The sequence below is a fragment of the Acinetobacter sp. TY2 genome (assembly GCF_046269225.1).
Classification (GTDB): domain Bacteria; phylum Pseudomonadota; class Gammaproteobacteria; order Pseudomonadales; family Moraxellaceae; genus Acinetobacter.
This window is the reverse complement of record NZ_JBJZOR010000021.1, coordinates 1-56,642: the sequence shown is the minus strand read 5'-3', so window position 1 is coordinate 56,642 and position 56,642 is coordinate 1. Positions and strand designations below refer to the sequence as shown.

General features: G+C 37.9%; 55 protein-coding genes. 43 read left to right on the top strand and 12 right to left on the bottom strand.

The features are described 5' to 3' along the window. Nucleotides 1-180: 180 nt before the first annotated feature. The 4 genes from ACK1JC_RS12910 to ACK1JC_RS12895 all read right to left on the bottom strand — a co-directional run bounded on the left by ACK1JC_RS12910 (nucleotide 181) and on the right by ACK1JC_RS12895 (nucleotide 3,490). A complete protein-coding gene (locus ACK1JC_RS12910; RefSeq protein WP_409512280.1) occupies nucleotides 181-924 on the bottom strand; it encodes an amino acid ABC transporter ATP-binding protein in 744 nt (247 codons plus the stop codon). A 13-nt stretch (nucleotides 925-937) separates the two neighbouring features. Beyond that, nucleotides 938-1,615 carry an amino acid ABC transporter permease gene (locus tag ACK1JC_RS12905; RefSeq protein ID WP_409512279.1) on the bottom strand — a complete coding sequence of 226 codons (678 nt, stop codon included), beginning with the start codon at nucleotides 1,613-1,615 and terminating at the stop codon, nucleotides 938-940. A gap of 2 nt (nucleotides 1,616-1,617) precedes the next feature. Next, nucleotides 1,618-2,460, bottom strand: a complete 843-nt coding sequence (locus ACK1JC_RS12900) for an amino acid ABC transporter permease (protein ID WP_409512278.1) — start codon at nucleotides 2,458-2,460, stop codon at nucleotides 1,618-1,620. Nucleotides 2,461-2,590: 130 nt separating this feature from the next. Next, entirely contained in the window at nucleotides 2,591-3,490 is a 900-nt protein-coding gene (locus ACK1JC_RS12895; protein WP_409512277.1) for an amino acid ABC transporter substrate-binding protein, read from the bottom strand. A gap of 443 nt (nucleotides 3,491-3,933) precedes the next feature. Here ACK1JC_RS12895 and ACK1JC_RS12890 point away from each other — a divergent pair, with 443 nt between their 5' ends. The 8 genes from ACK1JC_RS12890 to hisC all read left to right on the top strand — a co-directional run bounded on the left by ACK1JC_RS12890 (nucleotide 3,934) and on the right by hisC (nucleotide 11,782). Then, nucleotides 3,934-5,382, top strand: a complete 1,449-nt coding sequence (locus ACK1JC_RS12890; protein ID WP_409512276.1) for an RNA polymerase factor sigma-54 — start codon at nucleotides 3,934-3,936, stop codon at nucleotides 5,380-5,382. Between the two features lie 192 nt (nucleotides 5,383-5,574). After that, entirely contained in the window at nucleotides 5,575-5,937 is a 363-nt protein-coding gene (gene hpf, locus ACK1JC_RS12885; RefSeq protein ID WP_409512275.1) for a ribosome hibernation-promoting factor, HPF/YfiA family, read from the top strand. A gap of 105 nt (nucleotides 5,938-6,042) precedes the next feature. Next, nucleotides 6,043-6,630, top strand: a complete 588-nt coding sequence (locus ACK1JC_RS12880; protein WP_409512274.1) for a cold shock domain-containing protein — start codon at nucleotides 6,043-6,045, stop codon at nucleotides 6,628-6,630. 136 nt (nucleotides 6,631-6,766) lie between these two features. Beyond that, entirely contained in the window at nucleotides 6,767-7,018 is a 252-nt protein-coding gene (gene ibaG / locus ACK1JC_RS12875) for a BolA family iron metabolism protein IbaG (protein WP_004830087.1), read from the top strand. 6 nt (nucleotides 7,019-7,024) lie between these two features. Next, the gene (gene murA, locus ACK1JC_RS12870; protein WP_409512273.1) at nucleotides 7,025-8,290 is read left to right on the top strand and encodes a UDP-N-acetylglucosamine 1-carboxyvinyltransferase; all 1,266 of its coding nucleotides are present in this window, start codon (nucleotides 7,025-7,027) and stop codon (nucleotides 8,288-8,290) included. After that, complete coding sequence (gene hisG / locus ACK1JC_RS12865; RefSeq protein WP_409512272.1) at nucleotides 8,290-8,994, top strand: ATP phosphoribosyltransferase; 705 nt, start codon at nucleotides 8,290-8,292, stop codon at nucleotides 8,992-8,994. Before murA ends, hisG begins: the two co-directional genes overlap by 1 nt. Nucleotides 8,995-9,256: 262 nt before the next feature. Further along, a complete protein-coding gene (hisD, locus tag ACK1JC_RS12860; RefSeq protein WP_409512271.1) occupies nucleotides 9,257-10,558 on the top strand; it encodes a histidinol dehydrogenase in 1,302 nt (433 codons plus the stop codon). Between the two features lie 132 nt (nucleotides 10,559-10,690). Further along, nucleotides 10,691-11,782: a histidinol-phosphate transaminase gene (gene hisC / locus ACK1JC_RS12855; protein ID WP_409512270.1), complete on the top strand. Its 1,092-nt coding sequence runs from the start codon at nucleotides 10,691-10,693 to the stop codon at nucleotides 11,780-11,782. 66 nt (nucleotides 11,783-11,848) lie between these two features. Here the strand turns inward: hisC and ACK1JC_RS12850 are convergent, their stop codons facing one another. Beyond that, entirely contained in the window at nucleotides 11,849-13,225 is a 1,377-nt protein-coding gene (locus tag ACK1JC_RS12850) for an anthranilate synthase component I family protein (RefSeq protein WP_409512269.1), read from the bottom strand. 246 nt (nucleotides 13,226-13,471) lie between these two features. Here ACK1JC_RS12850 and ACK1JC_RS12845 point away from each other — a divergent pair, with 246 nt between their 5' ends. The 6 genes from ACK1JC_RS12845 to ACK1JC_RS12820 all read left to right on the top strand — a co-directional run bounded on the left by ACK1JC_RS12845 (nucleotide 13,472) and on the right by ACK1JC_RS12820 (nucleotide 21,706). Next, on the top strand, nucleotides 13,472-14,422 hold the full coding sequence (locus tag ACK1JC_RS12845; RefSeq protein ID WP_409512268.1) for a DUF6160 family protein: 951 nt from the start codon (nucleotides 13,472-13,474) through the stop codon (nucleotides 14,420-14,422). Between the two features lie 213 nt (nucleotides 14,423-14,635). Further along, entirely contained in the window at nucleotides 14,636-15,469 is an 834-nt protein-coding gene (locus ACK1JC_RS12840) for a C39 family peptidase (protein WP_409512267.1), read from the top strand. A gap of 47 nt (nucleotides 15,470-15,516) precedes the next feature. Next, nucleotides 15,517-16,719, top strand: a complete 1,203-nt coding sequence (locus tag ACK1JC_RS12835) for a hypothetical protein (RefSeq protein ID WP_409512266.1) — start codon at nucleotides 15,517-15,519, stop codon at nucleotides 16,717-16,719. A gap of 12 nt (nucleotides 16,720-16,731) precedes the next feature. Then, nucleotides 16,732-18,396, top strand: coding sequence for an OmpP1/FadL family transporter (locus ACK1JC_RS12830; RefSeq protein ID WP_409512265.1), 1,665 nt, complete (start codon nucleotides 16,732-16,734; stop codon nucleotides 18,394-18,396). Beyond that, nucleotides 18,396-19,760, top strand: a complete 1,365-nt coding sequence (gene filE / locus ACK1JC_RS12825) for a putative pilus assembly protein FilE (protein WP_409512264.1) — start codon at nucleotides 18,396-18,398, stop codon at nucleotides 19,758-19,760. The genes ACK1JC_RS12830 and filE overlap by 1 nt, the downstream gene beginning before the upstream one ends. Nucleotides 19,761-19,774: 14 nt before the next feature. Further along, nucleotides 19,775-21,706, top strand: coding sequence for a hypothetical protein (locus ACK1JC_RS12820; RefSeq protein ID WP_409512263.1), 1,932 nt, complete (start codon nucleotides 19,775-19,777; stop codon nucleotides 21,704-21,706). Between the two features lie 112 nt (nucleotides 21,707-21,818). Here the strand turns inward: ACK1JC_RS12820 and ACK1JC_RS12815 are convergent, their stop codons facing one another. Next, nucleotides 21,819-22,367 carry an NUDIX hydrolase gene (locus tag ACK1JC_RS12815; protein WP_409512262.1) on the bottom strand — a complete coding sequence of 183 codons (549 nt, stop codon included), beginning with the start codon at nucleotides 22,365-22,367 and terminating at the stop codon, nucleotides 21,819-21,821. Nucleotides 22,368-22,495: 128 nt separating this feature from the next. Between ACK1JC_RS12815 and ACK1JC_RS12810 the strand changes: the two genes are divergently transcribed. The 17 genes from ACK1JC_RS12810 (at nucleotide 22,496) to ACK1JC_RS12730 (ending at nucleotide 37,398) form a co-directional block, all read left to right on the top strand. Then, nucleotides 22,496-23,110, top strand: a complete 615-nt coding sequence (locus ACK1JC_RS12810; protein ID WP_409512282.1) for a CoA pyrophosphatase — start codon at nucleotides 22,496-22,498, stop codon at nucleotides 23,108-23,110. Nucleotides 23,111-23,231: 121 nt separating this feature from the next. After that, entirely contained in the window at nucleotides 23,232-23,762 is a 531-nt protein-coding gene (locus ACK1JC_RS12805) for a gamma carbonic anhydrase family protein (protein ID WP_409512261.1), read from the top strand. A gap of 190 nt (nucleotides 23,763-23,952) precedes the next feature. Continuing rightward, entirely contained in the window at nucleotides 23,953-24,618 is a 666-nt protein-coding gene (tsaB, locus tag ACK1JC_RS12800; protein WP_409512260.1) for a tRNA (adenosine(37)-N6)-threonylcarbamoyltransferase complex dimerization subunit type 1 TsaB, read from the top strand. A gap of 25 nt (nucleotides 24,619-24,643) precedes the next feature. Continuing rightward, entirely contained in the window at nucleotides 24,644-25,468 is an 825-nt protein-coding gene (locus ACK1JC_RS12795) for an undecaprenyl-diphosphate phosphatase (protein WP_409512259.1), read from the top strand. Beyond that, on the top strand, nucleotides 25,462-26,280 hold the full coding sequence (locus ACK1JC_RS12790; protein WP_409512258.1) for a class I SAM-dependent methyltransferase: 819 nt from the start codon (nucleotides 25,462-25,464) through the stop codon (nucleotides 26,278-26,280). The genes ACK1JC_RS12795 and ACK1JC_RS12790 overlap by 7 nt, the downstream gene beginning before the upstream one ends. A gap of 134 nt (nucleotides 26,281-26,414) precedes the next feature. Then, nucleotides 26,415-27,854, top strand: a complete 1,440-nt coding sequence (locus ACK1JC_RS12785; protein ID WP_409512257.1) for a C13 family peptidase — start codon at nucleotides 26,415-26,417, stop codon at nucleotides 27,852-27,854. A gap of 39 nt (nucleotides 27,855-27,893) precedes the next feature. Continuing rightward, entirely contained in the window at nucleotides 27,894-28,730 is an 837-nt protein-coding gene (gene fghA / locus ACK1JC_RS12780) for an S-formylglutathione hydrolase (protein ID WP_409512256.1), read from the top strand. A gap of 189 nt (nucleotides 28,731-28,919) precedes the next feature. Then, the gene (locus tag ACK1JC_RS12775; protein WP_409512255.1) at nucleotides 28,920-30,020 is read left to right on the top strand and encodes a YjgN family protein; all 1,101 of its coding nucleotides are present in this window, start codon (nucleotides 28,920-28,922) and stop codon (nucleotides 30,018-30,020) included. A gap of 17 nt (nucleotides 30,021-30,037) precedes the next feature. After that, nucleotides 30,038-31,180, top strand: a complete 1,143-nt coding sequence (locus ACK1JC_RS12770; protein ID WP_409512254.1) for a M48 family metallopeptidase — start codon at nucleotides 30,038-30,040, stop codon at nucleotides 31,178-31,180. A gap of 126 nt (nucleotides 31,181-31,306) precedes the next feature. Continuing rightward, nucleotides 31,307-31,993 carry a ribulose-phosphate 3-epimerase gene (gene rpe, locus ACK1JC_RS12765; RefSeq protein WP_409512253.1) on the top strand — a complete coding sequence of 229 codons (687 nt, stop codon included), beginning with the start codon at nucleotides 31,307-31,309 and terminating at the stop codon, nucleotides 31,991-31,993. 381 nt (nucleotides 31,994-32,374) lie between these two features. After that, a complete protein-coding gene (locus tag ACK1JC_RS12760; protein WP_409512252.1) occupies nucleotides 32,375-32,803 on the top strand; it encodes a hypothetical protein in 429 nt (142 codons plus the stop codon). Between the two features lie 57 nt (nucleotides 32,804-32,860). Further along, complete coding sequence (locus tag ACK1JC_RS12755) at nucleotides 32,861-34,672, top strand: copper resistance system multicopper oxidase (protein WP_409512251.1); 1,812 nt, start codon at nucleotides 32,861-32,863, stop codon at nucleotides 34,670-34,672. Further along, a complete protein-coding gene (locus tag ACK1JC_RS12750) occupies nucleotides 34,659-34,961 on the top strand; it encodes a hypothetical protein (RefSeq protein WP_409512250.1) in 303 nt (100 codons plus the stop codon). Before ACK1JC_RS12755 ends, ACK1JC_RS12750 begins: the two co-directional genes overlap by 14 nt. Then, on the top strand, nucleotides 34,948-35,913 hold the full coding sequence (locus tag ACK1JC_RS12745; RefSeq protein ID WP_409512249.1) for a copper resistance protein B: 966 nt from the start codon (nucleotides 34,948-34,950) through the stop codon (nucleotides 35,911-35,913). The genes ACK1JC_RS12750 and ACK1JC_RS12745 overlap by 14 nt, the downstream gene beginning before the upstream one ends. Before the next feature lie 248 nt (nucleotides 35,914-36,161). Further along, entirely contained in the window at nucleotides 36,162-36,479 is a 318-nt protein-coding gene (locus ACK1JC_RS12740; protein WP_409512248.1) for a DMT family transporter, read from the top strand. An 84-nt stretch (nucleotides 36,480-36,563) separates the two neighbouring features. Beyond that, entirely contained in the window at nucleotides 36,564-36,881 is a 318-nt protein-coding gene (locus tag ACK1JC_RS12735; protein WP_409512247.1) for a DMT family transporter, read from the top strand. 37 nt (nucleotides 36,882-36,918) lie between these two features. After that, nucleotides 36,919-37,398 carry a methylated-DNA--[protein]-cysteine S-methyltransferase gene (locus ACK1JC_RS12730; protein WP_409512246.1) on the top strand — a complete coding sequence of 160 codons (480 nt, stop codon included), beginning with the start codon at nucleotides 36,919-36,921 and terminating at the stop codon, nucleotides 37,396-37,398. Here ACK1JC_RS12730 and ACK1JC_RS12725 read toward each other — a convergent pair. Continuing rightward, nucleotides 37,384-38,670, bottom strand: coding sequence for an ImmA/IrrE family metallo-endopeptidase (locus tag ACK1JC_RS12725; RefSeq protein WP_409512245.1), 1,287 nt, complete (start codon nucleotides 38,668-38,670; stop codon nucleotides 37,384-37,386). The genes ACK1JC_RS12730 and ACK1JC_RS12725 overlap by 15 nt on opposite strands. Before the next feature lie 130 nt (nucleotides 38,671-38,800). Continuing rightward, nucleotides 38,801-39,568: a hydroxymethylpyrimidine/phosphomethylpyrimidine kinase gene (locus ACK1JC_RS12720; protein WP_409512244.1), complete on the bottom strand. Its 768-nt coding sequence runs from the start codon at nucleotides 39,566-39,568 to the stop codon at nucleotides 38,801-38,803. A 79-nt stretch (nucleotides 39,569-39,647) separates the two neighbouring features. On the opposite strand from ACK1JC_RS12720, the gene ACK1JC_RS12715 reads away from it, so the two are divergent. Beyond that, complete coding sequence (locus ACK1JC_RS12715; protein WP_409512243.1) at nucleotides 39,648-40,292, top strand: HAD-IA family hydrolase; 645 nt, start codon at nucleotides 39,648-39,650, stop codon at nucleotides 40,290-40,292. A 377-nt stretch (nucleotides 40,293-40,669) separates the two neighbouring features. On the opposite strand, the gene ACK1JC_RS12710 is transcribed toward ACK1JC_RS12715, so the two are convergent. After that, nucleotides 40,670-41,413 carry a sporulation protein gene (locus tag ACK1JC_RS12710; RefSeq protein ID WP_409512242.1) on the bottom strand — a complete coding sequence of 248 codons (744 nt, stop codon included), beginning with the start codon at nucleotides 41,411-41,413 and terminating at the stop codon, nucleotides 40,670-40,672. A 202-nt stretch (nucleotides 41,414-41,615) separates the two neighbouring features. Further along, nucleotides 41,616-42,080 (bottom strand): Lrp/AsnC ligand binding domain-containing protein, encoded by a 465-nt coding sequence (locus ACK1JC_RS12705; protein WP_409512241.1) that lies wholly within the window; start codon nucleotides 42,078-42,080, stop codon nucleotides 41,616-41,618. A gap of 138 nt (nucleotides 42,081-42,218) precedes the next feature. On the opposite strand from ACK1JC_RS12705, the gene ACK1JC_RS12700 reads away from it, so the two are divergent. From ACK1JC_RS12700 to ACK1JC_RS12675, 6 genes are all read left to right on the top strand, one after another. Next, nucleotides 42,219-43,478 carry a D-amino acid dehydrogenase gene (locus tag ACK1JC_RS12700; protein WP_409512240.1) on the top strand — a complete coding sequence of 420 codons (1,260 nt, stop codon included), beginning with the start codon at nucleotides 42,219-42,221 and terminating at the stop codon, nucleotides 43,476-43,478. A gap of 171 nt (nucleotides 43,479-43,649) precedes the next feature. Beyond that, nucleotides 43,650-44,756 (top strand): alanine racemase, encoded by a 1,107-nt coding sequence (alr, locus tag ACK1JC_RS12695; RefSeq protein ID WP_409512239.1) that lies wholly within the window; start codon nucleotides 43,650-43,652, stop codon nucleotides 44,754-44,756. An 88-nt stretch (nucleotides 44,757-44,844) separates the two neighbouring features. Beyond that, nucleotides 44,845-45,213, top strand: a complete 369-nt coding sequence (locus tag ACK1JC_RS12690) for a RidA family protein (protein WP_409512238.1) — start codon at nucleotides 44,845-44,847, stop codon at nucleotides 45,211-45,213. A gap of 140 nt (nucleotides 45,214-45,353) precedes the next feature. Beyond that, nucleotides 45,354-46,778 carry an amino acid permease gene (locus tag ACK1JC_RS12685; RefSeq protein WP_409512237.1) on the top strand — a complete coding sequence of 475 codons (1,425 nt, stop codon included), beginning with the start codon at nucleotides 45,354-45,356 and terminating at the stop codon, nucleotides 46,776-46,778. A gap of 146 nt (nucleotides 46,779-46,924) precedes the next feature. Further along, nucleotides 46,925-48,031, top strand: a complete 1,107-nt coding sequence (locus tag ACK1JC_RS12680; protein WP_409512236.1) for an acyltransferase family protein — start codon at nucleotides 46,925-46,927, stop codon at nucleotides 48,029-48,031. A 66-nt stretch (nucleotides 48,032-48,097) separates the two neighbouring features. Next, nucleotides 48,098-48,556 carry an HAD domain-containing protein gene (locus tag ACK1JC_RS12675; protein WP_409512235.1) on the top strand — a complete coding sequence of 153 codons (459 nt, stop codon included), beginning with the start codon at nucleotides 48,098-48,100 and terminating at the stop codon, nucleotides 48,554-48,556. A 67-nt stretch (nucleotides 48,557-48,623) separates the two neighbouring features. Here the strand turns inward: ACK1JC_RS12675 and hemJ are convergent, their stop codons facing one another. After that, nucleotides 48,624-49,076, bottom strand: coding sequence for a protoporphyrinogen oxidase HemJ (hemJ, locus tag ACK1JC_RS12670; RefSeq protein WP_409512234.1), 453 nt, complete (start codon nucleotides 49,074-49,076; stop codon nucleotides 48,624-48,626). 79 nt (nucleotides 49,077-49,155) lie between these two features. Next, nucleotides 49,156-50,385, bottom strand: coding sequence for a beta-ketoacyl synthase N-terminal-like domain-containing protein (locus ACK1JC_RS12665; RefSeq protein ID WP_409512233.1), 1,230 nt, complete (start codon nucleotides 50,383-50,385; stop codon nucleotides 49,156-49,158). 286 nt (nucleotides 50,386-50,671) lie between these two features. Between ACK1JC_RS12665 and ACK1JC_RS12660 the strand changes: the two genes are divergently transcribed. The 5 genes from ACK1JC_RS12660 to tuf form a co-directional block, all read left to right on the top strand. Continuing rightward, nucleotides 50,672-52,159: an EcsC family protein gene (locus ACK1JC_RS12660; RefSeq protein ID WP_409512232.1), complete on the top strand. Its 1,488-nt coding sequence runs from the start codon at nucleotides 50,672-50,674 to the stop codon at nucleotides 52,157-52,159. Nucleotides 52,160-52,306: 147 nt separating this feature from the next. Next, the gene (gene rpsL, locus ACK1JC_RS12655) at nucleotides 52,307-52,681 is read left to right on the top strand and encodes a 30S ribosomal protein S12 (protein WP_002050319.1); all 375 of its coding nucleotides are present in this window, start codon (nucleotides 52,307-52,309) and stop codon (nucleotides 52,679-52,681) included. A 179-nt stretch (nucleotides 52,682-52,860) separates the two neighbouring features. After that, nucleotides 52,861-53,331: a 30S ribosomal protein S7 gene (gene rpsG, locus ACK1JC_RS12650; RefSeq protein ID WP_409512231.1), complete on the top strand. Its 471-nt coding sequence runs from the start codon at nucleotides 52,861-52,863 to the stop codon at nucleotides 53,329-53,331. Between the two features lie 186 nt (nucleotides 53,332-53,517). Then, a complete protein-coding gene (gene fusA, locus ACK1JC_RS12645; RefSeq protein WP_409512281.1) occupies nucleotides 53,518-55,653 on the top strand; it encodes an elongation factor G in 2,136 nt (711 codons plus the stop codon). 93 nt (nucleotides 55,654-55,746) lie between these two features. Then, the coding region (tuf, locus tag ACK1JC_RS12640) for an elongation factor Tu (RefSeq protein WP_409512230.1) at nucleotides 55,747-56,642 on the top strand (896 nt) is incomplete at its 3' end.

Sequence of the window (56,642 nt, the reverse complement as noted above, 5' to 3'; positions counted from 1 at the left end):
CCTGTTAATCAGACCAATTATTGTTGTTTTTTGTCTGGGAAACTTCCTGTTCCCTATACAAGTAGAATACGATTGATCATAAAATCGGAACAGATGTTAATTACGGTAGTCTTTGTAAGTTTTTACGTACAAAAAAGCAGATCGTCTGATCTGCTTTTTATTTATTCTTTAAATATGAGATTAATGCACCATTGAAATTTTTTCTAAGAAAAACTTCGTGCGTTCGTGGCGTTCTTCAGGTTTATTAAAAAAGTCATCTGTTGCACAATCTTCTAAAATTTTTCCTTGATCCATGAATATTACGCGACTTGAAACTTTTCGTGCAAAGCCCATTTCATGAGTTACGCACATCATGGTCATTCCTTCTTTTGCCAGTTGAGTCATGACCTCTAAGACTTCACCGACCATTTCCGGGTCAAGTGCAGAGGTTGGCTCATCAAATAGCATACAGACAGGATCCATACACAGTCCGCGTGCAATAGCGACACGTTGTTGTTGACCACCTGAAAGTTGACCTGGAAATTTATCTTTGTGAGCAATTAGCCCGACACGATCAAGATATTCAAGTGCTTTTTTCTGTGCTTCTTCTTTAGGGCGATTGAGGACTTTTACTTGTGCAATCATAAGATTATCAAGTACGGTCATATGTGGAAAGAGTTCAAAGTGTTGAAAAACCATGCCTACACGTGAGCGAAATTGGGCTAAATTGGTATTAGGATCTTTCAGTGTTGTACCATCGACAACAATATTGCCTTGTTGGAATGGTTCTAGTGCATTGACTGTTTTAATCAGAGTTGATTTACCTGAACCTGAAGGTCCACAAACAACGACAACTTCGCCTTTTTCAATGGATGTAGTGCAGTCGGTTAAAACCTGAAAATCTCCATACCATTTTGAGATTTGTTGTATTTCTATCATTGGCATATTGATTCTCCTATTAGCGAATAATTGCGATTTTTTGATGTAAATGCTTCACGAGGCGTGATAGCGCAAAGGATATACAGAAATAGACAATCGCAACAATGAGATAAAATGTCGCTTTAGTTTCTGAACCGTAAGTATTGGCGAGTGTATTTGCATTGCCTAAAAAGTCAGGTGCGCTAATCACATAAACCAATGAAACATCTTGGAACAGAACAATAGATTGGGTCAAAATGACTGGTAACATATTACGAAATGCCTGTGGCAAAACGACATTTGACATGGTTTGGCCATAGGTAAAGCCGAGGGCATAACCTGCATTGACCTGACCTTTGGAAACAGATTGAATACCTGAACGGACAATCTCTGAGAAAAAAGCCGCTTCAAAAATGGCAAAAGTAACGACACTTGAAAATAATGGGCCATAATAAATATCCGATTGAAAATCGAAAAATTTAGGTAATAGAAAATAGAAGATAAAAATAACTTGAATTAATGGTACGCCACGAAAGAAATCGACATAAAATTTTGCAAAGTTGCTCGCAATTTTATTATTCGAGAGACGCATCATTGCTAGTGGTGTACCAATTAAAATCCCGCCAATGATAGAAAGTATCGTTACGGTTGCTGTAAATTTGAAACCTGCAATCAATGTATCTATGACATCCTGATTTTGTAAAATACTAAAATCCATGATTATTTACCTCCCGAACCAAGTCCAGGTACGGACATTCGTTTTTCAATCCATGCCATAAAGTATTTAATACAGTAGGTGATGACTAAATAAACGGGTGTTGAGAGAATCAGAATGACAATATCCTGAGAAGTTTCTTCTCGCATAGTTTTAGTATAAGCAAAGAAGTTTAAGATGCTTAGCGCATAGAGAATGGCTGAGTTTTTAAAGACATTCATTGCTTCAGAAGTTAGCGTTGGCCAAACGATACGATAGGCAACAGGCAAAATTACATAGCGGTAGCTTTGGCTTTGGCTAAAACCCATCGCATAGGCTGCATTTTTTTGTCCACGTGATACGGTATTGATCCCTGCACGAACTTGTTCTGCAACTCGTGCAGCCGTATACAGTCCTAGTGCAAAAACACCGATCACGGCAGGTTTATCATTTAAAATATTTTGCCACCAACCACCATTGACCATTTCTCCACTACCTGTACTGAGGCTAAGTGGAAGGAGCTCGGGAAAAACGAATGCCCAAAAAAATAATTGCACAATCAATGGGATATTTCGAAACAACTCGACATAACATGTACCAATAAAAGCTAATCCTTTATTGGGTAATGTGCGGAGAATGCCAATGAGTGAGCCAAGTGTGAATGCGATGATAAAGGCAATCAGTGCTGTCCAAATCATGGTCCAAACACCTGAACCTAGGAGTTGTAGCCAAGTCGGGGCTTCAGCAACAGGGGAGTAACTTTCACCACCGATAACTTTACAGATGGATTCAGCCCAAGCGGCTTTATCCATTGCATATTCGTTGGAAGGAAGACAATATGCTGTCCAATTGAGTGAGCCAACAGACATGTGTGCTCCTTATAATTGTATTTTTATAAAATAATGAGAGGTCAAAACAGGTTAATGTTTTGACCTACCGATGATTGTTCTAATATAGTGCAAAAAATATAAAATGCGATTTATTTGCACATTAGATCAATCAATTAATTCCGGCATCTGTTGGTTTTGCCATGAGAGCTTTATAAGATGAACTCATAGGCATATTCATATTGACATTTTTTGGTGCAATTGGTGATAAGAACCATTTTTTGTATAGTGCAGCCATTTGACCATTTTTCCACATGCCTGTAACGACACGGTCAGCAATCGCTTTATATGCAGGATCGTCTTTTGGAATCATGATGCCGTATGGTTCAGAAGATAATACAGGGCCGACAATTTTAAATTCTTTTGGATTTGAAGATTTGGCAATGAGTCCTGCAAGAATGTTGTCATCCATCACAAAGGCTGCAGCACGACCTGAGGCAACCATTGCAAATGAGTCAGAATGGTCTTTCCCATAGACATTATTGACATTTACTTTTTGACCTTTCTCACCCATTTTGATGTATTTGTCAGAGGTTGTTCCTTGTGTCGTCACAACGGCTTTACCATTTAAGTCAGCAATGGTTTTAATCGGAGAATTTGCTTTTACAGCCATGCGAACTTCAGTCGCATAGTAGTTGGTTGAGAAACCAACTTGTTGCTGACGTGAAATAGAATTTGTTGTCGTACCACATTCCATATCAATGTTACCCGCTAACATTTCAGGAATACGGGTCGATGACGTTACTGGTTTGTATTCGACTTTTAAATTTGGAAGCTTTAAAGATTTTTTGAGTTCATTCGCAAAGTTATTACAAATATCAATAGCATAGCCCATTGGTTTTCCACCAACCACATATGAAATAGGATCGGAAGATTCACGATATCCTATAATAACTTTGCCTGATTGTTTAATCTTTGAAATGGTATCTGCTGCTTGAACTTGTGAAAATGCTCCACCCGCGATAAGAACGCCTAATGCGGTGGTTAAAATTTTTGTCGAATACTGCTTCATTTTCATGTCTCCATCATTATTTAGTTTTGGCAAATTGTGATTAGCTTATATTTTAAATTAAGCATAATTTATGCCAATGTGCCTATTGTAGAAATATGATCCATCATCTATTTCTTATAGTTTCTATTTTTATACTCGAATTTTGAATATGTAAAGGTTAAAAAGTAATATATTTACTTTTTGGTTGTGTGATTTAGATCTCAAAATTTTGGTAGGATATTTTTATTCTCGAAATGAAAAATAACAAGAGGGTTTTATATTTATTTGAGAACATAGGCTCTTTAGTAACATTTATTAATGTGATGATGATTTAATTTTTTAAATAACTCGATATACATATTTTTATAAAAAAAGTGAATTAAGATGTAAAAATATGAATTGTTATGCTATAAAAAATAAAATAGGCATATTTTTTGCATAACAATTAATTTAAAGGCGCTTTTATGAAGTTATCGATTGGTTTAAAAGTTGCGAATTCATTGTCGTTGACACCACAATTGCAACAAGCCATTCGTTTGCTTCAACTTTCAAGTTTAGAATTAGAGCAAGAAATTCAGATTCAACTCGATAGCAATCCATTATTGGAAAAACTGGAAGAAGAAAATCATTCCATGGAAAGTTTGGATACGATTAAAGAAGAGCAACAAGAAAAAGAACTATCAGAATCTTTAAATGCGGATCATCTACCAGATGAATTACCTGTCGATACGGATTGGGATGATGTTTATACTCATCAATCAAGTGCGATGGAGCGACCTGAATTTGAAGAGCGAGAGGACAATCGTCAGGGCGATGTTTCATTAAAGTCACACATGCTTGAACAGATTAATTTATTGCATTTTTCGCCAGTTGATCGCTTAATTGCTTATTGTATTGTGGATGCTCTAGATGAAAAAGGCTATTTAGATGCTGAAATTGAAGAAATTATAGCTTCAGTACAACATTTACTTGAGCAAATGGATTATGACGTTGAAGAAGACGAAGTTATTGCAGTATTAAAACTGATTCAACGGCTTGATCCGATTGGTATTGGTTCACGAAATTTGGCTGAATGTTTAATGGTACAAGTTGAGTCATTATCAGAGCTTGAGCCATTTCGAAATGAGGCGATATTGCTACTCAAACATTATGGACTTTTGGTTACTAACGACTTAAATAAATTGATTAAACAAACAGGCTTAAATGCGGAAATATTACGTTCAGCAATAGATTTACTGAAGACTTTAAAGCCTTATCCAGGTATGGAATTTGAAAATAAAGATTCAGATTATCAAATTCCCGATGTAGTTGTGATGAAGAAAGATGGGCATTGGCATGTGCAGTTGAATCCTGATGTTATGCCTAAACTTCGGATCAATCCATATTATTCAGGCATGATTCGTCGAGCAGATCAAAGTGATGATAATCAATACTTGCGTAATCAGATGCTTGAAGCTAAAAACTTTATTAAAAGTGTTGATGAGCGCCATAAAACTTTACTTAAAGTCGCAACATGTATTGTGAAACATCAGCGTGATTTTTTGGAAATTGGTGCGGAAGGCATGAAGCCTTTAATTTTACGAGATGTAGCAGATGAAGTTGAATTACATGAGTCAACAATTTCTCGAGTAACGACCAATAAATTTTTACTTACACCGCGTGGTTTATTTGAATTGAAATATTTCTTTTCAAGTCACGTGAGTACAACGGTTGGAGGTGAGGCATCATCAACAGCCATTCGCGCCAAAATTAAAAAATTGATTGCCGATGAAAATCCGCGTAAGCCATTGTCTGATAATATTATTGCTAACTTATTGAAAGAGGATGGAATTGATGTTGCTCGGCGTACTGTTGCCAAGTATAGAGAGTCGTTACATATTCCATCATCATCAGACAGAAAAGTCTTGATCTAAAATTTAAAATGTGAGTATTCTAAAGGCTCATTATGACGAATTCACGACATAATGAGCCTTTTTTGTTTTTTGGAGTAACTGAAATGATTACATGATGTCGATATAGAATTGAGCATAATTTTTGCAATGTTTCTGTCATGGAATTGTTTTGGTTAAGACATTTCAGAGCCTAATAGGGAGAGGGATCGCTTTATGCAAATGACAATTCGTGGACATCATTTAAGTATTACGCCTGCTATTGAAAATACAATTCGAGAAAAATTTGCTCAAATGACCAAGCATCTTGATCAGGTCAATAGTGTGCAGGTGAAATTAAGTAAAGATCATCAGTTGGATAAGCTTTCAAGAAAAGGTAGTGGTAATCATATTGCTGAAGCTATCGTTAGATTGCCTGGAGTAGAGTTGTTTGCTCAGGCTTCAGCCGATGATATGTATAGTTCAATTACACAGTTGACAGAAAAATTAAAAAGACAATTACAGCGACATCGAGATATTCAGGGACAGGCGCAAAGTAATTTTCAACCATTTATAGAAGAAGATCTGCAATTAATTTAAAATATTTTAAATTCACTAAAATAAAAAGAGGCAAAAGAGCCTCTTTTTATATTTATATGATTATAATCATTTTTTTTTAAATAAAATGAATGAAAAGAGTCAATTATGTTTGTTGATGGGGTCGTGAAAAATTATAATGCTGAACGAGGATTTGGTTTTATTTCAGTTGATGGTCAAAAAAAAGAAGTATTTTTTCATATTACAGATTGCCCAAACCGTGATATTGAGCCTAAACAAGGCGAGCGGTTTAAGTTTCGTATTGTTGATGATCAAGGGAAATCTAAAGCACAAAATATTGTTCGCTTAGATATTCAGAGTGAAGCTGAAAGACATACGCCACAGAGTCGTGCGAATGCCCGAAAGAATATTACACAGCGTAGAAATAACAAGAAATCAAGTTCAGGTAGTGGTTTAGGAATGACTGTAATCGGATTGTTGGTCATTGTTGGGCTTGTTTATATGCTATATGGGAAATATCAGCGTGTTCAGTTAGCAAATCAGCCTGTTGCTACTATTCAGCAAATTGCAGAACCTACCAATTTAAATCCAAACAATTATCGTTGCGATGGGCGGGTACATTGTTCTCAGATGAATTCACGAGAAGAAGCACGTTGGTTTGTACGAAATTGTCCTGGCACAAAAATGGATGGCAATCATGATGGTGAGCCATGTGAAAATGATTCACGTTGGTAAATCTGGATTTATTGATTTGAATTACTCTGGTCTGCATTTTTATTGATAAATAATGTACTGAATGATGAATTTTAAGTAGAACTTATAGTAAAATACTCGGTTTTTACACTGTCAGTCCCATAATGAGGTCTTTGCAATGAATAGTGAACAGCTCACTGAAATTTTAAAAGCGGCTTTTCCTGATGCAGAAGTTGCTGTCAGTGGACAAGCAGGTAAATTTGATCTTCGTATTGTCGATGATCAATTTGAAGGAAAACGTCCTGTTCCTCGTCAACAAGCTGTTTATGCACCGCTTAACTCATATATTGCGAGTGGTGAAGTACATGCGGTAACTATTCGTGCAATGACTAAAGAAGAATGGCGCAAAGCCAGTATGTTTGGAGCTTAAGCGTCAATGGATAAATTTGTCATTCAAGGCGGTGCAAAAATTGACGGTGAAGTTCGTATTTCTGGTGCGAAAAATGCCGCTCTACCTTTATTGGCTGCAATGATTCTTGCAGATAGCCCAATTACCCTTAAAAACGTTCCAGATCTTAAAGATGTTCGAACGCTTGTTAAATTGATTGGTGGTCTAGGTATCACCATGAGTTATGAGGGCGATACTGTTGTTGCAGATACCTCTACACTCGATAATCAGTTTGCACCTTATGAATTAGTAAAAACTATGCGTGCCTCTATTTTGGTGCTTGGTCCATTGTTGGCGCGCTATGGTAGTGCAAAAGTATCATTGCCAGGTGGTTGTGCCATTGGTTCACGTCCAGTCGATCAGCATTTAAAAGCTTTAGAAGCATTAGGTGCAGAAATTGAGGTTGAAGCAGGTTATGTCCTTGCTAAAGTCGATGGTCGCTTAAAAGGTGGTGAAGTCATCTTTGATATGGTGACTGTAGGCGGTACAGAAAATATTTTAACTGCGGCTGTTTTGGCGGATGGTGTAACGACAATTCGTAATGCAGCACGTGAACCTGAAATTACTGATCTTGCGCAAATGCTCATTAAAATGGGTGCGAAAATTGAAGGTTTAGACACAGACACCTTGGTTGTGACTGGTGTTGAGAGCCTACATGGCTGTGAATATTCAGTGGTTGCAGATCGTATCGAAACAGGTTCGTATTTAGCTGCGGCTGCAATTACAGGCGGAAAAGTTAAAACTACACATACAGATCCAAACCTACTTGAAGCTGTTTTAGATAAGTTTGAAGAAATGGGTGCAGAAGTTACTCGTGGTGATGATTGGATCGAACTTGATATGATGGGTAAACGTCCAAAAGCCGTGAGTTTTCAAACTTTACCACATCCAGAATTCCCAACAGATATGCAAGCACAGCTTATGGCAGTGAATGCCATTGGTCGTGGTTTTGCGACAATTTCTGAAACGATTTTTGAAAATCGTTTTATGCACGTTCCTGAGTTAGCGCGTATGGGTGCAAACATTCAGGTTGATGGTAATGATGCGATTGTGACGGGTGTGGAAAAACTATCTGCTGCACCTGTTATGGCAACAGATTTACGTGCTTCATTCTCCTTAGTTTTGGCTGCTTTGGTGGCTGACGGGGAAACAACCATTGACCGTATTTATCATATCGATCGTGGTTATGAAGATATTGAAGCGAAATTACAGGGCTTAGGTGTCCAAATTCAGCGAGTGAGCGAGACAAGTTAATGAGCGATATGAGAAACGATGATCCAAATTTTGACGTAATGGGCAATTTTGATCATGGTTTAACGTTGGCATTGAGCAAAGGGCGCATTCTAAAAGAAACGTTACCTTTGCTTGAAACGGCTGGAATTAACTTATTGGAAGATCCAGATAAATCTCGTAAGTTAATTTTTCCAACCACACACAAACATGTACGTATTCTAATATTACGTGCCTCTGATGTACCGACCTATGTTGAAAATGGTGCAGCAGATATTGGTGTAGCGGGTAAAGATGTCTTGATGGAACATGGCGCGCAAAATGTCTATGAACCATTAGATTTAAAAATTGCTGTGTGTAAGTTAATGACAGCAGGTAAAGTTGGCATGGTTCGTCCGAAAGGTCGTCTGAAAATTGCCACTAAATATGTCAATTTAACACGTCAATATTATGCAAGCCTAGGTGAGCAAGTTGATGTAATTAAACTTTACGGTTCAATGGAATTAGCGCCATTGGTCGGTTTGGGTGATTACATTGTCGATGTGGTAGATACTGGAAATACGCTTCGTGCCAATGGTCTTGAGCCATTAGAAGAAATTTGCCAAGTATCTTCACGTTTGATTGTCAATAAAGCGAGCTTTAAACGTAAGCAAACTTTGTTGAACCCGATTCTTGCACAGCTTGAAAAAGCGGTTGCAGAGCGTGAAGCGAAGAAATTAGCTACATAAAATTTGCAGATTAAATCACCGCCTTAGGGCGGTTTTTTATGGTCTGAATTTTAATCCTACAATGAAAATTGATTCATTAATGTAAGAGAAAGCTTGAATCCATTTAAAATGAAATAGCAGAGATAGAATCATTTGAAATCATTAACCTGACTTTTCAATGAAAATGAGCGTAATTTTCCATCAACTAATAGAGAAATGCCTGAATGAACTTGCCCACAAGATAGACAAAACAAGGTAAACTCAATCTTTACAAATTAACCTTGTGGGTAAATTGATGCGCCGTTTATCGACTCAAGAGCAGAACTTTAAGCAAGTTTTTGCTGACTTGTTGGCTTTTGAAACCGTGAGTGATCCTGAGCTGTTAAAAACAGTAGACCAAATTATTGCAGACGTACGCCAACATGGCGATGCACATGTATTGAAACTCACCCAACAGTTCGATCGACATCCAGCACATCAATTCTCAGATTTAGAACTGACACAAGAGCAACTTAAAACAGCGTTTGATGGGTTAAGTACAGAAGTACGTGAAGCCTTGGAAATGGCAGCCAACCGTATTCGTACATTTCACCAAGCGCAAAAACAAGACGGTTGGTCTTATGTTGATGAGTTGGGTAATACTTTAGGTCAAAAAGTGACACCACTTGACCGTGTTGGTATTTATGTACCAGGGGGGTTAGCATCGTATCCATCTTCAGTATTGATGAATGCGGTTCCCGCACATGTTGCAGGCGTGCAAGAAATTATTATGGTTGTTCCTGCACCGAATGGTGATTTAAATCCATTGGTATTGGCAGCAGCATATTTGGCAGGCGTACATCGTGTATTTACTATTGGTGGTGCGCAAGCAGTTGCAGCCTTGGCTTATGGAACTGAAACCATTCCACAAGTCGACAAAATCACAGGGCCTGGGAATCGTTTTGTTGCAGCAGCAAAACGTGCAGTGTTTGGTCAAGTCGGTATTGATATGATTGCAGGACCTTCTGAAATTTTGGTTTATGCAGAAGGTAAAAATAATGCGCAATGGTTAGCAATGGACTTATTGTCACAAGCTGAACATGACACTGTTGCACAAGCAGTATTTATTACACCCGATGAACAGCTGTTAAATGACGTTGCGGAAGCAATTGAAGCACATTTAGCAGAATTACCAAAAGCAGAAATTGCACGTACTTCTATTGCAAACCGCGGTGCATTGGTTTTGGTGAAAAATCGTCAAGAAGCGATTGATTTAATTAATCAAGTTGCACCTGAGCATTTGGAGCTTTGCTTAGATGAAGCAGAAAAAATGTCCGAAAGCATTCGTCATGCAGGTGCAATTTTCATGGGACGTTATACGCCAGAAGCAATTGGTGATTATTGTGCAGGCCCTAACCATGTTTTACCAACATCGGGTACAGCACGATTCTCTTCGCCACTTGGCGTTTATGATTTCCAAAAGCGTTCGAGCTTGATCATGTGTTCTGAGCAGGGTGTGAAACCGCTTGCGAAAACTGCCGATATTCTTGCACAGCAGGAAAATCTGGATGCACATGCGAGATCGGCAAGATATCGTTATCAGTAATTAAAAAGTATTTAAGCCTCTCCTTAGCCTTCTCCTGAATGGAGAAGGAACTTTTATAATATGAAAGAACTCTCTCTTCCGCCATATACGGCTCAGGGAGAGGTTAGGAGAGGGGCAATAAGAGAAAATAAAATGTCAAATATTACCCCCGAAAAAATGCGTTTTTGGAGCCCTGATGTACGTGAATTAGATCCGTACGTACCTGGCGAACAACCGAAAATTCAAAATATTTTAAAACTAAATACCAATGAAAATCCGTATCCGCCATCACCAAATGTTGTAGCTGCGGTACAAGCTGTTTTGGAAAATTCAGCAGATGCTTTGCGTCTATATCCTGACCCTGATGCGACAGCTTTGAAACAAGCGATAGCTAAACAGCAGAATGTCGATGTGGAAAATGTTTTTGTTGGTAATGGTTCAGATGAAGTATTAGCACACATTTTTAAAGCATTTTTTGTGCAAGAAAAACCGATTCTATATCCAGATATTACCTATAGCTTTTATCCTGTTTATAGTCAGTTTTTTGGCATTGCAGAAAAAACTAAAATTTTGCCGTTAAATGATGATTTTGAAATAGAAGTTAATGACTATAAACAGCCGAATGGCGGGATTATCATTACCAACCCAAATGCACCGACCAGTATTGCACTTGGTTTATCTGCAATTGAAGAAGTGTTGCAAGCCAATCCTGATTCGGTAGTTTTAATTGATGAAGCTTATGTAGACTTTGGTGCGGAATCCGCTGTTAGTTTAGTTGAAAAATACGATAATTTGGTCGTATGTCAAACAATGTCTAAATCACGCTCATTGGCAGGTTTGCGTGTTGGTTTCGCTATTGCACAACCGCACTTAATTGCGGCACTTGAAGCGGTAAAGAATAGTTTTAATTCCTACCCAATAGATCGTTTTGCCATTGCTGCTGCTGTCGCTTCATTTGAAGATCAAGCCTATTTTGAAGCGCAAAATAAGAAAGTGATCGAAAGTCGTGACAAATTAACAGTTCAATTGACTGAGCTTGGATTTAAAGTTTTACCTTCTAAAGCTAATTTTATTTTTGTAACATTGCCATCACATGATGCAGGTGAATTGGCGAGTCAATTACGTGAACAAGGTATTATTGTACGCTACTTCAATAAACCACGAATCAATCAATTTTTGCGTATTACCATTGGCACAGATGAGCAAAATCAACGTTTAGTGGATACCTTGAAAACGATATTTTGATCTAATCTCCCCTAACGCTGAGCCATTATTGGCGCAAGAGAGAAGAGCAGGGATAAAAAGCGAATCTTAGGATTCGCTTTTTTTATCTGAAGATTTAGGTTGATACCATGTATTGAGTAAATCCAATATGGCAGAAACTTTATCAAAACATTCTTGATACTCAGCTTCACCATCGGAGGCAATGGTGATTCCACCACCAGCCCAAACTGAAAGTTCATCTTGATACTTTTGGACAGAGCGAATTAAAATATTCCAACTACCTGTACCATCAAAATTAAAATAACCCATTGAACCGCAATATGCACCACGAGGAGCGCCTTCAAGTTCTTCAATAATTTCCATCGCACGAATTTTAGGTGCACCGGTAATTGATCCTCCTGGTAGTGCAGACAACAGCACATCAACAGGATGAATATCTGATTTTAATGTTGCAGTGACTTCACTGACCATGTGATGAACTTGATTAAAACTTTCAATTTCAAAGAGTTTTGGTGTTTTTACCGTGCCTGTTTCAGCATAAATACTGAGATCATTTCTCAGTAAATCTACAATCATCACGTTTTCAGCTTGATCTTTTTTCGATGACTTTAATATTTGTTTAGATTGCTTATCTAAAATTGGATCAACATAGCGAGGCATTGTGCCTTTGATCGGTTTAGTAACAATTTTTCTTTCACTTTCAAAGTCAATAAATAATTCAGGTGAACAACTGAGCAATTCAAAATCATCAATTTTGAGATAACCTGCATAAGGTGCATTGGTGAGTTTCCACAAGTCTTGTGCTGTATCAAGCAAATTTCCTAATGTTTTTGCAGTAAATTCTTGTGTTAGATTAATTTGATAGCAATCCCCCGCTTGAATGTACTCTTGAACTTGCTCAAAAGCATGTAGATATTGTGTCTTATCCCAACGTGCTTGACAGGGTGTCATCATTGAAAATAAAGAGCTTGATGTTGGTTTTTGAAAAATTAAAAAATTGATTTGATTGAAAATTTCTTCTGCATTTTCTTCTGTGCTATAAAAAATCCATTTTTTATTTTCTAAGCGTAAAAACGTGAGATATTGACCTAAAAAAAACGTAGGTTGTTGTCGATGTTGATTGTGTATTTGTTGATTTGCAGAAAAATTATAATCAAAAAAACCGATATAACCACCGTTAAAACCATCAAAACTTTGTGAATTTTTCGTCAGATCAATATCAATAAAAGATTTAAGATCTTGCAATGCAGTTTGCGTATATTCTGATTGATGATCGCGAACATAATGTAGGGCTTTAAAATTACTTTTTTTAATACAATAAGATACGGGTGAAAATGCAATTACAGGCATATTGTTGTTTGCTAAATAGACACAGCCTGTGAGTGATGAAAGGCGTTGTAAGATGAATGCAACATCTAGATCATCGAATGGGCATAAAAGATTAAAAAAGGAAGAGCTTGGCATTACATTCAAAATATCAGAGTTTCTATAATTTTATCTTACTTTCACGATGTAGTCACAGTAATTGCCGTTTGTCGGTTAGTTACTGATTTTGATGAACAGCAGTTGAACAAAAAACAACATGGAGTTAATTTAAAAAGGCAAAACGGATTACTCAAGGATTGATGCTTCTGTTGTAAAAAAATAAAAACAACATGGAGCGGCGGAGAGTGGTTAAAAATGAAAAAAAATGCTCTTGGGAGAGTACACATGAAATTATTTACTAAACTTGCTTTAGTTTCTGCAGTAGCTGTAAGTTCAAATGCAATGGCTATGCAAGCTATGGATGATGCTGCATTGAGCGCAACAACAGGTCAAGATGGTATTTCTATCGGTATTGGTATCTCTAAGGTAGATATTGCTAAAGTTCACGTTTTTGATGGTGATGGTTTGGCTGCTGCTGGTGCTGCTGGTGCTCCAGGTTTTGGTGGTACTGCTACAACAGGTGCAATCACTTTAAATAATGTTGTTCTTAGTGCACCTCATACTTCTGCGGGTGCTTTAGATACTACTCGTATGTTGGCTTCTGGAAACTTAGCTGATTTGACTATTGATACTGATGGTGGTGCAGGAGAACCATTCTTAAACGTTGCTGCTGCAGTGTCTGGTCTTGATATTGAGTTAGGTAAAATTGAAGTTAATGATGCAGCTGGTACTGCGGGTGCATATACTGTTGGTACAGCTAGTGCTGAAATTCTAAGTGGTTTAAGCCTGAAAACAGGTAAAATGAACGCTGTTATCCAATTGGGTAACACACCGCAAGGCGCAATGATTAAGCTTGCTGGTTCTATGACTGGTGGTCTTGAAATTAAAGATCTAGCGATTAAAGATGCATCAACTGGTGGTGGTGGTTACATCGTATTGGGTGGTATCAAAATTAAAGATACAGTTGGTAATGATTTAGCATTAGATGCTGATGTGGCTGTAACTAAACAAGGTCTTGCAATTACTGCAATGAAGGGCTCTACAGATATTTATATCACTAAAGTAGTATTAGGTGGCGGTACTGGTTTTGTTCCTAAATCAGGTGCTGTAGCTGCTACGCCTGGTACTGGTGTAGGTTCTGGTTCAATTGGTGATGTTGCGATTTCTGGCATGAAAGTATTTAATGGCGCTGCTATGACTGATCCAGGTGCTAAGATTACAATCTCTGGTCACTAAGTTTTGTTTATAGTCTAGATAAATTAAAAAAGCGCGTGAGTCCACGCGCTTTTTTTTACTTAAAAATACGATAATGATGAAGTAGTCAAAAAATTAGCTGTATTTTTTTGGAAAAGAAGGTATCTTCTAGTCACAGGGACGTAGAGTGTTTACTCTAAAAATAAAATCAACACTTTAGGCAAATTGATTGCCGATACTAGAATAGTTAAAATTATGTTAGAGATTACTTTAGGTTCGGCATTAATTTATTATTTTGCCAGCCATGCATTAGACATCAAAGAAAAGCCTGCTCAAGCTGTTTATTACACAGAACTTGCAGACTCAAGAGATAAGGCTTTTTCAAAATATCATCGTGAAGCAGTAGAAATTAAACCTGCGCTTGAAAATCAATTTCGTGGCATCGTTCGTCAGGCTTATGACTATAGTTGTGGTTCAGCGGCATTAACTACTTTACTCAATGGTTATGTTGGAACGAATTTGACCGAACAGCAAACGATGGAAGGTTTGCTCAAATTTGGTGAGTATGAACGAATTGTAGAACGTCGAAGCTTTTCATTGCTCGATATGAAACGATTTGTCACGGCTGTTGGATTGCAGAGTAATGGCTATAAAGGTGAGTTTTCCGATTTAGTTAATCAAAAACAACCTGCTATTGTACCTATTTCCTATGCTGGATTTAAACATTTCGTTGTTTTTAAAGCTTATAAGGATGGTCGAGTATATGTTGCCGATCCTGCCCTCGGTAACATCAGTTTCGATCAAGAGCGATTCAAAGAAATTTGGGAAAATAATACATTATTTATTATTAATGTCGAAGAAGGGCAACGTAAAGATATGCTTGCCCTACAAGATGCAGATCTAAGACATGTTGATGATGCAACAATCAATCGTTATGCGTTGGTTGATGCGCAATTTTCAACGGATTATATGAATAAAATTGCAGATAAAGCATCAACCATGCGAAGAGTCATTGACCAAGATAAGAACTCAGAGACGTATGGTCAGCCAATTACAACCTATATGCGACTCTATTATAAACGTAAATAAAAGATCGATTAAAAATTAGATAATCAAATTCTTTGGTAGGGAATAAAATGAATAATCAATGGATGAAAAGAACACTGCTAGCGATAAGCATTCAATTGGTCATGGGTGGTGCTTATGCAGCCAATGAGGAAAATGCTGTCGATGCAGTTGCAGAAGAAGCAACGGATGTTGCTAGCGAAGCTGTTGTGGATACGGTTAGTGATGTAAAAACAGCAACACAAGACGCTGTTGCACCAGTTGCAGATAAAGTCACCATCAATAAAGATGAAACACCTTCACTTAAACCTGTAGAGGGTAGTCAGGCTGCAAATGCATTACAAAAACAAGAAGGTGATGCAACACAAGAAACCAACCTTCAAGAAGTTTTTACCTCAAATGAGCGTCAATACTCTTTAATTAAAAAGGGTGAAATTTCAACATTTTATGATTTAGATTATTCTTATTACCGTGATACACAAATTAATGCGGCAATGAATGAGGGTAGTTTATATCAATTACGTGTGGATGAAGATGCAAGTCATACCATTACCAATACATTTTCATTTCAATATGGTGTACTTGATAATTTAACGTTTAGTGCGTCTGTACCCTTGATTGCTAAATCAGACAAAATGAAAGATGCCACAACAGCAGGTTTGGGCGATATTAATTTTGGCGCACGTTGGGAGCCATTTCCACTTAAAAATGATCGCTTACCTTTAATCTTATTTGGTAGCTTATCGACTAAAACAGGTGACAGCCCTTATGAGATTAATCCAATAACGGATCTATCAACAGGTAAAGGTTATTATTCAGCAGGTATAGGTGCAAGTACACGTAAGTATATTGATCCTGTCGTTTTGTTTGCTTCAGCATCTGCAAATTATGGTTTTAAAGAAACAGGTTTAAATCAAGTTCGTGGTGGTCCAGGTAGCGACACAGTCCGTATCCTCGATGAATTCGAACCAGGGATTACAGCAGGTTTCTCATTTGGTTTTGCATACTCATTTAACTATGACGTATCCATGACAATGTCATATCAACAATCCTTTAACACCAACACATCATTTACTTATACCAATGGCGAATCGTACGACAGTGCAGACCAAACGAGCTCAATGTTTTCTATTGCATTGGGTGTACGTGTAAGTCCTGAAACAATTGTCAATGGAACACTTGGCATTGGCTTGACAGAAGATTCTCCTGATGTGTCATTGGGGTTATCATTCCCACTTGATATTCTTGGATTTGGTAAGAAAAAAGCAAGCTAATAGGGGTTTGGTATGAAAAACATACGCTTACGCCCGTTGGTTTCTGCAATTTTATTAACGGGATGCACGACACAAGCTTTTGCACATTTGGGCTTAAACTTGTCTGTTGATGTTCGATCTTTAACTATGGGGAATGCAGTTACCGCAGACCCTCCTGGCATTAGTGCCATTCATTTTAACCCAGCAGCTCTAACTAAACTGAAAGGTTTGCAGACGGATGTACAGGGGCTAATTGCAAATTTTGATGTGCAACGTGAATTTTCAGCACCTGCAGGCTATAACGTTTTTGGTTTTTCTGATGACCCATTAATTTGTAATGATAGTCCAGATAATCCATCAAGCTTGTGTACAGATTTCAAAGATTCTGTTCATGGTGATGTAGAATATGCAAGCTTATATATTCCAATTTTGAAGAAGGTTGTAGATTTAGGTGCGGGTTGGCCAGTAATGGCGCCAACGGGTGGTGTGTCATATAATCCCCCTGGCTCTAAATTGACTTATGCAACAGCAGCTTATGCACCAATGGTTGCCGGTTTTGGTTCTGAAAATGGTAACCCTGGTAATTTTATGGGGCAGCAGGTTGCCATTGAGCGTATTACTTATTTATCGCCATCTATTGCTTATCAGGTCAGTGATGAGCTTTCGATAGGTGCATCTATTGGGATGTCATACAATGCAATTGCATTGAAAACGGACTTACGTTTCCCCAATGAAATGATTGGCGTACTACGGATGGTAGATGAATCTGTTTGTGCACCATTTAGAAATGATTCCAATGAAATTATTAACTTACTTTTGTTCGGTTTATGTAATGCCGATGAGGGGATGAATCCATTTGGTAAGTTTGGACAAATGGAAGTCCAAATGGAGCAAAGTCTCAGCCCAAGTTATAATTTAGGGTTAATGTGGGAACCAACGGACGAGTTCGGTTTTGGTATGGTTTATCAAAGTTCTGCAAAAATGCGGATGAAAGGTAAATACTTTATTGATAATGCCAATGCACCACGAGAATTAATCAAAGGTCTCAATCAGTCAGCAACAGGGCAAATTCTTGCAGCTATTTTAGGTTTTCCAGGCTATGTTCCGCCAACAGAGTCGGGTTTAATTGCAATGGATCTTGAATATCCTGCGCATTTTCAAACTGGGATAAAATATAAAATTTTACCTGATTTACAAGTGAATTTTGACTTGGGTTGGACAGATTTTAAAGCATGGGAAAAATTCAAATTTGAATTTGATCGACAAATTTCGGCATTAAAAATTGCGAAACTTTTGTCTAATGATGTTACTGATACATCTTTAGCCTTACCACTTGGCTTCCAATCACCATGGAGTTGGGGCGTTGGTCTAGAATATTCAGCAACAGATCGTTTGAAATTACGTGCAGGTTATGAACCTCGTGCTAGTGCGATTCCAGATGATAAGCGTAATACGATGGTTCCAATTAACAATGCGCAATTGTTTGGTTTGGGCTTAGGGTATCGTTTTGATGAAGATACAGATATTGATCTATCTTTAGCTTTTTTACGTAGCCGAGATAATATTCCAGCCAATACGAGTAGTATGTCCAACCAAACTGGCGTAGGTAATCTGTTATTGAATCCTTATGCAGGTATGGATGTAAAAACCAATACAAAAGTTACAATTTTGGGTCTGAACTATAGAACGAGATGGTAATGGCATTGATGTTAAAAAAAATATTTAGACATACACCTTTGGCATTACTCCTGTTAACAGGAGTTTGTGCCACGGCTGTAGGTGCAGGGTTTTATACCATTATTGGACCTGATGGACGTCCAATGGTGGTTCCTGAGCGAACATCGAAAAAAAAATCAGATGTTCCTCAAATAACAAAAACACCTGAAAAAGTAATATCTGAAAAAATCCAAAATGCGAATGTTCAGTCAAAAGATGTTCATCAAGTACAACGCAATATTTCAAACCTTCCGCAAAAAGCGCAATCTGTCGTTGAACAAACTCAAAATATCGACAAGTCAGCATCAACTCAGCAACAGGCTTTAAATAAAGAAAACTCCGCTAAAAAAGTTGATCAGGTCGCAGTTGCCAAAGTAGCTGTTGTTCCAACGACTCAAAAAGCTGAAGTATTTGAAAAAGTAGATGCAACTCGTAAAGAGCCACAGCCAATCGTGACTGAAAAAATAAATACTCCTATATCAGTAAATCAGTCAGATCAGCCATCTACGACTTCATCGACACAGGTTATACACAGTGATGTAAAACAGACGTCTTTATTGGTAAATAAGCAAGCTGAAACACAATTTACTCAAACTCAACAAGCGTTAAAAGTAGATGAAAAAATTCAATCACAAGACGATCAAAAGCCGAATAACTTTGTTGAAATTGATGGTGTTCAGTATGTAAATAATGAATATTTAGAAGAACGTGAATTTAATTTGGAAGGTAAAAAGCGTTTTTATATCATGCCTGAAGCAGGTTCATCAGGTGCGGGTCATCATGTTGAAACTGTAGAGAGAGAAAAAGGTCTTGGTCATTCATTGATTGAAAAAATTCAGAAACAGAAGCCTGAAATTGCTAAGACAATTGCCTTATCGCCAACGTATTATCGTTTGCCTAAAACAGAAGTTGTTGAGTCGCTACAAAAAGCTTGTTTTACGGATAAAAAAGTTACAAAGGCAAAGATATTAGATTTAAAAAATAAGGATATCGGATTTTGGCCTGTTGCGCCAATCAAAGATGATTTTGCTTATGAAGTGGTCAAGCTTGATCAACAGGTCGAAAATGTTTTATTGACCTCTTATGCTTCGTCACAAAAATCGCCAAGTTATTATTGGCCTTTAGTGGTCTTTTTAGATCAAAAAGGTTGCGTGGTTGAAGGCGTTAGTGGTTTTAAAAATCAAAATCTTGACGAAAACAATATGCAACATGCTGCAATGGAAGGTATTCTGAAAAAGCCAGAAACGGCATCATATATGTTTATGACGCCACTTTCTGCAGCAGTGGATGCTGAAAATATGCAATTAACAAATCAGGGACAAATTAAGCTTAGCGTTATTCGCTAAGTGATGAGAAGAGAATGATGAATAAAAAATATATTTTACCTTTTACATTAACAGGTTTAGTTTCTGCACTGGCTGCATGTGGCGGTGGTGGTGAAAGCGCAACAATTTTTGAAGATCCCAACAAAGGTGTGGTTACGACCACGAATGGTTGTAGTGATTCATCTGAAAAATGTTTAGCATTCTATGTTGATTATCCTGTTGAAGGCTTGAACTTTGACTGTAGTACAGATACTAAAAACCATTTTATTACAGAAATGGATGGTGGTTTGGCGTCGGGTGGTTGTGCTGTCGGTGATAAAGCGAGTTTTTATATTCAAGGTACGCAAACGTCACGTAAAATTTCTTTAGGTGTGGTTGATCTTACAAAAATACGTCCACTGAAAGTGACAGGACAGCCCGCAGCAATTGGGCTGATTGATATTGCTACAGCAATGACTGGTAAAGCACCAACACAAATGAATATGAATGATGATACATTCAAAGTCATGGTTGGATTGGTTCGTGTTATGCAAGCGGTTGGAACCGCTCAGGATGCAAGTGTTGAAGGTGATGTTCAACCCATCGAACTGACCAATGAATTGAAGAATAATCTAAGTAAAATTGCATCGGATGTTGATGTAAAAAATTTCCTTGATGGCAGTTATGTCAATATTTTACAACCATGGTTGAATATTGGAGCGATTGATCAACAAGCTGCTGAAAAAGTCGCAGTACAATTAATCAATTTATCTGATGTGGGGCTGTATACTGCAAATTTCCTTGCAATTAAACAAGGTAGTGTCGATCTAGGTGGCTTCTTTGGTACAACTACATCTGGAAGTGGTATTGAATCTATTGCAAATCTCTACGCACTGACTAATCGTCAAGGTTTTTCTACAGGTTATGCTGTGCAATGGATGGGTAAGCCTGTAACAACGGGTGAAAATATTATTAGCACGATTGGTCGAATTAATTTATTGACACAGAGTGTACCAAATAAATTAAATGCTCAAGGTACAAGTAATTGGATTAATTCATTTACGAAAAAAATTGGAACACCATTTGTTTTACAGTCACCATCGAATATTGCGGATCGACTTGAAATTTATCAAGGTGCCTTACTAAATGGTATGACTATTCCTGGTACTGAGTTTATGTACAAGCAAATTACAGGGGATACTAAAGCACCGACGGATAATTCAGTCTATGGTCGTTGGAGACAATCTGCTGGCAATGAACAATTGACAGGTTCAATTGATATATATAAAACTAACCCTGCAACCTATCTTGATAAACAGGTTTTTAGCACGATTAATAATGTGAAATCAGGTGAAAAGTATATATTCCCATTGTATGCAAATCTGACTTTTAAGTTTAGCGATTCGTCAGTTTCTGATGTTAAATTGGGTATTGTTGTTGATGAAAATGGTGATATTCGAACCAATATTGGACGTAATGCAACAGTAAATGATATGTCATCGGCTGAATGTGTGAGTGTTGATGATTCAACTTATAAAGACACTAATGGTGTACAGCAATATCGTGTGGGTACAACAGGGGCTGCAAACTTTGGCGTTAGTGATAAATCATTGACCATTCGTATGATTTTAGCAAATCCTGCATTTGGTAATATTGATGGTGCATTGATAGGTTTAAATGAAAGTCTGATGTTCTTGCCACAGGATAGTTCAGGAAAAATAACATCTTATAGCTCTGGTGGTGTGCGCTTAAATCTACAAAATTTAATTGTAGGTAATGTGTCAGCAGGTATTAATATTACAGGTTGGGATGGTGCAGCTGCGACTAATGCTGAGTGGGGGAATTTGTTAGCGATGTCGCAGGTTGTTTATAACTCAGTCAAAGATAACGAAAAGAAGGTAACTGCTGAACAAAAAGAGTTAGCAAAACGTACGAGTGGTATTATTACCATTGATTTACCATCTTGTTATACTGTGAAAACTAAATAATAAAATTTAATTATTATAAAAAACCATCCTTTCGGATGGTTTTTTATTTGCTTGATTGAGTCAATATGAAAATATATTTATAAAAAGTCTCTATAACATTTAATTAACTCAATTAGCCTGTATGATCTAAACGAGAACCTAAAGTTTCTAAATGCATTGGAAAGCTTCCCGTTTTTTGATCTGCAAAATAATGGCGTAAAGTGCGTTCTACACTTGGAAATGCCAGGTCACCCCATGGAATTTCGTGTTCTTCAAATAAGCGACTTTCAATGGTTTCATCACCTGCACCAAATTGACCATCAATGAGTGTAGATTTGAATAGTACATAAATTTGTCCTATTCGTGGAATGTCATACATACAGTATAATTCACCGATGCTGACTTCGGCTTCGGCTTCTTCACGGGTTTCACGTGCTGCACCCTGTGCCATCGTTTCTTGTAATTCCATATAACCTGCGGGCAATGTCCACAGTCCATAGCGCGGCTCAATGGCACGGCGACACAGTAGAACTTTGTTGTCCCAAAGAACAAGTGAACCACAAATGACTTTAGGATTGACATAATCGATTGTTGCGCAATGTGTACATACCTTTCGAATTTTTTGATCACCTAAAGGAATTTTTTCTATTGTTTTATGACCGCATGTTGTGCAAAAACTCATAAGCTTCATGAACCAAAGATGATGACTCAGCATAGCGTAAAAATGCTTATTTCGCATCATTTATAGCCGAATACATGAAATTTCATATATGATATTAAAAGAATAAGAAAATGGCGATGAGGGAAAGAATGCAGGATGCTTTACTGACACAAGTTTTACAGCAAAGACTCCGTTTTGCTAAACGAACACACCCCGCAAAAGCTGCTGTTCTAATTGCCATTACAGATGAAGCTGATCCTAAGGTATTGCTAACACGCCGCTCGGTTTATCTTAATAATCATGCAGGTGAAGTTTCTTTTCCCGGTGGAAAACGTGATCCCTCCGATACCAGTAATATTGTGGTTGCACTGCGTGAAGCATGGGAAGAAACAGCCTTAAATCCTTTTGATGTCAAATTGTTGGGCGATTTACCCATGGAACTTGCTAAGAGTGGTATGACGGTTAAACCCGTTGTGGGATTGATTCCTGCAAATGTCCAACTGATTGCTCAGCCGACTGAAATTGATCGCATCTTTTATGCACCTTTACAAAAATTAATGGATGCAAAGCCCATTCCGTATGAGGTACGTTTGGCACATCAATTGGTTTATTTTCCAAGCTTAAGAATTGAAAATGAGATCATTTGGGGATTAACGGCTCGTATTCTTATTTCATTGTTTCAATATGGGCTTAATCATCAAAAAAATTGGCCATTTTTACTGAATTCACCAAGTTTTCAATCTAAAATTTTAAATAAAAAATAGCACGATATTTTGATTTATCTAAGTGTGGTTTAAATTATCAATATATCAAAAGGGCACAATGGAAGAGTACGGTGAATGAAAAAATCGTATTGATACAGGAACGTATTCGAGGCATAAAGTTATGATGTATACCTATAAAGGACATTCACCAAAAGCACTTCATCAACCATGGGATGGTTGGGTCGCAGACAATGCGACCGTTATTGGTCAGGTGGAAATGGGGCAAAAAGTAAATATTTGGTTTGGCGCAGTGATTCGTGGTGATAATTCCGTAATTCGCATTGGTGACTTTAGTAATGTGCAAGAAAATGCTGTATTGCATACCGATGCAGGTATTGAGCTAAATATAGGAGCTTATGTCACCATTGGACATCAAGCGATGCTACACGGCTGTACTATTGGTGATAACAGCTTGATTGGTATCAATGCTGTCGTACTGAATAACGCAGTAATTGGAAAAAACTGTATTATTGGCGCCAATGCGTTGGTACCTGAAAGAATGGTGATTCCTGACAATTCACTTGTGGTCGGTTCGCCTGCAAAAGTGATTCGTACTTTAGATGATCAAGCAGAAGTTCGTTTGAAACTAAGCGCAATGCATTATGCAGAACATTTTAAAGACTTTGTTAATTTAGAAAAATTTGAATTTTAAATAGAATCAAGCTCAGCAAAAAATGACCTAAAACAGCGTAAATCAAAAAGCCGATGATGTGGAATTCACAGATCGGCTTTTTTATCTTTGTGTTTAATCGGCTAAACAAGGAATATTTTGAGAAATTCTCGCAGGATTAAAATGAGTGGAGTATCATGGACGGCATTTTCAAAGTGAAGTAGGGTTGTGCATGAAATTGCTGGCACTGGAAACTGCTAATGAGCAGTGTTCTGTTTCAATAGTCGATGAAGATCAGACACTTTATTTTCAGTGTGATCTACGAGCAAAGGCACAAACTCAGACGATTTTACCGTTAATTGAGCAAGGTTTGCAGGAAACACAAACGGAACTTACCGATTTAACTGCGATTGCATTTAGTCGTGGACCAGGTTCTTTTAGTGGTGTGCGCATTAATGCAGCAGTGACACAAGCATTGGCATGGGCAAATGATTTGCCTGTAATACCTGTTTCAACATTGCAAGCATTGGCGCAAGCTGCATATCGTGAACTTGGTTTACGTGAAGTGACTGCGGTACTTGATGCGCGCATGCAAGAAGTCTATATGGCAAGTTATCAGCTTGATGATCAAAACATTATGCAAGCCATCGATGAAGAAAAAATGCTGGATTATGTTCAAGGTGCAACGTATCAAAAATTTACAATAATCGGTTCAGGTTCAGCTTTAATTAAGGCTGATTTGGAATCATACCCGCAGATTACTGCCCATGCGGATGATATTGCGACAATTGCACGTGCATTGGCAAAAAAACAGCAATGGTTAAGTGCTGAAATGGCATTGCCGGTCTATTTACGTGATAACGCATGGAAAAAAATTGCAGATCAAGGCAAACCATAATTTTATAGAATATTTGGAATAGTACATGGATCTTTTACTGCTGCTGAAAGCGGCAATCATGGGTATCGTAGAAGGCATTACCGAGTTTTTGCCTATTTCGAGTACAGGACATTTAATCCTTGCATCGGAATTGATGAATTTTTGGACCAAAGAAAAGAGTGATGTTTTTGTGATTGCGATCCAAATGGGTGCAATTGCGGCAGTGATTTATGAATATTGGGCACGTCTTTGGGGTGCGGCAACAGGTATTGTCACAGGTGAAGAAAAAGGTCGTCGTTTAGGTATAGGCTTAATTTTGGCTTCGATTCCAATTGTGATTATCGGATTGACTTTGGGGCAGACAGTAAAAGCATTATTATTCAATGATATTGCCATTGCGATTGGTTTGATTGTTGGTGGTTTGATTATTATATGGGTGGAGAAAAATCCACCCGTTGTTCGTGCACAAGAAGTTGATGATTTAACCATTAAAGATGCAGTTTGGATTGGTTTAATTCAAGTATTGTCTTTAATTCCAGGTACATCACGTTCAGGCGCAACGATTATTGGTGCGATGATGTTGGGCGTATCACGTAAGGCAGCGACAGAATTTTCGTTCTTCTTAGGTATTCCTGTAATCGTGGGAGCAGGTTTACTTGATCTATATCAAAGTTATCATGTATTCCAAGGTGCGACTGATTGGGCGGTGATTGCCGTTGGTTTATTGGTTTCATTTATTTCGGCACTTATTCTTATTCGTGTACTTGTGGCTTATGTGGCAAAACGTGATTTTATGATTTTTGCATGGTATCGCATTGCATCAGGTTTAGTAATTTTATTGTTTGCATTCACAGGTTGGAAATTATGGTAAGCGAGCTTCGCTTATACACTGAAGCACAATATTTAGAGAAAGCACAGACATATCAGTCTGTGCTTTCTTTACGTGGTGTGGATGTAAATATTGAGTTAGTTGAAAAACTTAATGCCCGTTTTTTACGGTTGAATCCTGAAATGGCATTGTGTGCAGATGACGCAGGTTTATGGCTCAGTGCCAATGGCATGAAAATGCAACCCGATTGGAAAGCAGAAATTCCACGTTTAAAACGTGCAAGCCTTAAATCTGAAATGATTGCACGTGCGTGTAATTTATCCGAAAAGCCATCGCTAATTGATGCTACGGCAGGGCTAGGGCATGATAGTTTGCTCATGGCAGCACTTGGTGCGCAGGTTACACTGATTGAACGGCATCCGATTTTATTTACCCTACTTGAAGATGCGCAAGCACAATCTCGCCATGATCCCTTTTTAGGTCTAGTGGTTGATCGTATTCAGTTGGTTTTCTCAGATTCAGCCGCTTATTTACAACAGTTAGCTGAGCAGAAAAAAATGGTTGATGTGACTTATCTCGATCCGATGTTTCCGCAACGTGATCAAAATTTACAAGCCGTCAAAAAACAGGCACAAGTAAAAAAGCAAATGCAACTACTGCATATGCTTTTACCTGAAGATGGTGAAATGGATTTGGGTGATTATCTTTTAGTCTTAGCACGGAAAATATCCAAGCGTGTTGTGGTAAAAAGACCGAGACTTGCAATTTTTCTTGATGATCAATCACCCGACCATCAATGGCAGGGCGATGCATGTCGTTTTGATGCCTATTTCAATAAACAAGTTATTGAGTAATTTGGTAATTGTTTCAATATTTATGTAAGAACTGATATATAGTTATTCAAGTGTTGCATAAAACTTAAGCAAAATATTCAATCAGAAGTATTTTTAGGTCACTGTAATCGTGATCTACCCAAACTAGAACTGACATGATCGATTTAAAACCTTCAATAAATTTTTGGCATGATTTTAAAAGCAATCAGTGGGCGGGATTGTGGCTATTTCTTGGATCAAGAAAATCATTACAAATAGTACATCCCTCAATTTTACAACTTATTTTTTGGGGAATATTAGGGGGCTGTGCCAATACGCTGTTTAGTTGGTTGGTCACGGGTGGGGTCGGTGATTTCAACAAACAAGGTTTGGTTAGTTATGCGTTATGGCCATTTATTGCCTTAATTGTTGGGATATTTTTATCACAGCGAACCAATAATACACGATTAATGTTAGTTCCAGCCTTGCTGTGGCTCGTTCTTGACACGCATATTATGCTGTTCCAATGCTTAATTCAGTATTTGGGTAATCTCGATTATTTACCCGACATTGTTTATAACTACATTCCATTTTTATTTGTTCTGCTTTTTGTTTGGCAAAGTTTAGCAGTGGTTTGGGTTATTTCACGTGAATTACATTGGCCTTGGTGGGAACGTGCCCTGATTATGATTGGGACGGTCATTACACTGTCTGTTTGGCAAGTTTCAATTAAAGAACAACCGATTTGGAAAGTGGAAGACGTTCCACCGAGTTTATCTGAAGATGCCTTTTATGCACAAAGTCGCTTACTCAATAAGTCCTTGGAGCAAGTTCAATTTGGTGAGTTTGCACAAACGCATTGGTATTTTTTAGGTGTTGCAGGTGCGAGTTATCAAGATGTTTTCCGTTTTGAAATAGATCGAATTAAAGAGCAGTTTGATACTCGTTTTGGGACATTTGGACGTTCAGTTGAATTGGTTAATAATCCTGAGACACGTACAGAAACCCCAATTGCGTCTAAAACGAGTATGGAACTTGCGCTACGCCGTATTGGGCAGCAAATGAACCATGAAAGTGATGTGTTATTTTTATATATGACATCACATGGTTTACCGAATCAGTTTGAAATGGAAAATGAGCCTATTGATTTGGATGATATTGATCCTAAATGGCTACGTGAAACACTCGATAAATCGGGTATTCGTTGGAAAGTGATTGTGATTTCAGCCTGTTATTCGGGGAGTTTTATTCCTGCATTACAATCGCCTGATACTTTAATTATTACAGCCTCAGCCGCAGATCGGGCATCTTTTGGTTGTTCTAACGAAGCAGATTATACTTATTTTGGTCGAGCATTCTTTGATCAGGCTATGCGTGAAAAAAATACCTTACACAGTGCATTTAATCAAGCGGCTGAAACGGTTGCAAAATGGGAAAGTAACCAAGGCTTTGAACCTTCAGAACCGCAATGGGTCATTGGGAAAAATATGGAATTGATGTTGCCACAACTTGAACAGCATCTATTTCCACAAGGTATACAAAATACGCAGGCAGATGGAAATATCCAACCTCATGCTTTAGAGCTTGATGTGAAACATACACCCAAATCAAATTGACCTGTGCCATTTGACACAGTGTGAGTAAAGGACAATAGAATGGAATTGCTTCAGAAAAATAAATGCTTTGAAGGCGAACAACAGATTTTTCAATTTGCATCTAAGACTTTAAATGGAACAAGCAAATTTTCAGTCTTTTTACCTGAACCAGCACTGCGTGGGCAAAAATGTCCTGCACTTTTCTATTTGGCTGGTTTGACTTGTACGGAAGAAACCTTTGCGATTAAAGCCCACGCACAGCGTATGGCAGCACAACTCGGTTTAATTCTCATTTCACCAGATACCTCACCACGAGGAGATAATGTCGAGCAAGGTGATTCTTGGGACATTGGTCAAGGTGCAGGCTTTTATATTAATGCGACACAAGCGCCGTGGGCGACACATTTTCAAATGGAAAATTTTGTTGCTGATGAATTATATACACAAGTCATTGAGAAATTTCCAATTCGTACGGATGCAATTGGCATTATGGGGCACAGTATGGGAGGTCATGGTGCATTGACCCTTGCTTGGAAGTATCCTGAAAAATTTAAATCGGTATCAGCATTTGCACCCATTTGTGCGCCGTGTGATTGTCCTTGGGGTGAAAAAGCATTTTTAACGTATTTGGGTGATGACAGAGAATTATGGAAAGCGCATGATGCTACGCAGTTGGTTTTAGAAAAAGGTACATTATTGAGTGAAGTACTCATTGACCAAGGTCTAGCAGATCAATTTTATAGTCAATTGAATCCTGAAAAATATCAGCAAGCGTGTCTAAAAGTTGGGCAAAAGTTAACGCTACGTCAACATGCAGATTATGATCATGGTTATTATTTTATTCAGACCTTTATGGATGAACATTTACAGTTTCATGCATTACAGTTACAAAAATAAAACTTAGATTTGTTATGTATAACGTTGAATTGTCTATAGGGGTGATTCAACACGGTTTCATTTATCATTGTAAAAATATACACTTATTTAATGAGAAACCACATTGATATCTTGTATATTTGTGAATATGTCATACCTTTTTTAGCATTGAATCGATTGAACTCCCAAATTTAAAAAAAAGAGAAAATAATGCAAGAACAATATGATTCTACATTTACAAATCAATTGCCTCCTGACCTTCCTGTACCTCATACATTGGACTCACGTCCTGAATACCTCGGTAGAATTTATCGCTTTAAATTCCATGGTGAAGCGATAGAATATTTTGGTATTTGGATTGTGAATATTCTATTGACTATTGCAAGTTTGGGCTTTTATGCACCATGGGCAAAAGTCAGACGATTGCGTTATTTCTATGGTAATACTGAGTTCTTTGAACGTTTTTTTGACTTTACGGGATTACCCACCAAAATATTAATTGGTCGGTTAATTGCACTGGGTATTTGGGGTGCATTTACTTTGGCTGGTTATTTGGAAATGACCATTGCAGCCTTTGGTGTCGTCATTATTTATTTGGCTTTGCCATGGTTGTTACGTGCAACTATTCGTTTTACCTCTCGAAATAGTAAGTATGCGAACAGCCGTTTTTATTTTGATGGTACTACGGGCGAAGCCTATAAGCAGTTTTTCTTAGGTGCATTAATTGTTGTTTGTACCTTAGGTTTATTTACACCAGTGATGATCTATTTTTATAAACGCTATGTGCTCAATCATCTGTATGCAGGACAATTGAAATTCCGTCTAAATAACAGTTGGACAGATTATATGAGTGCAGTGTATTTACCTGTTGCACTTTTTGTTGGGGTGCTGATGCTCTGTGGAATTTCCATTGGTATTTTTGCTGCAATTGGCTTAGATTTTTTAACGGCTTATACCGCGGGATTATTGGGATTAAGTTATCTCTTTGGTTGGGTTTTTATTGTGCCATTAATTCAGGCACGTATATTTATCACTACATGGAATAATACAACACTTGGTAATAGTCAATTTAAAACCGATTGTAATCAGTGGCGTTATGCGTGGATTGTAGTCAGTAATTGGTTTATGAAAATTATTACAGTTGGCCTGATGTCTGCATGGGCTGCCATTCGCTTATATAAATATCAATTGGAATCGATTAGTTTACATTTAGAAGATGATCCTGATCGTATGATGAATATGGCACAGGCAGATCACAGTGCAATTGCCGAAGAAATCAGTGATATTTTTGACCTTGATATTTCATTATAAATACGGAGATAGAAAATATGAGTACAGATTATATGAACTCCATTTCCGTGGTTTTTTATGATGGTGTTGTGTCTAAACCACATCAGGCACAATTGTCTGCAGTTGATATGAACTCGATTTTGATCAGTTATCGTGAACAAAATGATCTGCGTAAAAAGACTTTTAAATTACAACAAATGAATTTTATTGGTGCTTTAGGAAAAAAGTGTCCCGTCATAGAGTTGAATAATGATGCCCGTATTGAATTTCAAACGATAGATATTCCTGAATGGGTACCGATTCCACAAAAAGAATTTCAACAAAAAATTTGGAAGCTTGAACGTACCCCTGCATTGATTTTATTTAGTGTAGTTTTTGTGGTGGCATTGGGCTTTTCAACATTGAAATGGGGGATTCCATTTGCCTCTAAAGTGGTGGCTTTTCAATTACCTGCAAATACTTTGCAGAATATTGGTCAGAAAGCCGAAGACTATATTGTGAATGATTGGACAGGTCCGAGCAAATTGGTACAAGGTCAACAAGCGCAGATCAAACAAGAGTATTTATCTAAGATTGCCGAGGGTCGTCCTGCAAAAATTATTTTTCGAGACGGTGGGCGAATTGGTGCTAATGCACTTGCTCTGCCTAATAATACGATTATTGTGACTGATCAATTGGTAGAAATGGCACATAGTGATCAGGAAATTTTAGGTGTACTCGCACATGAGCAAGGGCATTTAGTCGAACGTCATAGTTTACAACAAGCCTTATCAAGTTTAGGTTTTTCAATTCTGTTGGTTGCTGTAACAGGTGATAGTGGTGATTTAATGACTTCATTGCCAGTGGCGATTTTAGGTGCAAAATACTCTCGTCAGTTTGAACAGCAAGCCGATTTATATGCTTTAAAATTGATGGATAAAAAGCATATTGAGGTTTCCCATTTTGCAAATTTCTTGCAACGTATGGAAGATGAAGAACTTGCAGCAGAACAAAAAAGTGATCAAAAGGCAGGGAAGACCGCAAATAAAGATCAGCAAGCCGCATCTACAGCACAGGCAACATCACAAGATCATTCAAATATAGTAACGGTATTGGAAGCCTTGTCTTCACATCCCGCAACGGCAGAACGTGTACAGATGGTCAGAGATTTTGAAAAGCAACAGAAACTCGGAAAACCCTAACAGAGAAATTAAAGCTATAAAAAAATGGATTTTCACTTAGATTTGAAAAGTCCAATTCGCTTTGAGCGAGTACAGTCGAGGTCTGCTATAATGACCACATTCAAGTCCTTTAAGCTAGGTTCCATCATGTCCAAGCCATATTTAATCGCACCTTCTATTTTATCTGCTGACTTTGCTCGTTTGGGTGAAGAAGTAGAAAATGTATTAGAATCGGGTGCAGATGTTGTTCATTTTGATGTGATGGATAACCACTATGTACCGAACTTAACCTTTGGTGCAGGTGTATGTAAGGCGCTAAAAAAATATGGTATTAAAGCACCGATTGATGTGCATTTAATGGTGTCACCCGTAGATCGTATGATTGGTGACTTCCTTGAAGCGGGTGCAGACATCATTACTTTCCATCCTGAAGCGACTGATCATATTGATCGCTCATTACAATTGATTAAGGATGGTGGTGCTAAGGCAGGTTTAGTTTTTAACCCTGCAACGCCTCTGCATTATCTTGATTATGTTTTAGATAAAGTTGATCAAGTATTATTGATGAGTGTCAACCCTGGTTTTGGTGGTCAAAAATTCATTCCAATGACTTTGGAAAAATTACGCCAAGCACGTAAAATTATTGATGCTTCAGGTCGTGATATTCGTTTAGAAGTTGATGGTGGTGTGACACCAGCGAATATTCGTGAAATTGCAGAAGCAGGTGCAGATATGTTTGTTGCAGGTTCTGCAATTTTTAGTAAGCCAGATTATAAAGCTGTCATTGATGAAATGCGTGCAGAATTGGCAAAAGTAGGTTCACTAAGCGTCTAATATTTCCAATATTAAGTTATGTGAATTGTGGATAACTATGATGATAACTTTATGGATAACTGTGTTGATAAGCTTGTAGATAAAGTGCGTATAGTTTAATCGATATTTAATCAAGTGCTTGCAATATCGCCTATATCTGTTCAAAAAGAGTTCAAAAGAGCTCTTTTTTTATGGGAATACTATAGGATTAAGTCGTTTAATTATTCAGCTTTGATTGATAATTGATCGGTATAAGAAAGAATCAATTTTTGAAAAACAACTCAACAGAAATATATTTGCTTGAAATTCAATTAAAAGTTATCCTTAAAGTAGAAATTGGTTCTAACTATAGGTTGGATTGTGTTCACACAGCTTTGCAAACATCTTTGGTTTGTATCCGTTATGGCTTTTGTTGTAGCGTGGAGCAGTGTGTCTGTTGCATCGGTTAAGAGCATGCAAGTTAGTATGCAGATGCAACATCAACAAAGTATTAATCAACCCCATGTAAGTCCAAATATGCAAAATATGTCAGTGCAGGAGATGAAAAATCACTGCATAGAAATATTACAGCAAGGTCAAAGTGTAGATGATCAGGTGCAAAGCCTGAACGATTGTCATGCACAGTTGATACAAAATAAACATGCACAGCATGCTGAATGCCAAGATTGTGCATTGTTTGCGTGTCAGTCTTCGATTGTTTGGTTCAATAGTGATATTCCCAAACTTATCACGCCTAATGATCTAGAAAAGAATAGTTCGCTACAAGTACATTATCAAGTACAGCATCTTGTTGGTCATTGGCGAGAAATTCTACGTCCTCCTAAAACCTAATCTATTTTTTCGAAAACTTCTAAATACAAAACTATTTTCAAAAAATTAGGTTGAGTTATGTCTATAAAATTTAATCAAGGTCTGCTTGCAGGCATTTGTATTGTATCGTCTTCATGGGTATTTGCCGCCGTGAAGGAATATCACCTTAACATCGACGAAGCTATTGTTAATGTGACAGGAAAACCTGTCAAACGTATCACGGTCAATGGTCAATTTCCTGCCCCTTTACTTGAGTTTGAAGAAGGTGATGATGCTGTTATTCATGTGCATAATAATTTAAAAACTCAGGATTCTTCAATCCATTGGCATGGATTACTTTTGCCTGGAATTATGGATGGTGTACCTGGTTTTAATGGCTTTAATGGCATTAAACCAAAAGGTGATTTCATTTATAAATTTAAAGTCCGTCAAAGCGGAACTTATTGGTATCACGCCCATTCTAAGGGGCAAGAACAGGATGGTTTATATGGCTCTTTTGTGATTTATCCAAAAGGTAAACAGCCATTGGCAACACATGAAAAAGCTGAACGTGATTATGTAGTGATGCTGTCAGATTTTCATGAAAAAACCAGTGATCAAATTCAAAAAGATTTGAAAATTTCCGCAGAATATTATCAAGATCAACGTGAAACACTCAGCGATGTATGGAAGCAAGTACAGCGTGATGGGGTAAAAGCAACGTGGTCTGATCGGAAAATGTGGAATCAAATGCGTATGCTGAAAACCGATATGTCTGATGTCACAGGCTATACGTTCCTCATCAATGGGAAAACACCTGAGCAAAATTGGACAGGCATGTTTAAGCCGAATGAGAAAGTGCGTTTGCGTTTTGTGAATGCTTCAGCAATGTCTTTTTATGATGTCAGTATTCCCAATTTAAAAATGACGGTTGTGGCGGCAGATGGTCAGTCTGTGAAACCAGTTGCAGTGGATGAATTCCGTATTGGTACTGCGGAAACTTATGATGTAATTGTTGAGCCAAAAATAGGACATTATCAGATTGAAGCGGAGTCTATTGATCGTTCAGGTTATGCGATTGGTACACTTCACAATGAATTGACTCCTGTGACACATGGCATACACATGCCTGCACCTCGTCCACGTTCACTTTTGACTATGGAGGATATGGGGCATGGTAGTGGTGATATGCAAGGCATGGATCACTCAAAGATGAATCATGCTGATATGCAAGGCATGGATCACTCAAAGATGAATCATGATGATATGCAAGGTATGAATCATTCAGAGATGGATCACAGTCAGCACAGCACATCAGTACCACAAAAAAATGATCAAGTGGTTTACGGTTGGGCAAATGCATCAACACCTGCAGGTAATAAAGCCTTGCAATACGCCGATTTAAAATCGCTTGAACCACAAAAAGATACACGTGAAGCAACAAGTGAGTTGGTCGTGCGTTTGGGTGGCACGATGGAGCGTTATATTTGGACGATTAATGGGAAAAAATTTAGTGACGCTGAACCATTGAAAGTGAAATATGGCGAGCGTATCCGTATCAAATTTATCAATGACAGTATGATGGCGCATCCGATGCATTTGCATGGAATGTTTATGCAGTTGGAAAATGGTCAATCGCCTGTGGATATGCCGAATAAACACACTTTGATTGTGCCACCAGGTAAAACAGTGACTGCTTTATTGACTGCGGATGAGTTGGGCGAATGGGCGATTCATTGTCATCTGTTGTACCACATGAGTGCTGGTATGATGAATAAACTCATTGTCGCAAATGTTAGCGATGGACAAGTATCTACAACGCTAATTCAAGGTGTAGCCAATAACGCTCAAAACAAAGTTCAAAACACAGCGACAACTGAGCAAAAAGGAGCTGAACATGCGCACCACTAATTTTGTATTAAAAGCGATTTTTTCGGTTGCAGTATTGAGTTTAAGTACTTTGAGTTTGGCACATGAAGGTCATCACCCATCTACAACAGAAGGAAAAAATACTTCAGGAATGAGTCAAATGGATCATTCACAACATTCTGCGCAAGAACATGAAAAACATGTACAGATGACCCATTCCGAATACATGAATCATCTGCAAGTACAATCTGAAAATACTCAGCAGAAAGATTCAACTGAAAAATCTCAGAATAAAAATGCAAAGAAAGGAGATCAACATGCACATCATTAATCTTTTTTCTAAAAGTGTTTTAGCGACGTCTTTGTTGATGGTGAGTGCTTTGAGTTTTGCTCATAATGGCGAGGATCATAGTGCAAAATCGACCACGACAGCTATGCCGATGGATCATTCACAAATGAACCATGCTGAAATGAACCATGCTGAGATGAAACAAGAATCTATGGATCATAGTCAGATGAATCATTCACAGCATCAGACAACTTCAGTAGTCAATCTGAACGAACCTATGCAAGATGGAGGTAGTCATCAAAACTCCCATCAAAATCATCACCGTAAAGAACATGGTGCGCAGATTTATGCAGTCACGACCGTAGATAATAAATGGTTGATGAATGAAGACGGCGTTGGTGCGTTAAAGTCAGAGTTTGAAACTCGTATTGGCACTGACGAAAATAAGATTTTTATTAAGTTTCATGCAGATAAAGAAGAATCACATGATGCACATTATAATGCTAAATTTTTATATAGCCGTATGATCTCAGACTTTTGGGATGCACAAATTGGCGCGCGTTATCGAAGTGAAAAAGTTGAATTAAATCATCATCAAAAAGATACTGAAGAAAATGTAGATGCTGTGATTGGTTTACATGGCATGGCACCGTATTTCTTTGAAACCGATGCATATTTTTATGCAGGTGAAGATAAGTATGCGGCATTTAGTTTAGAAACTGAACGTGATTTACTGATTACACAAAAGTTGATTATTCAGCCTTATTTAGAACTTAATGTGATTTTTAGTGATGATTCTAAATATGCTCAAAAATCAGGGTTGAGTAATGCAACCGCAGGGCTAGAAACCCGCTATGAAATTAGCAAGAAAATCATGCCGTATATCGACATTGCTTATGAATATTCGAAGGGCAATGATGAAACACCGTGGCAAGTTAAATCTGATTCTGAAAAAGGTTGGCTCTATGGTGCGGGTATTCGCTTTAAATTTTAAGATATAAGCACTGATAATTGTTGTGAAAATAGGGTTTTAAGGTTCTTGTCTTAAATCCCTATTTTTTACAGGTGTATTTTTAGTCAAAAAATGTAAATCATGATCAATGGAATTTCGAAATTGATTATACTGATCAAATTACAAGGAGGAACGACCTCCCTCATTCTTGAGTTTTCATCTAAAACTTGATCTTTTGAGAAAAATTCGTCAGGACGACCTGACTCTAATATAAATTTGGAGCAGGCATCATGGCTTGGATTTTTCTGATCTTTGCGGGCATTTTTGAAATTGTTTGGGCATATAGCATGAAAATGTCCGAAGGTTTTACTAAACTCACACCAAGTATTATTACCTTATTTTTTATGATTTTAAGCTTTGGTCTGTTGGCGTATGCAATGCGTACTTTGCCACTTGGGACGGCATATACCATTTGGACGGGCATCGGGGCGATCGGTTCATTCCTCGTTGGTATTTTTATTTTAGGTGAGCCTGCAACGGCTATGCGTATGTTTGCAGCAGTATTGATTGTTTCAGGCTTGGTTTTAATGAAAGTATCATCAAGTTAATGGTTGGATTTTGAGCACTATGTTTTTAAAATGTAGTGCTTTTTTATTTTGAATATGATTGATTTTTAAATTAAGGAAAGTGTTATGGCTTGGGTTTTATTGATTGTTGCAGGGGTTTTAGAAGTCATTTGGGCATATTTTATGAAAGTGTCCGATGGCTTTTCTAAACTTGTCCCAAGCGTATTGACCATTATTTTTATGATTGCAAGTTTTGCCTTATTGTCTTATGCCATGAAAACTTTGCCACTCGGTACGGCATATACCGTTTGGACAGGAATTGGGGCAATTGGCTCTTTTGCAGTGGGAATTTTCTTCTTAGGCGAGCCTGCTTCAGCAATGCGTATGCTTGCAGCTGTGTTGATTATTTCAGGTTTGGTATTGATGAAAATTTCTTCGAGTTAAGTTAATCTGTACCTTCATCCAAAGTCGGAGTAGAGAAATGCAACTTTTTTTTATGGAAATAGATTCACCTGTAGGCGTGTTAAAACTTGTTGCAAATGACATTTCGCTTATTGCGGTGCTTTGGGAAAATGAAACTCCAAATCGGGTGCGCTTGGCAGAGTTGATTGAAAATAAACAGCATCCCATTTTGCTAGAAACGCAAAAACAATTGAGTGAGTATTTTGAAGGGCAGAGAAAGATTTTTGATTTACCACTCGATTTCGAAGGTACAGAATTTCAACAAAAAGTTTGGCAAGCTCTACTTACCATTCCATTTGGTGAAACACGTAGTTATAAAGATATTGCAGAACAGATTGGCAATGTGAAAGCCGTTCGTGCAGTCGGTGCTGCTAATGGTAAGAATCCGATTTCGATTATTGCGCCGTGTCACCGTGTGGTTGGTGCAAATGGTAAATTGGTTGGCTTTGCGGGTGGGCTAGAGAATAAAGATGTATTGTTAAAGTTAGAGATGAAATGAATGTAAAATATTATCAAAAGGCTTATTTTCTTTTTTTATATTAAATTTTGCTAATCCTAATTCTGTTAACCTTATTTTTAATGTTTCCTGTGAAACCTTAAAGAAGTCAGCTAGAGGTATACAAATTTTACTGTAATTATCTAAATTACAAGGTTGCTCATCGATATATAGAAGTGAAAATCCTCTATAAGTGATGTTATGTTCTTTTATCAAATGTATGAATGTATTTGTAAGAACAGTTTCAGGTAATAGTAAACAGGCAGAAAAATAGTTGGCTTGGTATTCAACTCTATCTAAGTTTATTGGTAAAGAACTTGTAAACTCAATTTCTGTAGACGTAGTAGATGTCTGACGTTCAGTCTTTAAATATTTATCATGCCCTAAGAGAAGATGACCAATTTCATGGGCAAGAGCAAAATTAAATTGGGCTTGTGAAAATTTATTTTTACCGAAAAGCGTGATTTTTTTCTGACTAAAATTAATTTCAGCTATTGTGTTTTGATCTATAAGTTTTTCAGTTGTAAATACAGAAATATTAAAGTTATTTAAAACTTTTATGACATCTAATTGACCATTATTAGCTTTATATTGGTTATAAATATCCTCAGCTATTAATGAAATTTTAGTTTTTGATAAGTATGGAACATTAATTTTTTGTTGTTTAAAGTCTTTGAACATAATGTTTTTTTCATGCTCATTCAAAATTATTTCATTGATAAAGTCTTTAGGATAGAGTGTAAATTTACTAGGTGTTTGAATGAAAGTGTTGCCAAACTTCCATTCATTATAACCTTCATCTATCAATGCCTCTTTTATTTCAGGTTCTAATTCTTTTAAGCGTTTTTTTTGACGGTTTAATATAATTTCAGGTGTTGTGCTCGTCTGTATAACTTTCCACAGAGTAATTCCTCTATTTTTAGCAAAGGTTAATCCACCAGATTGAAAACCCACAGTAGTTATACAAATAGGGCTAATCTTTTGATAACGAATTTGGTCAACTTTTGAGGCAAATTCTTCAATATCGTCAACAGGAACTTTATGGTTATAATTTTTACACTCAATTACAAATATTAAAAAAGGATCATCCTGATTTGAAAGGAAAACCTCTAAAACTAAATCAAAGAATATATTCTTTTCTCTATCTTTTGAATAGAAAGGCTTCTGTTGTGTAAGACGACACTGATTAGGAGTAAAAGGGAAAATTTTTTGTTGAATTAGTGCAGTAAAATAATGGAAAGTAAAATTCTCGTACTCAGGACCTTTCAGTGTCATTTATTTATGAATATCATTAGTTTGATGTTTACAATTATAAATTATCTTGATGAAAATGTAAGCTATATTTGTTTGAGTATTTTTATTTATAAGTTTTATTCGTACGAATAAAACTTATAAATAAAATAACTTAAAATCGTTTTGGAATTTTCTGACCACCCTCAATAGGGCTATCCGCATTTTTTAACACACCAAATAACCATGCTTCAGCGTGATTGACTGCGACATTTAAAGCATCACCCATCGCTAAGCGTCCTGCAATAAAGCTTGCTAAAGAACAACCTGAACCATGATATTCACCATCAAGGCGTGGACATTTTGTTTCAGAAATCAATTCACCATTGATATACAAAGCATTACGAATATATTCAGGTGTATCTTCATGTCCACCTTTGACTAAAACGGCTTTTGCACCCATTGTAAAGAGTTTAGCGGTAGCTTTTACTAAATCATTTTCACCTGTTAAAGCACGAAGCTCAACGGTATTTGGCGTGATCACGGTTGCGTGTGGAATTAGCTCGACAAAGGCTTTGACCAAAGTTTCTTGATTGCCCAATGAACCGCCACTATTGGCGACTAAAACAGGATCAAGTACATATAAGTAATCGGGATGTTCACGTAAAAACTCAGCAAGTGTAGCAATATTATCTGTTGTGCCAAGCATGCCTGATTTAATCGCTTTAATTGGTAAATCATTGACCACGGCATTGGCTTGCGCAAGCAATAATTCTTTAGATGTTGCTTCAAAACCAAAGACTTGTTGTGAGTTTTGTATGGTTAATGCTGTACAAGCAATAGCAGCATGTGCGCCACTTTGACCAATCGCTTCAATATCTGCTTGTAAACCCGCACCACCTGAAGGATCAAGACCCGAAAAACACAGTACAGTTGGACGCACCTGATTATCCTTAAATCACAAATTTACGCTAGTATAGGCAACTTTTCGGGAACTCTCGATAGCTAAATAGAGGTAGATTGTGATTAAAAATATTTTGATTGATTTAGATGGCACATTAACCGATCCTAAAGTAGGTATTACCACATCTGCACGTTATGGCTTAGCAAAAGTTGGACACCCAATTGCAGATAGTGAAAATATTGACTGGATTATTGGACCACCACTCAAAGCATCACTTGCCAAGATTTTAAAGGTTGATGTTCATGCGGATTTAGCCGAACAAGCATTACTTGGTTATCGTGAGCGTTTTTCGGTGACAGGTTTATTTGAAAATCATCTATTTGATGATGTTACTTCGACATTACAAGAGCTGAAAAAACAAGGTTATAAACTGTTTTTAGCGACGGCTAAACCTGAAGTTTATGCACGTCAAATTTTACAACATTTCGAATTGTTGCAATATTTTGATTATCCTTACGGCAGTGAGTTGACAGGTGAGCGTACCAATAAAGGCGATTTGATCGGTTATATTCTAGAACAAGAAAAATTAGAACCTACTGAATGTTTAATGGTGGGTGACCGTGAGCATGATATTTTTGGTGCGCGCCGTTTTGGTATTGAAACCATTGCGGTGGAATATGGTTATGGCTCAAAACAAGAGTTGGATGAAGCACAACCTAAAGCTCGAATTCAAACTTTTGCTGAATTACTCAATGTAATTTGAGTGGAGTATTTATTACTTACTGATGTTATCCATAGTATAAGTACTATTTCTTATAAACTTATTTGGCAGAGTCGTGCATCAAAAGTTTAACCGTAGGGATTAGTCCTCGGCTAGAGGTACTTTTGTTTTGGCAAAAGTACCTAAAACCATTGTTATTTGCAGAAATCATTCACTTCCGTCAACTAATTCCAATCATCGCAGAAACATTTTTATCTAAAGTAGTCCTGCCTCGGACAAATGCGCATACCACGTATCCAAATTCTTCAAGTGGTAAAATATGATTTTAATAATACGACCTAACATTAGTTAGCTATTTACTATTACGATCATTTTAATCTCGTACAACCCATCTTTGAAAAAGAGGGGTTGTTTTTGAATTAAATACCCAATAGACCCTTAATCTCATGCGTAATATTGGCAAGATTTGCTTGGTTATGAGGAATGGTCATACTTTTAAAACCATCACCACGAAATTTACGATCCACTTCTAAAAGCACATGTGTTTGATGTTGTTCAGCGACAAATGAAACTTCAATTTCATTAATACCACTAAAAATTCCTTGTGGTTTAAATTCTAATTCTTGATAGCAACCAATTGTGGATTGAAAATTATTGCCACGTAACGTACCTTTTTCCGTGTCTACGGTTGCAAGTTGATAGCCACATTGTTGCATCGCTTGAATGAAAGCCTGTTGTGTGGGTGTTGGTGAAATTTGTAAAAAATCTTTATCAGTCGCATCAAGTCCCCAGTCCACATCTAAATGCGTATGTAGCCAAACACGGCTTTTATTCTGACGACATTGTATTTCTGTAATCGGCGTTTCAAAAGGGAGCTGAATTGAAAATGGAAAATTATGTGATTGATTAGTTTGAAGCTCAAATGCACCACTAATATGCCACTGGGCAATATTAAGTGCGGTATTATGCTCAGAATCATTCGATTCAACTTCGGCAGTCGTCATCAACTGTAAATAGATACCATTGATGTTTTTATTCGATGAACCACCTCTAAATAGCACCTCACCTAAAAGATTTTGTCCTGCTTGTACATGAGAGTTATGTAGGCGAGTATCGACCTGAATGCCTTGAATTCCGAGGCTAGACATAATTCTGTTGAACATGATGTGTTTCCCAATGTTGATGGCTCTCAATATATATGCAGATTCAAATGTGAAAATAGAGCTATGTCAATGTTATCATTGTGAAATAATTTATTAAAAATTAAAAAATATGACTAAAATTATCATTCGTCATTTTTAATTGTTGTTCATATTTCATGGAGTAAAACCAATTAAAGCGGTCTAAAAATTTAAATTAGAAAAACTACCTCACATCCAAATATAAAGATTCCTTGATTTCCTCCATCACAATATAACTATGAGATGAGGCAGAAGAAGGGAGTTTTTTTAATAAATCACCTAAAAGTCGACGATAAGCACTCATTTCCTTTAAACGTGCTTTGACCAAATAATCAAAATCACCTGAAATTAAATGGCACTCTTGTACCTCAGGAATTTCCATTAAGTCTTTAGCGACCTGTTCAAAGACATCCCCAGATTTTGCAGATAGGCTAATTTCTAAAAAAACCAATAAATTTCGATCTAAATGTTTAGGATTGAGCCGTGCGTGATAACCCATGATGATGCCTTCACGTTCTAAGCGTTTAACGCGTTCTGAACATGGTGTTGTCGATAAACTGACACGGGATGCCAACTCGCTAATTGCAATCCGACCTTCATTTTGTAGAATATCTAAAATCATCCGATCTATACGGTCTAACTTACGCATCAAGAAAATCCTTTTTTTCTTTAATTTGCACGATAAAAAATTAAAACACCTAAATTATAACCTTAAAAATAGTGAAATAAACTATTGAGGCAAAAATATACTAGTTAAATAAACTAGTAAATGTGTAAAGGATGAGACATGCGTGTAATTGTATTAGGTAGTGGTGTAATTGGTGTCGCAAGTGCATATTACCTCGCGCAGCAAGGAGCACAAGTTACAGTTTTAGACCGCCAAGCTGGGCCTGCAGAAGAAACAAGTTTTGGTAATGCAGGTCAAATTTCTCCTGGATACTCGACACCGTGGGCTGCGCCAGGGATTCCATTCAAGGCTGTAAAATGGATGTTCCAACATCATGCACCGCTTGCAATCAATATGGATGGTAGCATGTGGCAGTTACAGTGGATGGCACAAATGCTGAAAAACTGTAATGCACAAAGTTATGCGATCAACAAGGAACGTATGACTCGCGTTGCAGAATATAGCCGTGATTGTTTAAGAGAACTTCGTAAAGAAACAGGTATCCAATACGAAAACCGTTCAAAAGGTACTTTGCAAGTTTTCCGTAACGAAGCGCAGTTAGACATGGTGCAACGAGATATTGCGGTATTGAAAGAATGTGGCGTTCCACACGAATTATTATTGAAAGATGATTTAGCCAAAGTAGAACCTGCTTTGGAATATGCGAAAGATAAATTGGTCGGTGGTTTACATTTACCGAATGATGAAACGGGCGATTGTTACTTATTTACCAATGCTTTAGCAAATTTAGCGAAAGATTTAGGTGTTGAATTTAAGTTTAACCAAAATGTTGAAAAGCTTGTGGTTGAAGGCGATGAAATTAAAGGCGTGTTGGTCAATGGTGAAGTGCTGACAGCCGATCGTTATGTATTAGCATTTGGTAGTTATTCTCGTGATTTCTTAAAACCACTTGAATTAAACTTGCCTGTTTACCCTGTAAAAGGTTACTCGCTTACCATTCCTATTGTTGATGCAAATTTTGCACCGCAATCTACGGTACTTGATGAAACTTACAAAATTGCCATTACGCGTTTTGATCAACGTATCCGTGTTGGTGGCATGGCTGAATTAAGTGGATTTAACCACGGTTTAAATAAAGATCGTCGTGGCACTTTAGAAATGGTGACACAAGACTTATTCCCAGGTGGTGATTTGGCTCAAGCCTCTTTTTGGACAGGTTTACGTCCAATGACACCAGATAGTACGCCGATTATTGGTGCGACCAAGTTTAAAAACTTATTCCTCAATACAGGTCACGGAACTTTGGGTTGGACGATGGCATGTGGTTCGGGCAAGTTAATTAGTGATTTAGTTCTTAATCATAAAACGGACATTAGCACTGAAGGTCTATCTATTCAGCGTTATCCGTATGCTGCTTAACTTTGTTAAGCATCTCTCCCTAGCCCTCACTTGAGCTGAATTTTAAACTAGTACTTTGAAATTCGCTCAAGAGAGGGAATATTGATTAGAGAATCAGTGAGATAAGGCTTTGTGAATAAGGCCTAATCTATTTAAAAGTTAGGACATTGACCAATATTCAAGGACGAAACAATGCCAAGACCTATTCAGGCGGTTATCCATTTAGATGCATTACAGCACAATTTAAATATTGCACGACAAGCGACGCCACGGAGTAAAGTCTTTGCTGTGGTGAAAGCCAATGCTTATGGGCATGGCATCGAACGTGTTTATGATGCCTTTAAAACGGCGGATGGATTTGCGCTGCTGGATATCGCTGAAGCCATTCGTGTTCGAGATTTAGGTTGGACAGGTCCAATTTTACTTTTAGAAGGCTTTTTTTCAGCCGAAGATCTGGTGGATTGTGAACAATATCGATTGAGTTTTAGTATTCACAATGAACAACAAGTAGAATGGCTTGAGCAATTTCAAGCGAAAAATGAAACTCAATTTGACGTTTTTCTCAAAATGAATACAGGGATGAACCGTTTAGGTTTCCAGCCTGAGATGTATCGAAATATTTGGCAAAGATTAAAGCAATCTGAGGCCGTAAAATCGATTACCCACATGATGCATTTTTCAGATGCTGATGGTGACCGTCTAGGTCAAGAGGGTATTCAATATCAACACACAGTATTTGAACAAACCATTCAAGGTTTGGATGGTGAGTGTTCAATTTCAAACAGCGCAGCTATTCTCCGTCATTCTAAAAAGTTACATTCAGACTATGTTCGTAGCGGCATTATGCTGTATGGTAGCTCTCCCGATTTTCCGACGCATAGCATTCAAGATTGGAATCTAAAACCGACGATGAGTTTGCGTAGTGAAATTATCGCTATTCAAGAAATACAAACCAACGATACCGTTGGTTATGGTTCAAAATTTACTGCAACACGCACAATGAAAGTTGGAATTGTTGCCTGTGGTTATGCCGATGGTTATCAACGTATTTCACACAATGCACCTGTGCTCGTAAATTCGATCCGTACACAAACGATTGGTCGTGTCAGCATGGATATGTTGGCGGTTGATCTTACAGATATTGAAGATGTACAGATTGGAGCTGAAGTTGTACTTTGGGGAAAATCCTCAACAGGAGCAGTTCTGTCTATAGATGATGTTGCTGAAAGCTCGGGTACGGTTGGATATGAGTTGATGTGCGGTATAACAACTCGTGTTCCATTTAAAATTTTGGAATAACAGTGATTTAAATATCAATTGTCATTCAAAAGATATAGATACTTTGGAAATAGTATCTTCTATAAACAACGATTTAAAGGAAATATTGATGTCAAATCAAACACATTCAGATATTCAAAATATTAACCCAACGCATGTAATGAGTGCGGCAACTGTCTTTAATAAAGTGGTGTATTTATCGGGTCAAGTGCCTAAAAATACTGATGCTGATATTACGGGACAGACTCAAGATATTCTAGCAACGATCGATCAGTTACTTGCGGAAGCGAATACGGATAAATCACGTTTATTGTCTGCGCATATTTATATTAAGAATCTTTCTGATTTTCAAACATTCAATACGGTATGGATTGATTGGATCAAAGACAGCGTGCCACCTGCACGTGCCACCATTCAAGCTGATTTAGTTAATCCAGATTGGCTGATCGAAATTGCAGTGACTGCTGCACAGCGCTAAACAGTAAAAGGTTAACGTGTAAAACCAACGAACCTTGTGTAAAGCAGAAGGTTCGTTTTGTTTGATTGAACCATAGAACGAGGATGTTCTTACGCCACAAGCGGGTTGAATCTCCCAAAGTTGTCAAAAAGGATATTTTAATGACAAATATAAGTCATCAAGAGGACGAACAATCGTCGCCACATGAGCTTCAGCGAAAACTATCCAATCGTCATTTACAGTTAATTGCGATTGGCGGTGCGATTGGTACAGGTCTATTTATGGGATCTGGAAAAACCATTTCTCTAGCAGGGCCATCAATCTTAATCATTTATATGATTATTGGTGCAATGTTCTTTTTCCTCATGCGTGCATTGGGGGAGATTTTACTTTCAAATTTACATTACAAATCCTTTATTGATATGGCACATGACCTTATTGGGCCAGGTGCTGGTTATTATATTGGGTGGTCATATTGGCTTGGTTGGATCCTTGTAGGTATCGCCGATCTTGCTGCAATTATCAATTATCTTAATTTTTGGCTACCCGAAGGAATGGCATTTACCCCAATGGGGCAAGCGCTAATAAGTGCAGGATGTGTATTGCTTGTTCTCGGAATTAATTTACTCACGGTCAAATTATTTGGTGAGATCGAGTTTTGGTTTGCTCTGATTAAAATTTTAGCCATCGTTGGTTTGATTTTAATTGGTGGCTATATGGTGATGACTCATTTTGTCGCACCAAGTGGTTCCGTTGCAAGCTTTAGCAATGTTTGGACAAATGGTGGCATGTTTCCAAAAGGAGGAATGGGCTTTTTAGCAGGTTTCCAAATTGCACTGTTTGCTTTTGTCGGCGTTGAACTGATTGGAACGATGGCTGCAGAAACTAAAGATCCTGAAAAGAACTTACCTAAAGCAGTTAATGCGATTCCAACACGAATTATTTTATTCTATGTTTTGGCATTATTTATTGTGATGTCAGTAACGCCTTGGACAGAAATTCCTGCCGATCAAAGTCCCTTTGTGACGCTGTTTATGCATGCAGGTATTGGTGGTGCAGCGCTGATTATGAATTTAGTTGTACTTTCTTCAGTGATGTCTTCAATGAACAGTGGCGTGTTTTCAACAAGTCGTATGTTGTTTGGTTTGGCAAAAGAAGGTCAAGCACCTGAAAAGTTGGCAGAATTATCGAGTCGTGCCGTTCCTGCAAAAGGTTTAATTTTCTCTTGTGGATTTATCATGGCAGGTGCTGCCTTACAGTACTTCGTACCGAATACTGTGGAAGCATTTACCTTGGCAAGCTCGCTTTGTGTGATTTTATTTATTAGTATTTGGGGACTTATTATGGTGTGTTATTTACGCTATCGTAAGTTACGTCCTCAATTACATGAAAGCTCTAATTTCAAAATGCCAGGTGGTATTTGGATGTCTTATACTGTCCTGATCTTTCTTGCTTCAATGCTCGTTGTATTGAGCCTAGAAGCAGACACATTTAGAGCATTACTCATTAGTCCTTTATGGATCATTATTTTAACAACAACCTATTATTTCGTATATAAACCACGAATGGCTAACCGGAAGAAATAAAAACTATTAAGCCTAGGCAATAGTGAGTTATTTTGCAGGAGATATGTTTTCATATCTCCTGTTTTTTTACAAATTGTTCAAAATATAGTTTTGAAATTAAAATAAAAATAGCTTTCAATATCAGGCTGGAAAAACAGAATACTAATATGCGAAATTATAAGATCGATGTTTTACGTGGTATTTCAATTCTTTTGGTACTTATTCACCACTTTAATATTCCGTACAAATTGCATGACACTTTTTTAGGTGTGCACTTTTTTGGAGAAAGCCTAAGTACCTTGATTGCCCGCAATGGCAACTATGGCGTAACGATATTTTTTGTCATTTCAGGCTTTCTCATTACCCAACATACTTTACAACGAAGTCGTTCACTTGCCGATATCAAGCTCAAAGACTTCTATATTCGCCGTATTGCTCGCATTATACCTTGTTTAGTTTTACTGGTGGTAATGGTCACTATACTAGGTGCTATGGGTTTAAAACCCTTTATTAATCAAGCACCAAATGATATTGAAGTATCTTATAGCTTAACGATTTTTGCGGCCTTTACCTTTTGGATGAATATTCTGATCATTGAAAATGGCTGGGTGAATTACGCACTTGGCGTATTGTGGTCGTTATCGGTTGAAGAGGTTTTTTATCTTGCCTTTCCAGTATTGTGTGTATTACTTGGACGAAGCAAAGGCTTTATTCTATTCTTATTTGCCATTATTTGTTATGCACCATATTTCCGATCTTTACATTTTGGCGAAGATAGTGGGGTGTATTTATATCATTATTTTTCAAGTTTTGACGGGATCGCAATTGGTTGTTTAACGGCTTTAATTGTGCAGAATTTTAAAATTAATTCATCAGCTATAAAAGTCATCGTTCCAGTCGTTTCAGTGTTAATGATTGGACTGTATCTATATGCACCTATCAAAGAAGTCAGCACATGGGGAATCAGTGCGTTTGCATTATTTTCTGCAATTTTAATTTTTTGTTTTGCGCAAAATCCACAAGTGCATGGACAATCATTCATTACAAAAATCATGGTGTGGATTGGTCAGCGCAGTTATGAAATGTATTTATTTCATCTGATTGTTTTGGGTTTGATGAAAGTTTTTTACTTTCCAAAAGAAACGTTGCCTATTGAAAAATTGATACTTTTACCAATTTATTTTATTGCGGTGTTTATCTTGAGTTGGGCGATCGAAAAGTATTATTCAACACCGTTAAATCGAGTGATTAGGAAGAAATTTATTAGGTATTGAAAGTAATGAATTGAGTCATGTTATAGTTAGTAGTAATTGTAAATCAACAAAGTGTCAATTTTCCTAATGATTTTACTCCTTGATATTGATGGAGTTTTGGAGACGTCTCCCTCTTGGAAACAACCAGAATTCTTAGAAGACAAATTCTATAAATTTAATGAGAACTCTCGTAAAAACTTTATTGAAGTTATTAACAAAATTAATCCTGAAATCATTTTGACAACTACTCACAGAATTAATTACAACTTAACGGAATGGAATAAAATATTTGAATTGAGGGGGATAAATGTTAGTAAGATATCTAAAATAAATAACGCAAAAAAAGCAACCGACATTAAGAAGAGAAATGTTGAAATTGAAGAATGGTTTTTAAATAATAGAACTGCTGAATTTTTAATTCTTGACGATGATAAAATTTTAAACGAACTAACCGATAACTTAAAAAATCGTTGGATACAAATAGACCCTATGCTTGGAATCACCGAATCAATAAGAGACCAAATATTGGAAAGAATAAACAATTGAAACTAAAGTTTTATTTTGTACATTAATAAATAAAAAACCTCCTAAATGGAGGTTTTTTATTTATAGATCAAAACGTCGGTTTAACCACCACCAAAATCACTACTGCAAATAAAATCAGTGTTGGCATTTCATTGAAAAAGCGCCAAAATTTATGTGACTTGTAGTGTGCATTGCCAATCAACTTTTGACGGTAGTAACCACATACAAAATGATAAATCACCAATAGCCCAACTAGACCTACTTTGAGATAAAACCAAGTTGCTTCATGATAATGCCGTGTTGGATCACCCCAATCGACAAGGAAGTGCGCTGTAATGAGTGTTGCGATCATTGCAGGCATCATAATGCCACGATACAGCTTACGTTCCATGACTTCAAAGCGTTGATGACTAATAGCATCATCACTCATAGCATGGTAGACATAAAGACGAGGAAGATAGAATAGGGCAGCAAACCAACAAACAACTGCAATAATATGAAGTGCTTTTACCCAAAGGAAAGCATCTGAAGGAGCATCCATCTATTTACCCTTAAAAGGGCAGTGTGTGGAAAGTTGATCATTCACCATCAATGTTGATGAATGATCAAAATTTCTGAACTTAGCCTGCCCATTTTTTGAAAATAAGGCATGCGTTTACACCGCCAAAACCGAAACTGTTACTCATTACAGTATTCAATTTTGCGTCACGTTTTTCAAGTACGATGTCATAACCTTTTGCACCTTCATCAAGTTCAGTTACGTTGATGTTTGGCGCAATGAAGTCATTTTGCATCATTAAAATAGAATAAATCGCTTCTTGAACACCTGCAGCACCTAGGCTGTGACCCGTCATAGACTTAGTTGAGCTAAATGCAGGCACTTGACCTTCACCAAATGCACGTTCCATTGCTTTAAGCTCAGTGATGTCACCTGCAGGCGTTGATGTACCATGCGTATTTACATAGTCAATTTGATCAACACCATGCTGTTTTGCTTCTTCTAAAGCCATAAGGATACAACGTGTTGCGCCTTCACCTGATGGTGCAACCATGTCAGCACCATCTGAGTTAGCAGCATAGCCTACCACTTCAGCTAAAATATTTGCACCACGTGCTTGTGCATGCTCAAGTGATTCAAGAACAACAAAACCACCACCGCCAGCAATCACGAAACCATCACGGTCAGCAGAGTAAGGACGTGAAGCTGTTTCAGGTGTTTCGTTATATTTAGAACATAACGCACCCATTGCATCAAACAATAAGCTTTGTGACCAATGATCTTCTTCACCACCACCAGCAAGCATTAAATCTTGCTTGCCGAGTTGAATCAGATTGTATGCATAACCAATGGCATCGGCAGACGTTGCACAAGCACTGGTAATTGAATGTGCGACACCTTGTAATTTGAATGCGACACCGACATTTGCTGTAATAGTATTGGACATATTACGTGGGACGAAGAATGGACCAACTTTACGTGCGCCTTTGGTATTGAGTAACTCATTCATCTCAATAACAGATGCTGTTGAACCACCACCTGAACCACCTGCAATACCGTAACGAGGATTGCCACCAATTTGCTCAGCAGTTAAGCCAGCATGTTCAACGGCTGCCAAGGCAGAGTTGTAAGCATACATGGCACATACGCCCATAAAGCGTTTGAGTTTACGGTCAATGCCATCAAAATTTTGTTCAGCGGCTGCGCTTACATGACTTTTAAAATTAAGTTCTTCGTAAGTTGAATTATGACGTGTTCCTGAAATACCGTTTTCTAAAGAATTTTGAACAGCTTCTAATGTATTACCGATACATGAGTTGATACCCATACCCGTGATCACAACACGTTTCATCTACAGTTCCCTTTATGGTGATGGTGCAGTATCTGACTGACATAGATCGGTTATATAGAAAATATATTGCTTGACTATTGATCGGCAGATACTAATTTGAAATTATGCTCATCATAACAGAAAGAATTTTGAATTCTTATGGCAAATCCGTGCCTCTGCTTGAAAAGCAACAATGGCGAATTTGTTCACCTATATGACACTAAAAATTACAGTTTAAAGTTGTGTTAAATCAAGACTACACCTAGTATCAAGGACAATTATAGAGAACAAGGATAATGGGGGATAAATGACAAATTCTGATCACAAACAATCACGCAGTTTAGTCTCTAATGTATTTGGAGTGGCTAAAAAGCTCAGTGCGACAGGCTTAAGTGTTATGAATCATGTCGCACCTGGAACTGTTTCTAAGCTGACACAGGCACCTGAGGCATCACAAGTGATACAAGGTTCAGCCCGAACAAAGGGTGTGTTTGAAAAAAAACAATATGACAATCCGCAACAAATGATGCGTGAACATTTACCGAAAGTTTCAAGCCAACTGCTTGGAAGACACTACAAAAAAATGAATCAGGTAGTTTCATTTATTTCACCCGATTTAAACGACAAACTTTCCGATTATGTTTTTGATAAACTCAATGATGCTGTTTCACAGCTCACCTCAGTGGAAGGTTTACTCAAAGAAGTTGGGGCAAAAAGTTTAGAGGAATTGGCGAAAGACCCTGAACGTGCAGCACGGATTAGTCAGGCATTGGCAAATCAAAATAAAATCATTGCTGCATTACAAGGTGCAGTAACAGGCTCAACAGGTGTTATTGGTGCAGCATTAGATGTACCGACATCACTTGCACTTGCGCTCCGTAGTATTTATCACACAGGTCGTGCTTACGGTTTTGAGTTGAAAGTTGAAGATCAAAACATTGTTGAATATATTTTTAAACAACTCGATTTAGGCACAGTTGCAGAAAAACAGGCTTTACTTGCTACTTTGAGAACACTGAGCCAAGTCGCTCAAACACATAATATGAGTCAGCTGCAACAATTACTTGGTTCGAGTAATGACACTGAAATGCTGAAAAAAATGCTTACCAACGATGATGGTAGCTTTAAATGGGCATGGATGAATAATATCCCTCAAATGGGTTTTATTTCTCGCCTGACACCATTAGCGAGCATTGGCATCAGTGCTATATATAGTTGGAAATTGGTTGATGATGCAACAGACCATGCCAAAGTTGTTTTTCATGGCGCCCGCCAATATATATTGCAACATCCTGAAAATGATTTAGATGCATTGACGGCGTATGAGAGGTTTTTAGCTCAAGCACCTGTTTTGTTACTTGATGCATCCAATACATTAGCAGACGATGCAGTGGATGCCGCCCCTGAAAATGATGCTATACAGCCGATTTCAGATGTTCAAGTTGCACCAAAAACTAAGGGGGAAGCTGTCCCATTAGTTGATGTATTGAATGAGAATGAAGCAACGCTAAAAAAAGTGACTGAAAAAGTACAGCAAGATGAGGAGCTCATTGTTGAGCCTGATGTGAAAGTACCTTTAGAAAACTCAACAATAGATACAATAGCGCAAAACAATACTGAGCCATCTCTTGATTCAGCTGACATGAAGTCTAAACCTCTGGCAACAGAACAAGTACAGATTGAAGGCGAAAATACAAAAAAGCCAACTGAGAAGAAGCGTACAATACGTAAAACAGCAGTTAAAAATGAAGAGCCACTCAGCTCAAAAGAAGATACTTCTCAGCCGAACGATTAAAAATGACTGAAAAAAGTCATGAAATATGTAAATGGTTGGTATTTGGCGTATTGCCGAATATTGACCATTTTCACTTCATGGAATACAATTGCGTGCCCTTAAAAAGTAGTATTTTTTTGGGTTTTTATTTAACGGGAGATTTGCCAAATGGCAACAACAAATCAGTTGATCCGTAAGGGTCGCACAACTTTGGTTGAAAAATCAAAAGTTCCTGCGTTGAAGGCTTGTCCACAACGTCGTGGTGTTTGTACACGTGTTTACACAACTACACCTAAAAAACCTAACTCAGCAATGCGTAAAGTTTGCCGTGTTCGCTTAACTTCAGGTTTTGAAGTTTCTAGCTATATCGGTGGTGAAGGCCATAACCTACAAGAGCACAGTGTTGTTCTTATCCGTGGTGGTCGTGTTAAAGATTTACCAGGTGTACGTTACCATACCGTTCGTGGTTCTTTAGACTGTGCTGGCGTGAAAGATCGTAACCAGTCACGTTCTAAATACGGTACTAAACGTCCTAAGAAATAATTCTTTTAAGAATTATTTTTAAGATGTAGAACCGCAATCCTTTATCGTCTCGCTTGTCTGATTTCTGCATTTAATTTTGTGAAATTCAAGCGACGTGTAGTAAGGCCAGCGAAAGGTGCATGACACTTTGCACTAATGCTGGATAAACCTGAAGTGTCATATTTATTAGGTAGTTTAAAATGCCAAGACGTCGCGTAGTTGCTGCTCGTGAAATCCTTCCGGATCCGAAGTTCAGTAGCCAAACAATCGCTAAATTCATGAACCACGTAATGCAAGATGGTAAAAAATCTATTGCTGAAAGTATCGTTTACGGTGCTTTAGACCGCGTTCAAGAAAAATCTAAAGTTGACCCAGTTGAATTTTTCGAGACTACTCTTGAAAAAGTTCGTCCTATGGTCGAAGTAAAAGCACGCCGTGTTGGTGGTGCTACATACCAAGTACCTATGGAAGTACGCCCATCCCGTCGTACTGCCTTGGCTATGCGTTGGTTAGTAGATGCTGCTGCTAAGCGTTCTGAAAAAACTATGGCGTTACGTCTTGCTGGTGAGTTGCTTGATGCAGCTGAAGGTAAAGGCTCAGCGATCAAAAAACGTGAAGATGTGCACCGTATGGCTGAAGCTAACAAAGCCTTCTCTCACTACCGCTTCTAAGCGGTTAAAACAGTCCTTAATCAGGAGAATACTCATGCGTATTGCAGCTCGATTTAACATCGCACTCTTCCAAAGCGGGGGATGGGCGGGTATTTAAGTTGCCCATTACGTCTGAGTATCCGTACGCATCAATACTCTATTGATGCGTACTGTTTTAAACAACAAAATTTAGGAATGCAAGAAATCATGGCACGTCAAACCCCAATTTCTCGTTATCGTAACATTGGTATTTCTGCGCACATTGATGCCGGTAAAACTACAACAACTGAACGTATCTTGTTCTACACAGGTGTATCTCACAAAATCGGTGAAGTACATGATGGTGCAGCAACAATGGACTGGATGGAGCAAGAGCAAGAACGTGGTATTACAATCACTTCAGCTGCTACGACTACATTCTGGTCAGGTATGTCTAAGCAATTTCCTGAACACCGTATCAACGTAATTGATACACCGGGACACGTAGACTTCACAATCGAAGTTGAACGTTCTATGCGTGTTCTTGATGGTGCATGTATGGTTTACTGTGCTGTAGGTGGTGTTCAACCTCAGTCTGAAACTGTATGGCGTCAAGCAAACAAATACCAAGTACCGCGTTTAGCATTCGTGAACAAGATGGACCGTACAGGTGCAAACTTCTTCCGTGTTGTTGAACAAATGCGTACTCGTTTGGGTGCTTCTCCTGTACCAATCGTAATTCCTGTTGGCGCTGAAGATAACTTCCAAGGCGTGATCGACTTAATCGAAATGAAAGCGATCATTTGGGATGAAAAATCTCAAGGTATGGAATTCGAATACGGTGAAATTCCAGCTGATCTTCAAGCAAGTGCTGAAGAATGGCGTACAAACATGGTTGAAGCAGCAGCTGAAGCATCTGAAGAACTGATGGACAAATACCTTGAAGAAGGTGAGTTGTCTAAAGAAGAAATCGTTGCTGGTATTCGTACCCAAACTCTTGCTGGTTTAATTCAACCAATGCTTTGTGGTACAGCGTTCAAAAACAAAGGTGTTCAACGTATGTTGGATGCTGTAATTGAATTCTTACCATCACCTACAGAAGTTAAAGCGATTGAAGGTGTACTTGACGATAAAGCTGAAACTAAAGCGACTCGTGAAGCATCTGATGAGCAACCGTTCTCTGCACTTGCGTTCAAAATCATGAATGACAAATTCGTAGGTAACTTGACTTTCGTACGTGTTTATTCTGGTGTTCTTAAGCAAGGTGACTCGGTTTTCAACCCTGTTAAATCTAAGCGTGAACGTATTGGCCGTATCGTGCAAATGCACGCAAACGATCGTCAAGACGTTGAAGAAATCCGCGCTGGTGATATCGCTGCATGTGTAGGTCTTAAAGACGTTACTACTGGTGATACGCTTTGTGATGAAAAACACGTTATTACACTTGAACGTATGGAATTCCCAGAGCCAGTTATTGCATTGGCTGTGGAACCAAAAACTAAAGCTGACCAAGAAAAAATGTCAATTGCTTTAGGTCGTTTGGCTAAAGAAGATCCATCATTCCGTGTACGTACTGACGAAGAGTCAGGTCAAACAATTATTGCTGGTATGGGTGAACTTCACCTTGACATCATTGTTGACCGTATGAAGCGTGAATTCGGTGTTGAAGCAAACATTGGTAAACCAATGGTTTCTTACCGTGAAACGATTAAAAAGACTGTTGAACAAGAAGGTAAATTTGTTCGTCAGACTGGTGGTAAAGGTAAATTCGGTCACGTATACGTACGTCTTGAGCCGATGGAAGCTGATGCTGAAAAAGACTATCAATTCGTTGAAGAAGTTGTTGGCGGCGTAGTACCTAAAGAATTCTTTGGTGCGGTTGACAAAGGTATTCAAGAACGTATGAAGAATGGTGTACTTGCTGGTTACCCTGTTGTGGGTATCAAAGCGACATTGTTTGATGGTTCTTACCATGATGTCGATTCGGACGAATTATCGTTCAAAATGGCGGGTTCTTATGCCTTCCGTGATGGTTTCATGAAAGCGGATCCTATCCTTCTTGAACCAATCATGAAAGTTGAAGTAGAAACTCCAGAAGACTACATGGGCGATATCATGGGTGACTTAAACCGTCGTCGTGGTATGGTTCAAGGTATGGAAGATCTTCCTGGTGGTACTAAAGCGATTAAAGCTGAAGTTCCATTGGCTGAGATGTTCGGTTACGCAACTTCTATGCGTTCTATGTCTCAAGGTCGTGCGACATATTCTATGGAATTCTCTAAATATGCTGAAACTCCACGTAACGTGGCTGAAGGCATCATTTCTAAATTCCAGTCAGGCGGTAAAAAAGGTGACGACGAGTAATCTTTCGATTACTATAAGTCCAAACTAATACATAGTTAAAACTCAAGTACTCATGCAGTGACCCTGTATGAGTAGTTAAAAAAGGAAGCTCTCATGGCTAAGGCTAAGTTTGAACGTAATAAGCCACACGTAAACGTGGGTACAATTGGTCACGTCGACCATGGTAAAACAACTTTAACAGCTGCAATTGCAACTGTTTGTGCTAAACAGTTCGGTGGCGAAGCGAAAGATTACGCTGCAATTGACTCAGCACCAGAAGAAAAAGCACGTGGTATTACAATTAATACTTCTCACGTAGAATACGATTCTGTAATTCGTCACTACGCGCACGTAGACTGTCCAGGTCACGCCGATTATGTTAAAAACATGATTACTGGTGCTGCTCAAATGGATGGCGCGATTCTTGTATGTTCAGCGACTGATGGTCCTATGCCACAGACTCGTGAACACATCCTTCTTTCTCGTCAGGTTGGTGTACCTTTCATTCTTGTTTTCCTTAACAAGTGTGACATCGTAGATGACGAAGAGTTAATCGAATTAGTAGAAATGGAAGTTCGTGAACTTCTTTCTACTTATAACTTCCCTGGTGATGACACTCCTGTAATCCGTGGTTCAGCTCTTCTTGCATTGAATGGCGATGAAGGCCCTTACGGTGTTCCAGCTGTTCTTGCTCTTGTTGAAGCGCTTGACACTTATATCCCAGAACCAGAACGTGCAATCGATAAAGCATTCCTTATGCCAATCGAAGATGTATTCTCTATCTCAGGTCGTGGTACAGTAGTAACTGGCCGTGTTGAGTCTGGTATCGTTAAAGTTGGTGAAGAAGTAGAAATCATTGGTATTAAAGATACAGTTAAAACAACTGTAACTGGCGTAGAAATGTTCCGTAAACTTCTTGACGAAGGTCGTGCTGGCGAGAACTGTGGTGTTCTTCTTCGTGGTACTAAACGTGAAGACGTTCAACGTGGTCAAGTACTTGCTAAACCAGG

Bases quoted from the DNA above. Each gene is read 5' to 3' on its own strand.
- ACK1JC_RS12910 (WP_409512280.1), bottom strand. From the start codon at position 924: ATGCCAATGATAGAAATACAACAAATCTCAAAATGGTATGGAGATTTT.
- ACK1JC_RS12905 (WP_409512279.1), bottom strand. From the start codon at position 1,615: ATGGATTTTAGTATTTTACAAAATCAGGATGTCATAGATACATTGATT.
- ACK1JC_RS12900 (WP_409512278.1), bottom strand. From the start codon at position 2,460: ATGTCTGTTGGCTCACTCAATTGGACAGCATATTGTCTTCCTTCCAAC.
- ACK1JC_RS12895 (WP_409512277.1), bottom strand. From the start codon at position 3,490: ATGAAGCAGTATTCGACAAAAATTTTAACCACCGCATTAGGCGTTCTT.
- ACK1JC_RS12890 (WP_409512276.1), top strand. From the start codon at position 3,934: ATGAAGTTATCGATTGGTTTAAAAGTTGCGAATTCATTGTCGTTGACA.
- hpf (WP_409512275.1), top strand. From the start codon at position 5,575: ATGCAAATGACAATTCGTGGACATCATTTAAGTATTACGCCTGCTATT.
- ACK1JC_RS12880 (WP_409512274.1), top strand. From the start codon at position 6,043: ATGTTTGTTGATGGGGTCGTGAAAAATTATAATGCTGAACGAGGATTT.
- ibaG (WP_004830087.1), top strand. From the start codon at position 6,767: ATGAATAGTGAACAGCTCACTGAAATTTTAAAAGCGGCTTTTCCTGAT.
- murA (WP_409512273.1), top strand. From the start codon at position 7,025: ATGGATAAATTTGTCATTCAAGGCGGTGCAAAAATTGACGGTGAAGTT.
- hisG (WP_409512272.1), top strand. From the start codon at position 8,290: ATGAGCGATATGAGAAACGATGATCCAAATTTTGACGTAATGGGCAAT.
- hisC (WP_409512270.1), top strand. From the start codon at position 10,691: ATGTCAAATATTACCCCCGAAAAAATGCGTTTTTGGAGCCCTGATGTA.
- ACK1JC_RS12850 (WP_409512269.1), bottom strand. From the start codon at position 13,225: ATGCCAAGCTCTTCCTTTTTTAATCTTTTATGCCCATTCGATGATCTA.
- ACK1JC_RS12845 (WP_409512268.1), top strand. From the start codon at position 13,472: ATGAAATTATTTACTAAACTTGCTTTAGTTTCTGCAGTAGCTGTAAGT.
- ACK1JC_RS12840 (WP_409512267.1), top strand. From the start codon at position 14,636: ATGTTAGAGATTACTTTAGGTTCGGCATTAATTTATTATTTTGCCAGC.
- ACK1JC_RS12835 (WP_409512266.1), top strand. From the start codon at position 15,517: ATGAATAATCAATGGATGAAAAGAACACTGCTAGCGATAAGCATTCAA.
- ACK1JC_RS12830 (WP_409512265.1), top strand. From the start codon at position 16,732: ATGAAAAACATACGCTTACGCCCGTTGGTTTCTGCAATTTTATTAACG.
- filE (WP_409512264.1), top strand. From the start codon at position 18,396: ATGGCATTGATGTTAAAAAAAATATTTAGACATACACCTTTGGCATTA.
- ACK1JC_RS12820 (WP_409512263.1), top strand. From the start codon at position 19,775: ATGATGAATAAAAAATATATTTTACCTTTTACATTAACAGGTTTAGTT.
- ACK1JC_RS12815 (WP_409512262.1), bottom strand. From the start codon at position 22,367: ATGAGTTTTTGCACAACATGCGGTCATAAAACAATAGAAAAAATTCCT.
- ACK1JC_RS12810 (WP_409512282.1), top strand. From the start codon at position 22,496: ATGCAGGATGCTTTACTGACACAAGTTTTACAGCAAAGACTCCGTTTT.
- ACK1JC_RS12805 (WP_409512261.1), top strand. From the start codon at position 23,232: ATGATGTATACCTATAAAGGACATTCACCAAAAGCACTTCATCAACCA.
- tsaB (WP_409512260.1), top strand. From the start codon at position 23,953: ATGAAATTGCTGGCACTGGAAACTGCTAATGAGCAGTGTTCTGTTTCA.
- ACK1JC_RS12795 (WP_409512259.1), top strand. From the start codon at position 24,644: ATGGATCTTTTACTGCTGCTGAAAGCGGCAATCATGGGTATCGTAGAA.
- ACK1JC_RS12790 (WP_409512258.1), top strand. From the start codon at position 25,462: ATGGTAAGCGAGCTTCGCTTATACACTGAAGCACAATATTTAGAGAAA.
- ACK1JC_RS12785 (WP_409512257.1), top strand. From the start codon at position 26,415: ATGATCGATTTAAAACCTTCAATAAATTTTTGGCATGATTTTAAAAGC.
- fghA (WP_409512256.1), top strand. From the start codon at position 27,894: ATGGAATTGCTTCAGAAAAATAAATGCTTTGAAGGCGAACAACAGATT.
- ACK1JC_RS12775 (WP_409512255.1), top strand. From the start codon at position 28,920: ATGCAAGAACAATATGATTCTACATTTACAAATCAATTGCCTCCTGAC.
- ACK1JC_RS12770 (WP_409512254.1), top strand. From the start codon at position 30,038: ATGAGTACAGATTATATGAACTCCATTTCCGTGGTTTTTTATGATGGT.
- rpe (WP_409512253.1), top strand. From the start codon at position 31,307: ATGTCCAAGCCATATTTAATCGCACCTTCTATTTTATCTGCTGACTTT.
- ACK1JC_RS12760 (WP_409512252.1), top strand. From the start codon at position 32,375: ATGGCTTTTGTTGTAGCGTGGAGCAGTGTGTCTGTTGCATCGGTTAAG.
- ACK1JC_RS12755 (WP_409512251.1), top strand. From the start codon at position 32,861: ATGTCTATAAAATTTAATCAAGGTCTGCTTGCAGGCATTTGTATTGTA.
- ACK1JC_RS12750 (WP_409512250.1), top strand. From the start codon at position 34,659: ATGCGCACCACTAATTTTGTATTAAAAGCGATTTTTTCGGTTGCAGTA.
- ACK1JC_RS12745 (WP_409512249.1), top strand. From the start codon at position 34,948: ATGCACATCATTAATCTTTTTTCTAAAAGTGTTTTAGCGACGTCTTTG.
- ACK1JC_RS12740 (WP_409512248.1), top strand. From the start codon at position 36,162: ATGGCTTGGATTTTTCTGATCTTTGCGGGCATTTTTGAAATTGTTTGG.
- ACK1JC_RS12735 (WP_409512247.1), top strand. From the start codon at position 36,564: ATGGCTTGGGTTTTATTGATTGTTGCAGGGGTTTTAGAAGTCATTTGG.
- ACK1JC_RS12730 (WP_409512246.1), top strand. From the start codon at position 36,919: ATGCAACTTTTTTTTATGGAAATAGATTCACCTGTAGGCGTGTTAAAA.
- ACK1JC_RS12725 (WP_409512245.1), bottom strand. From the start codon at position 38,670: ATGACACTGAAAGGTCCTGAGTACGAGAATTTTACTTTCCATTATTTT.
- ACK1JC_RS12710 (WP_409512242.1), bottom strand. From the start codon at position 41,413: ATGTTCAACAGAATTATGTCTAGCCTCGGAATTCAAGGCATTCAGGTC.
- ACK1JC_RS12705 (WP_409512241.1), bottom strand. From the start codon at position 42,080: ATGCGTAAGTTAGACCGTATAGATCGGATGATTTTAGATATTCTACAA.
- ACK1JC_RS12700 (WP_409512240.1), top strand. From the start codon at position 42,219: ATGCGTGTAATTGTATTAGGTAGTGGTGTAATTGGTGTCGCAAGTGCA.
- alr (WP_409512239.1), top strand. From the start codon at position 43,650: ATGCCAAGACCTATTCAGGCGGTTATCCATTTAGATGCATTACAGCAC.
- ACK1JC_RS12690 (WP_409512238.1), top strand. From the start codon at position 44,845: ATGTCAAATCAAACACATTCAGATATTCAAAATATTAACCCAACGCAT.
- ACK1JC_RS12685 (WP_409512237.1), top strand. From the start codon at position 45,354: ATGACAAATATAAGTCATCAAGAGGACGAACAATCGTCGCCACATGAG.
- ACK1JC_RS12680 (WP_409512236.1), top strand. From the start codon at position 46,925: ATGCGAAATTATAAGATCGATGTTTTACGTGGTATTTCAATTCTTTTG.
- ACK1JC_RS12675 (WP_409512235.1), top strand. From the start codon at position 48,098: ATGATTTTACTCCTTGATATTGATGGAGTTTTGGAGACGTCTCCCTCT.
- hemJ (WP_409512234.1), bottom strand. From the start codon at position 49,076: ATGGATGCTCCTTCAGATGCTTTCCTTTGGGTAAAAGCACTTCATATT.
- ACK1JC_RS12665 (WP_409512233.1), bottom strand. From the start codon at position 50,385: ATGAAACGTGTTGTGATCACGGGTATGGGTATCAACTCATGTATCGGT.
- ACK1JC_RS12660 (WP_409512232.1), top strand. From the start codon at position 50,672: ATGACAAATTCTGATCACAAACAATCACGCAGTTTAGTCTCTAATGTA.
- rpsL (WP_002050319.1), top strand. From the start codon at position 52,307: ATGGCAACAACAAATCAGTTGATCCGTAAGGGTCGCACAACTTTGGTT.
- rpsG (WP_409512231.1), top strand. From the start codon at position 52,861: ATGCCAAGACGTCGCGTAGTTGCTGCTCGTGAAATCCTTCCGGATCCG.
- fusA (WP_409512281.1), top strand. From the start codon at position 53,518: ATGGCACGTCAAACCCCAATTTCTCGTTATCGTAACATTGGTATTTCT.